The organism is Mycobacterium sp. SMC-11, from assembly GCF_046250095.1.
Taxonomy (GTDB): Bacteria; Actinomycetota; Actinomycetes; order Mycobacteriales; family Mycobacteriaceae; genus Mycobacterium; species Mycobacterium heraklionense_A.
Genome location: NZ_CP176430.1, coordinates 3,090,132 through 3,145,279, shown reverse-complemented (window position 1 = coordinate 3,145,279; position 55,148 = coordinate 3,090,132). Strand labels below are relative to the sequence as shown.

Annotated in this window: 57 protein-coding genes and 2 tRNA genes (2 of these 59 cut by a window edge); 26 read left to right on the top strand and 33 right to left on the bottom strand. The window is 66.4% G+C overall.

Annotated features, from left to right (window positions below; translation table 11 throughout):
• On the top strand, window positions 1-1,293 hold the 3' portion of the coding sequence (ligA, locus tag ACKY0X_RS14900; RefSeq protein WP_409426662.1) for an NAD-dependent DNA ligase LigA. 816 nt of this gene lie to the left of the window's left edge; 1,293 of the gene's 2,109 nt are visible here — the last part of the coding sequence; its start codon lies off the left edge, out of view; it ends in the stop codon at window positions 1,291-1,293.
• A gap of 5 nt (window positions 1,294-1,298) precedes the next feature.
• On the opposite strand, the gene ACKY0X_RS14895 is transcribed toward ligA, so the two are convergent.
• Window positions 1,299-1,964, bottom strand: coding sequence for an amino acid-binding protein (locus ACKY0X_RS14895; protein ID WP_409426661.1), 666 nt, complete (start codon window positions 1,962-1,964; stop codon window positions 1,299-1,301).
• A gap of 113 nt (window positions 1,965-2,077) precedes the next feature.
• Between ACKY0X_RS14895 and gatC the strand changes: the two genes are divergently transcribed.
• The 4 genes from gatC (at window position 2,078) to ACKY0X_RS14875 (ending at window position 5,409) form a co-directional block, all read left to right on the top strand.
• Window positions 2,078-2,377, top strand: coding sequence for an Asp-tRNA(Asn)/Glu-tRNA(Gln) amidotransferase subunit GatC (gene gatC / locus ACKY0X_RS14890; RefSeq protein ID WP_409426660.1), 300 nt, complete (start codon window positions 2,078-2,080; stop codon window positions 2,375-2,377).
• Window positions 2,374-3,855: an Asp-tRNA(Asn)/Glu-tRNA(Gln) amidotransferase subunit GatA gene (gatA, locus tag ACKY0X_RS14885; protein ID WP_409426659.1), complete on the top strand. Its 1,482-nt coding sequence runs from the start codon at window positions 2,374-2,376 to the stop codon at window positions 3,853-3,855. The genes gatC and gatA overlap by 4 nt, the downstream gene beginning before the upstream one ends.
• 100 nt (window positions 3,856-3,955) lie before the next feature.
• Window positions 3,956-4,987 carry an ATP-dependent 6-phosphofructokinase gene (locus ACKY0X_RS14880; protein ID WP_409426658.1) on the top strand — a complete coding sequence of 344 codons (1,032 nt, stop codon included), beginning with the start codon at window positions 3,956-3,958 and terminating at the stop codon, window positions 4,985-4,987.
• A gap of 77 nt (window positions 4,988-5,064) precedes the next feature.
• The gene (locus tag ACKY0X_RS14875) at window positions 5,065-5,409 is read left to right on the top strand and encodes a hypothetical protein (RefSeq protein WP_409426657.1); all 345 of its coding nucleotides are present in this window, start codon (window positions 5,065-5,067) and stop codon (window positions 5,407-5,409) included.
• Between the two features lie 23 nt (window positions 5,410-5,432).
• On the opposite strand, the gene ACKY0X_RS14870 is transcribed toward ACKY0X_RS14875, so the two are convergent.
• Window positions 5,433-5,819, bottom strand: a complete 387-nt coding sequence (locus ACKY0X_RS14870) for a DUF2237 family protein (RefSeq protein ID WP_064889119.1) — start codon at window positions 5,817-5,819, stop codon at window positions 5,433-5,435.
• Window positions 5,820-5,856: 37 nt separating this feature from the next.
• On the opposite strand from ACKY0X_RS14870, the gene tenA reads away from it, so the two are divergent.
• Together tenA and gatB are read left to right on the top strand one after the other, a co-directional pair.
• Window positions 5,857-6,525 carry a thiaminase II gene (gene tenA, locus ACKY0X_RS14865; protein WP_409426656.1) on the top strand — a complete coding sequence of 223 codons (669 nt, stop codon included), beginning with the start codon at window positions 5,857-5,859 and terminating at the stop codon, window positions 6,523-6,525.
• A gap of 37 nt (window positions 6,526-6,562) precedes the next feature.
• Window positions 6,563-8,068, top strand: a complete 1,506-nt coding sequence (gene gatB, locus ACKY0X_RS14860) for an Asp-tRNA(Asn)/Glu-tRNA(Gln) amidotransferase subunit GatB (RefSeq protein WP_409426655.1) — start codon at window positions 6,563-6,565, stop codon at window positions 8,066-8,068.
• 349 nt (window positions 8,069-8,417) lie between these two features.
• Here the strand turns inward: gatB and gjpA (ACKY0X_RS14855) are convergent, their stop codons facing one another.
• Entirely contained in the window at window positions 8,418-9,503 is a 1,086-nt protein-coding gene (gene gjpA / locus ACKY0X_RS14855; RefSeq protein ID WP_409426654.1) for an outer membrane porin GjpA, read from the bottom strand.
• A gap of 574 nt (window positions 9,504-10,077) precedes the next feature.
• Here gjpA (ACKY0X_RS14855) and ACKY0X_RS14850 point away from each other — a divergent pair.
• Window positions 10,078-11,742, top strand: a complete 1,665-nt coding sequence (locus ACKY0X_RS14850) for a TIGR03767 family metallophosphoesterase (RefSeq protein ID WP_409426653.1) — start codon at window positions 10,078-10,080, stop codon at window positions 11,740-11,742.
• A gap of 60 nt (window positions 11,743-11,802) precedes the next feature.
• Here the strand turns inward: ACKY0X_RS14850 and gjpA (ACKY0X_RS14845) are convergent, their stop codons facing one another.
• Both gjpA (ACKY0X_RS14845) and ACKY0X_RS14840 read right to left on the bottom strand, forming a co-directional pair.
• The gene (gjpA, locus tag ACKY0X_RS14845; protein WP_409426652.1) at window positions 11,803-12,837 is read right to left on the bottom strand and encodes an outer membrane porin GjpA; all 1,035 of its coding nucleotides are present in this window, start codon (window positions 12,835-12,837) and stop codon (window positions 11,803-11,805) included.
• A gap of 334 nt (window positions 12,838-13,171) precedes the next feature.
• Window positions 13,172-14,293 (bottom strand): PQQ-dependent sugar dehydrogenase, encoded by a 1,122-nt coding sequence (locus ACKY0X_RS14840; RefSeq protein ID WP_024443383.1) that lies wholly within the window; start codon window positions 14,291-14,293, stop codon window positions 13,172-13,174.
• A gap of 133 nt (window positions 14,294-14,426) precedes the next feature.
• Between ACKY0X_RS14840 and ACKY0X_RS14835 the strand changes: the two genes are divergently transcribed.
• On the top strand, window positions 14,427-15,242 hold the full coding sequence (locus ACKY0X_RS14835) for a DoxX family membrane protein (RefSeq protein ID WP_409426651.1): 816 nt from the start codon (window positions 14,427-14,429) through the stop codon (window positions 15,240-15,242).
• Between the two features lie 37 nt (window positions 15,243-15,279).
• Here ACKY0X_RS14835 and ACKY0X_RS14830 read toward each other — a convergent pair whose 3' ends face one another.
• Window positions 15,280-15,618: a PH domain-containing protein gene (locus ACKY0X_RS14830; protein ID WP_409429645.1), complete on the bottom strand. Its 339-nt coding sequence runs from the start codon at window positions 15,616-15,618 to the stop codon at window positions 15,280-15,282.
• Between the two features lie 91 nt (window positions 15,619-15,709).
• Between ACKY0X_RS14830 and ACKY0X_RS14825 the strand changes: the two genes are divergently transcribed.
• The 5 genes from ACKY0X_RS14825 to ilvC all read left to right on the top strand — a co-directional run bounded on the left by ACKY0X_RS14825 (window position 15,710) and on the right by ilvC (window position 20,938).
• Window positions 15,710-16,426 (top strand): TetR/AcrR family transcriptional regulator, encoded by a 717-nt coding sequence (locus tag ACKY0X_RS14825; RefSeq protein ID WP_409426650.1) that lies wholly within the window; start codon window positions 15,710-15,712, stop codon window positions 16,424-16,426.
• Complete coding sequence (locus tag ACKY0X_RS14820; RefSeq protein ID WP_409426649.1) at window positions 16,423-17,277, top strand: metal-dependent hydrolase; 855 nt, start codon at window positions 16,423-16,425, stop codon at window positions 17,275-17,277. Before ACKY0X_RS14825 ends, ACKY0X_RS14820 begins: the two co-directional genes overlap by 4 nt.
• Before the next feature lie 206 nt (window positions 17,278-17,483).
• Window positions 17,484-19,370, top strand: coding sequence for an acetolactate synthase large subunit (locus ACKY0X_RS14815; RefSeq protein ID WP_409426648.1), 1,887 nt, complete (start codon window positions 17,484-17,486; stop codon window positions 19,368-19,370).
• Window positions 19,370-19,882 carry an acetolactate synthase small subunit gene (gene ilvN, locus ACKY0X_RS14810; protein WP_046284693.1) on the top strand — a complete coding sequence of 171 codons (513 nt, stop codon included), beginning with the start codon at window positions 19,370-19,372 and terminating at the stop codon, window positions 19,880-19,882. Before ACKY0X_RS14815 ends, ilvN begins: the two co-directional genes overlap by 1 nt.
• Before the next feature lie 54 nt (window positions 19,883-19,936).
• A complete protein-coding gene (ilvC, locus tag ACKY0X_RS14805) occupies window positions 19,937-20,938 on the top strand; it encodes a ketol-acid reductoisomerase (protein WP_192830591.1) in 1,002 nt (333 codons plus the stop codon).
• Between the two features lie 118 nt (window positions 20,939-21,056).
• Here ilvC and ACKY0X_RS14800 read toward each other — a convergent pair whose 3' ends face one another.
• The 3 genes from ACKY0X_RS14800 to ACKY0X_RS14790 all read right to left on the bottom strand — a co-directional run bounded on the left by ACKY0X_RS14800 (window position 21,057) and on the right by ACKY0X_RS14790 (window position 23,793).
• Entirely contained in the window at window positions 21,057-21,680 is a 624-nt protein-coding gene (locus tag ACKY0X_RS14800; protein ID WP_409426647.1) for a hypothetical protein, read from the bottom strand.
• A gap of 182 nt (window positions 21,681-21,862) precedes the next feature.
• Window positions 21,863-23,296: a phytoene desaturase family protein gene (locus tag ACKY0X_RS14795; protein ID WP_409426646.1), complete on the bottom strand. Its 1,434-nt coding sequence runs from the start codon at window positions 23,294-23,296 to the stop codon at window positions 21,863-21,865.
• Between the two features lie 26 nt (window positions 23,297-23,322).
• Window positions 23,323-23,793, bottom strand: a complete 471-nt coding sequence (locus tag ACKY0X_RS14790; RefSeq protein ID WP_409426645.1) for a DUF4262 domain-containing protein — start codon at window positions 23,791-23,793, stop codon at window positions 23,323-23,325.
• 276 nt (window positions 23,794-24,069) lie between these two features.
• Between ACKY0X_RS14790 and serA the strand changes: the two genes are divergently transcribed.
• Both serA and ACKY0X_RS14780 read left to right on the top strand, forming a co-directional pair.
• Window positions 24,070-25,656 (top strand): phosphoglycerate dehydrogenase, encoded by a 1,587-nt coding sequence (gene serA, locus ACKY0X_RS14785; protein ID WP_065039037.1) that lies wholly within the window; start codon window positions 24,070-24,072, stop codon window positions 25,654-25,656.
• The gene (locus tag ACKY0X_RS14780; protein ID WP_065039038.1) at window positions 25,653-26,669 is read left to right on the top strand and encodes a 3-isopropylmalate dehydrogenase; all 1,017 of its coding nucleotides are present in this window, start codon (window positions 25,653-25,655) and stop codon (window positions 26,667-26,669) included. Before serA ends, ACKY0X_RS14780 begins: the two co-directional genes overlap by 4 nt.
• Window positions 26,670-26,731: 62 nt before the next feature.
• Here the strand turns inward: ACKY0X_RS14780 and ACKY0X_RS14775 are convergent, their stop codons facing one another.
• Genes ACKY0X_RS14775 through ACKY0X_RS14725 form a run of 11 tightly spaced genes read right to left on the bottom strand, consistent with a single transcriptional unit; the run spans window position 26,732 to window position 35,534 of the window.
• Window positions 26,732-27,406, bottom strand: a complete 675-nt coding sequence (locus tag ACKY0X_RS14775) for a 3-oxoacid CoA-transferase subunit B (protein WP_409426644.1) — start codon at window positions 27,404-27,406, stop codon at window positions 26,732-26,734.
• On the bottom strand, window positions 27,403-28,071 hold the full coding sequence (locus ACKY0X_RS14770; protein WP_409426643.1) for a 3-oxoacid CoA-transferase subunit A: 669 nt from the start codon (window positions 28,069-28,071) through the stop codon (window positions 27,403-27,405). Before ACKY0X_RS14770 ends, ACKY0X_RS14775 begins: the two co-directional genes overlap by 4 nt.
• Window positions 28,068-29,225 carry a 4-carboxymuconolactone decarboxylase gene (pcaC, locus tag ACKY0X_RS14765; RefSeq protein ID WP_409426642.1) on the bottom strand — a complete coding sequence of 386 codons (1,158 nt, stop codon included), beginning with the start codon at window positions 29,223-29,225 and terminating at the stop codon, window positions 28,068-28,070. Before pcaC ends, ACKY0X_RS14770 begins: the two co-directional genes overlap by 4 nt.
• Window positions 29,222-30,421, bottom strand: a complete 1,200-nt coding sequence (gene pcaB / locus ACKY0X_RS14760; RefSeq protein ID WP_409426641.1) for a 3-carboxy-cis,cis-muconate cycloisomerase — start codon at window positions 30,419-30,421, stop codon at window positions 29,222-29,224. Before pcaB ends, pcaC begins: the two co-directional genes overlap by 4 nt.
• Window positions 30,418-30,966 carry a protocatechuate 3,4-dioxygenase subunit alpha gene (pcaG, locus tag ACKY0X_RS14755; RefSeq protein ID WP_409426640.1) on the bottom strand — a complete coding sequence of 183 codons (549 nt, stop codon included), beginning with the start codon at window positions 30,964-30,966 and terminating at the stop codon, window positions 30,418-30,420. The genes pcaB and pcaG overlap by 4 nt, the downstream gene beginning before the upstream one ends.
• Window positions 30,959-31,708, bottom strand: a complete 750-nt coding sequence (gene pcaH, locus ACKY0X_RS14750; protein WP_409426639.1) for a protocatechuate 3,4-dioxygenase subunit beta — start codon at window positions 31,706-31,708, stop codon at window positions 30,959-30,961. The genes pcaG and pcaH overlap by 8 nt, the downstream gene beginning before the upstream one ends.
• Window positions 31,705-32,433 (bottom strand): class II aldolase/adducin family protein, encoded by a 729-nt coding sequence (locus tag ACKY0X_RS14745; RefSeq protein WP_409426638.1) that lies wholly within the window; start codon window positions 32,431-32,433, stop codon window positions 31,705-31,707. The genes pcaH and ACKY0X_RS14745 overlap by 4 nt, the downstream gene beginning before the upstream one ends.
• Complete coding sequence (hcaB, locus tag ACKY0X_RS14740) at window positions 32,430-33,230, bottom strand: 3-(cis-5,6-dihydroxycyclohexa-1,3-dien-1-yl)propanoate dehydrogenase (RefSeq protein ID WP_409426637.1); 801 nt, start codon at window positions 33,228-33,230, stop codon at window positions 32,430-32,432. Before hcaB ends, ACKY0X_RS14745 begins: the two co-directional genes overlap by 4 nt.
• The gene (locus ACKY0X_RS14735; RefSeq protein WP_409426636.1) at window positions 33,227-33,487 is read right to left on the bottom strand and encodes a dihydrodiol dehydrogenase; all 261 of its coding nucleotides are present in this window, start codon (window positions 33,485-33,487) and stop codon (window positions 33,227-33,229) included. Before ACKY0X_RS14735 ends, hcaB begins: the two co-directional genes overlap by 4 nt.
• Window positions 33,484-34,110 (bottom strand): 3-phenylpropionate/cinnamic acid dioxygenase subunit beta, encoded by a 627-nt coding sequence (locus tag ACKY0X_RS14730; RefSeq protein ID WP_409426635.1) that lies wholly within the window; start codon window positions 34,108-34,110, stop codon window positions 33,484-33,486. Before ACKY0X_RS14730 ends, ACKY0X_RS14735 begins: the two co-directional genes overlap by 4 nt.
• Entirely contained in the window at window positions 34,107-35,534 is a 1,428-nt protein-coding gene (locus ACKY0X_RS14725) for a Rieske 2Fe-2S domain-containing protein (protein ID WP_409426634.1), read from the bottom strand. The genes ACKY0X_RS14730 and ACKY0X_RS14725 overlap by 4 nt, the downstream gene beginning before the upstream one ends.
• Before the next feature lie 121 nt (window positions 35,535-35,655).
• On the opposite strand from ACKY0X_RS14725, the gene ACKY0X_RS14720 reads away from it, so the two are divergent.
• Window positions 35,656-36,462 carry an IclR family transcriptional regulator gene (locus ACKY0X_RS14720; protein ID WP_409426633.1) on the top strand — a complete coding sequence of 269 codons (807 nt, stop codon included), beginning with the start codon at window positions 35,656-35,658 and terminating at the stop codon, window positions 36,460-36,462.
• 3 nt (window positions 36,463-36,465) lie between these two features.
• On the opposite strand, the gene ACKY0X_RS14715 is transcribed toward ACKY0X_RS14720, so the two are convergent.
• Genes ACKY0X_RS14715 through ACKY0X_RS14705 form a run of 3 tightly spaced genes read right to left on the bottom strand, consistent with a single transcriptional unit; the run spans window position 36,466 to window position 38,641 of the window.
• Window positions 36,466-37,158 carry a GntR family transcriptional regulator gene (locus ACKY0X_RS14715; protein ID WP_065040062.1) on the bottom strand — a complete coding sequence of 231 codons (693 nt, stop codon included), beginning with the start codon at window positions 37,156-37,158 and terminating at the stop codon, window positions 36,466-36,468.
• Window positions 37,155-37,877, bottom strand: a complete 723-nt coding sequence (locus ACKY0X_RS14710) for a maleate cis-trans isomerase (RefSeq protein WP_409426632.1) — start codon at window positions 37,875-37,877, stop codon at window positions 37,155-37,157. The genes ACKY0X_RS14715 and ACKY0X_RS14710 overlap by 4 nt, the downstream gene beginning before the upstream one ends.
• Window positions 37,874-38,641, bottom strand: coding sequence for an Asp/Glu/hydantoin racemase (locus ACKY0X_RS14705; protein WP_409426631.1), 768 nt, complete (start codon window positions 38,639-38,641; stop codon window positions 37,874-37,876). Before ACKY0X_RS14705 ends, ACKY0X_RS14710 begins: the two co-directional genes overlap by 4 nt.
• Window positions 38,642-38,722: 81 nt before the next feature.
• Between ACKY0X_RS14705 and ACKY0X_RS14700 the strand changes: the two genes are divergently transcribed.
• Together ACKY0X_RS14700 and ACKY0X_RS14695 are read left to right on the top strand one after the other, a co-directional pair.
• On the top strand, window positions 38,723-39,691 hold the full coding sequence (locus ACKY0X_RS14700) for a D-2-hydroxyacid dehydrogenase (protein WP_409426630.1): 969 nt from the start codon (window positions 38,723-38,725) through the stop codon (window positions 39,689-39,691).
• Between the two features lie 10 nt (window positions 39,692-39,701).
• A complete protein-coding gene (locus ACKY0X_RS14695) occupies window positions 39,702-41,072 on the top strand; it encodes an amidase (RefSeq protein ID WP_409426629.1) in 1,371 nt (456 codons plus the stop codon).
• A 29-nt stretch (window positions 41,073-41,101) separates the two neighbouring features.
• Here the strand turns inward: ACKY0X_RS14695 and ACKY0X_RS14690 are convergent, their stop codons facing one another.
• From ACKY0X_RS14690 to ACKY0X_RS14665, 6 genes are all read right to left on the bottom strand, one after another.
• Window positions 41,102-41,593, bottom strand: a complete 492-nt coding sequence (locus tag ACKY0X_RS14690) for a DUF3830 family protein (protein WP_046284674.1) — start codon at window positions 41,591-41,593, stop codon at window positions 41,102-41,104.
• Between the two features lie 27 nt (window positions 41,594-41,620).
• Complete coding sequence (thpD, locus tag ACKY0X_RS14685) at window positions 41,621-42,511, bottom strand: ectoine hydroxylase (protein ID WP_409429644.1); 891 nt, start codon at window positions 42,509-42,511, stop codon at window positions 41,621-41,623.
• Window positions 42,512-42,519: 8 nt separating this feature from the next.
• Window positions 42,520-42,927 carry an ectoine synthase gene (locus ACKY0X_RS14680; protein ID WP_046284673.1) on the bottom strand — a complete coding sequence of 136 codons (408 nt, stop codon included), beginning with the start codon at window positions 42,925-42,927 and terminating at the stop codon, window positions 42,520-42,522.
• Window positions 42,924-44,201 (bottom strand): diaminobutyrate--2-oxoglutarate transaminase, encoded by a 1,278-nt coding sequence (ectB, locus tag ACKY0X_RS14675; protein WP_409426628.1) that lies wholly within the window; start codon window positions 44,199-44,201, stop codon window positions 42,924-42,926. The genes ACKY0X_RS14680 and ectB overlap by 4 nt, the downstream gene beginning before the upstream one ends.
• Before the next feature lie 188 nt (window positions 44,202-44,389).
• The gene (gene ectA / locus ACKY0X_RS14670; RefSeq protein WP_409426627.1) at window positions 44,390-44,899 is read right to left on the bottom strand and encodes a diaminobutyrate acetyltransferase; all 510 of its coding nucleotides are present in this window, start codon (window positions 44,897-44,899) and stop codon (window positions 44,390-44,392) included.
• 26 nt (window positions 44,900-44,925) lie between these two features.
• On the bottom strand, window positions 44,926-46,182 hold the full coding sequence (locus tag ACKY0X_RS14665) for an MFS transporter (RefSeq protein ID WP_409426626.1): 1,257 nt from the start codon (window positions 46,180-46,182) through the stop codon (window positions 44,926-44,928).
• 167 nt (window positions 46,183-46,349) lie between these two features.
• Between ACKY0X_RS14665 and ACKY0X_RS14660 the strand changes: the two genes are divergently transcribed.
• The 4 genes from ACKY0X_RS14660 (at window position 46,350) to ACKY0X_RS14645 (ending at window position 48,936) form a co-directional block, all read left to right on the top strand.
• A complete protein-coding gene (locus ACKY0X_RS14660; protein ID WP_409426625.1) occupies window positions 46,350-47,138 on the top strand; it encodes a fumarylacetoacetate hydrolase family protein in 789 nt (262 codons plus the stop codon).
• Window positions 47,135-48,607, top strand: a complete 1,473-nt coding sequence (gltX, locus tag ACKY0X_RS14655) for a glutamate--tRNA ligase (protein ID WP_409426624.1) — start codon at window positions 47,135-47,137, stop codon at window positions 48,605-48,607. The genes ACKY0X_RS14660 and gltX overlap by 4 nt, the downstream gene beginning before the upstream one ends.
• 111 nt (window positions 48,608-48,718) lie before the next feature.
• Window positions 48,719-48,790: transfer RNA gene (locus ACKY0X_RS14650), tRNA-Gln, on the top strand.
• Between the two features lie 73 nt (window positions 48,791-48,863).
• Window positions 48,864-48,936, top strand: a tRNA-Glu gene (locus tag ACKY0X_RS14645).
• Between the two features lie 64 nt (window positions 48,937-49,000).
• On the opposite strand, the gene ACKY0X_RS14640 is transcribed toward ACKY0X_RS14645, so the two are convergent.
• Together ACKY0X_RS14640 and ACKY0X_RS14635 are read right to left on the bottom strand one after the other, a co-directional pair.
• Window positions 49,001-49,501, bottom strand: coding sequence for a pyridoxamine 5'-phosphate oxidase family protein (locus tag ACKY0X_RS14640; RefSeq protein WP_409426623.1), 501 nt, complete (start codon window positions 49,499-49,501; stop codon window positions 49,001-49,003).
• A gap of 41 nt (window positions 49,502-49,542) precedes the next feature.
• Window positions 49,543-50,244: an IclR family transcriptional regulator gene (locus ACKY0X_RS14635; protein ID WP_409426622.1), complete on the bottom strand. Its 702-nt coding sequence runs from the start codon at window positions 50,242-50,244 to the stop codon at window positions 49,543-49,545.
• A gap of 51 nt (window positions 50,245-50,295) precedes the next feature.
• On the opposite strand from ACKY0X_RS14635, the gene leuC reads away from it, so the two are divergent.
• The 3 genes from leuC (at window position 50,296) to ACKY0X_RS14620 (ending at window position 53,215) form a co-directional block, all read left to right on the top strand.
• Window positions 50,296-51,708 (top strand): 3-isopropylmalate dehydratase large subunit, encoded by a 1,413-nt coding sequence (gene leuC / locus ACKY0X_RS14630; RefSeq protein ID WP_409426621.1) that lies wholly within the window; start codon window positions 50,296-50,298, stop codon window positions 51,706-51,708.
• A 38-nt stretch (window positions 51,709-51,746) separates the two neighbouring features.
• Window positions 51,747-52,343, top strand: coding sequence for a 3-isopropylmalate dehydratase small subunit (leuD, locus tag ACKY0X_RS14625; RefSeq protein WP_409426620.1), 597 nt, complete (start codon window positions 51,747-51,749; stop codon window positions 52,341-52,343).
• A 188-nt stretch (window positions 52,344-52,531) separates the two neighbouring features.
• Window positions 52,532-53,215, top strand: a complete 684-nt coding sequence (locus tag ACKY0X_RS14620) for an HU family DNA-binding protein (RefSeq protein ID WP_409426619.1) — start codon at window positions 52,532-52,534, stop codon at window positions 53,213-53,215.
• Between the two features lie 48 nt (window positions 53,216-53,263).
• Here ACKY0X_RS14620 and ACKY0X_RS14615 read toward each other — a convergent pair whose 3' ends face one another.
• Both ACKY0X_RS14615 and ACKY0X_RS14610 read right to left on the bottom strand, forming a co-directional pair.
• Window positions 53,264-54,196: an NUDIX hydrolase gene (locus tag ACKY0X_RS14615; RefSeq protein WP_409426618.1), complete on the bottom strand. Its 933-nt coding sequence runs from the start codon at window positions 54,194-54,196 to the stop codon at window positions 53,264-53,266.
• 49 nt (window positions 54,197-54,245) lie between these two features.
• Window positions 54,246-55,148, bottom strand: partial view of an RNA degradosome polyphosphate kinase gene (locus ACKY0X_RS14610; RefSeq protein WP_409426617.1) — the 3' end only. Its footprint extends 1,305 nt past the window's final position; 903 of the gene's 2,208 nt are visible here — the last part of the coding sequence; the start codon falls outside the window, past its right edge; its stop codon occupies window positions 54,246-54,248.

Genomic DNA, 55,148 nt, shown 5'->3' with positions numbered 1-55,148 from the left:
GCCGCAGTGGCCGAACGCATCACCTATTGGGGTGAGCACCGGCACGATGTCGAACACGAAATCGACGGCGTGGTAGTCAAAGTCGACGACCGGGCCCTACAGCGCCGGCTCGGCGCCACGTCCCGGGTGCCGCGCTGGGCGGTGGCCTACAAGTACCCGCCCGAGGAGGCGCAGACCACGCTGCTCGACATCCGCGTCAGCGTCGGGCGCACCGGCCGGGTCACCCCGTTCGCCTACATGACCCCGGTCAAGGTCGCCGGCTCCACGGTGAGCCTGGCCACCTTGCACAACGCCTCGGAGGTCAAGCGCAAGGGTGTGCTGATCGGCGACACCGTGGTGATCCGCAAGGCCGGCGACGTGATCCCCGAGGTGCTCGGGCCCGTGGTCGATCTGCGCGACGGCAGTGAGCGGGAGTTCGTCATGCCGACTCACTGCCCGGAATGCGGAACGCTGCTGGCGCCGGCCAAGGAAGCCGACGTCGACATCCGCTGTCCGAATTCGCGGTCCTGCCCGGCGCAGCTGCGCGAGCGGGTGTTCCACGTCGCCGGCCGCGGCGCCTTCGACATCGAGGCCCTGGGCTACGAGGCGGCGACCGCGCTGTTGAGCGCCGGCGTCATCACCGATGAGGGTGACCTGTTCACCCTCACCGAAGAGGACCTGCTGCGCACCGAGCTGTTCACCACAAACAAGGGTGTGTTGTCGAAGAACGGCCGGCAACTGCTGGCCAACCTCGACAAGGCCAAGGCTCAGCCGCTGTGGCGGGTGCTGGTGGCCTTGTCGATTCGGCACGTCGGACCCACCGCGGCCCGCGCGCTGGCCACCGAATTCGGCAGCCTGGACGCGATCACCGGGGCGTCCACCGAGCAGTTGGCCGCCGTCGAGGGCGTCGGCCCCACCATCGCCGCCGCGGTCACCGAATGGTTCGACGTCGACTGGCACCGCGCGATCGTCGACAAGTGGCGGGCCGCCGGGGTGCGGATGGCCGACGAACGCGACGCGAGCATCGAACGCACGCTCGAGGGGCTCAGCATCGTGGTGACGGGCTCGCTGACCGGTTTCTCCCGCGACGAGGCCAAGGAGGCGATCATCGCCCGCGGGGGTCGCGCGGCCGGTTCGGTGTCGAAGAAGACCGCCTACGTGGTGGCCGGCGACGCGCCCGGCTCGAAGTACGACAAGGCCGTCGAACTTGGGGTGCCGGTCCTGGATGAAGACGGCTTCCGGGAACTGCTGCAGAACGGTCCGAGTGACCCGGAAGGCGAGACCCCGGAAGAGGACTCGGCGCAGGCGGATTAGCGCCGTCAGCGCAGCAGCGTGGCCACGATCCCGGCCAGATAGCCCAACCGGACCACCTCGGCGGGCAGGAAGGCCGGGCCTCCGGTGCGGCCCAGCACGACGGCGGTGCGCGGGTTGCCGAGGGGCGCGGCCGCCAGCGCGACATCCATATCCCGCCACACCGCCGGCACCCAGTCGGCGGTGTTGTCCAGGGCGGCGGCCTGCTCGATCGGGAGCCACGGCACCGCACTGACCTGAGTCTCCGGGATGCCGGGACTGCCGGCGAGCCGACGGAACGTCCCGTCGTCCCCGTCGCTGCGCAGTACCGCACACCAGCTGACGCGCAGCACCCGCGGCGCCTCGTTGGCCAGCTTCTGCAACTTGGCGCTCCGGTCGCCGGCCGCGGCGACGTGGTCGATGAGCTCGAGTTCACGGTGCGCATCCAGCAGCCCGGTGTGCGGGCGGACACTGTGCACCCGAACCCCGGGCAGCCGTTCGGCGGCGGTGATCAGCACGTCGGGCATCGATCCCTGCGGCAGATCGACCACCAGGTCGTCGATCGCCGAGCCGCTTCCGCGTTCCACAACGTCCAGCGACAGGATGTCGGCGCCCACCGAGCCCAGACCCACGGCCAGCGACCCCAGGCTGCCGGGGCGGTCGTCGAGTTCGACACGCAGCAGATAGGAAGGCATGGGCAAACCTTCCCACAGCGTGCGTTAGCCCGCCGAGAGTGAGTCTGACTTCACGCTCGCCACCGCACGCTGGCTTTACGTTCGGCGTGAGCGGACGACTAGGCTTTGCACCCGTGTCCCAGATCTCCCGTGACGACGTAGCTCACCTGGCCCGGTTGGCCCGGCTGGCGCTGACCGACGCCGAGTTGGACGGCTTTGCCGGCCAGCTCGATGCGATCCTGACCCATGTCAGCACGATTCAGGCTGTCGACGTCACTGGCGTCGAGGCGACCGATAACCCGCTCAAGGACGTCAACGTCACCCGGCCGGACGAGATTGTCCCCGGGTTGAGCCAGGCCGAGGCGCTGGCCGCCGCGCCGCGCGCCGCCGAGAACCGCTTCGCGGTTCCGCAGATCCTGGGGGAGAGCCAGTGAGTGAGCTGATCCGATCCGACGCGGCCACTTTGGCGGCCAAGATCGCTGCCCGCGAGGTGTCCTCGGTCGAGGTCACCCGCGCCCACCTCGACCAGATCGCGGCCACCGACGACCGGTACGGTGCCTTCCTGCACGTCGGCGCCGACGAAGCCCTGGCCGCCGCGGAGGCCGCCGACAAGGCGATTGCAGCCGGCGAGGCGCCCTCGGCGCTGGCCGGGGTCCCGTTGGCACTCAAGGACGTGTTCACCACCGTCGATGCGCCCACCACCTGCGGATCGAAGATCCTGGAAGGCTGGCGGGCCCCCTACGACGCGACCGTCACGGCGCGCCTGCGCGCGGCGGGCATCCCGATCCTGGGCAAGACCAACATGGACGAGTTCGCCATGGGCTCGTCGACGGAGAACTCCGCCTACGGTCCGACCCGCAATCCGTGGGATGTCGAGCGGGTGCCGGGCGGCTCCGGCGGCGGCAGTGCCGCGGCATTGGCCGCATTTCAGGCGCCACTGGCCATCGGCACCGACACCGGTGGCTCGATTCGCCAGCCGGCCGCGCTGACCGCGACCGTCGGCGTCAAACCCACCTACGGCACCGTGAGTCGCTACGGGTTGGTGGCCTGCGCGTCATCGTTGGACCAGGGCGGGCCGTGCGCACGCACCGTGGCCGACACCGCGCTGCTGCACTCGGTGATCGCCGGGTATGACCCGCGCGACTCCACCTCCCTGGACGTACCGGTGCCCGACGTCGTGGGCGCCGCGCGCGCCGGGGCCACCGGCGATCTGTCGGGGGTGCGGATCGGGGTGGTGCGTCAGCTGCACAGCGGCGAGGGCTACCAGCCAGGTGTGCTGGCGTCGTTCAACGCCGCCGTCGAGCAGTTGAAAGCGCTGGGCGCGCAGATCTCGGAGGTGGACTGTCCGCACTTCGACTACTCGCTGAGCGCCTACTACTTGATCCTGCCCTCGGAGGTGTCGTCCAACCTGGCCCGCTTCGATGCGATGCGCTTCGGGCTGCGGGTCGGCGACGACGGAACCCACAGCGCCGAGGAAGTGATGGCGCTGACCCGCGCCGCCGGCTTCGGCCCAGAAGTCAAGCGCCGCATCATGCTCGGCACCTACGCGCTGTCGGCGGGCTACTACGACGCCTACTACAACCAGGCGCAGAAGGTGCGCACGCTGATCGCGCGCGACCTCGACGAGGCCTACAAGTCGGTGGACGTGCTGATCTCGCCGACGACGCCCACCACGGCGTTCCGGTTGGGGGAGAAGGTCGACGACCCGTTGGCGATGTACCTGTTCGACCTGTGCACGCTGCCGCTGAACCTGGCCGGACACTGTGGCATGTCGGTGCCGTCCGGGCTGTCCGGCGACGACGGGCTCCCGGTGGGTCTGCAGATCATGGCGCCGGCGCTGGCGGATGACCGGCTGTACCGGGTGGGCGCCGCTTACGAGGCCGCCCGCGGGGAGCTGGCCAGCGCGATTTAATCCGTCGAGCAGACACAAAAGCGCCCTGAAACGCGGTGAATTGGGAGCTTTTACGTCTGCTCGCCGGTGAAGACGCAGCTGACCCGGCAAGATGGGCACTATGCGGATCGGAGTGCTCACCGGCGGCGGTGACTGTCCCGGATTGAACGCGGTGATCAGGGCGGTGGTGCGCACCTGCGACTCCCGCTACGGCTCCACGGTGGTCGGATTCCAGGACGGCTGGCGCGGCCTGCTGGAGAACCGGCGCGTCCAGTTGGCCAACGACGACCGCAACGACCGGCTGCTGGCCAAGGGCGGCACCATGCTCGGCACCGCCCGGGTGAACCCGGACAAGCTGCGCGCCGGCCTGGATCAGGTCAAGCAGACCCTCGACGATAACGGCATCGACGTGCTCATCCCTATTGGCGGCGAGGGCACCTTGACCGCGGCGCACTGGCTGTCGCAGGAGAACGTCCCGGTGGTCGGGGTGCCCAAGACCATCGACAACGACATCGATTGCACTGACGTCACTTTCGGCCACGACACCGCCCTGCAGGTGGCCACCGAGGCAATCGACCGGTTGCATTCCACCGCCGAATCCCACCAGCGGGTGATGCTGGTCGAGGTGATGGGCCGCCACGCCGGCTGGATCGCGCTCAACGCCGGGCTGGCCTCCGGTGCGCACATGACGCTGATACCCGAGCAACCCTTCGACGTCGAAGAGGTGTGCCGGCTGGTCAAGCAGCGCTTCCAGCACGGGTCGTCGCACTTCATCTGCGTGGTCGCGGAAGGCGCCAAACCCGCTGCGGGCTCCATGGAGTTACGGGCCGGCGGCGTCGACGAGTTCGGCCACGAGCGGTTCACCGGTGTTGCCGCCCAGCTGGCTGTCGAAATCGAAAGGCGCGTCAAGAAGGAGGTGCGTACCACGGTGCTGGGGCACGTGCAGCGCGGTGGCACTCCGACCGCCTACGATCGCGTGCTCGCGACCCGCTTCGGCGTCAACGCCGCGGACGCCGCCCACGCCGGCGAATACGGAATGATGGTGTCGCTGCGCGGCCAGGAGATCGGCAGGGTGGCGTTGGCCGACGCGGTCCGACAGCTCAAAGTGGTGCCGCAGAGCCGCTACGACGATGCGGCGGCGTTCTTCGGCTGACGCGGGCTCACGCGCGTGTGGCGTGACAACGCCGTGAAATGGCCTCACAATGGTGAGGTTGTGCTTCGTGTTGCCTGATGGATAAAGGCTGGGGGTGGGGTATGGGGAAGATGGCGTTATCAGCCGCGGTGCTGTGCGGTCTGCCGATGGGGTTGGTGCTGTCGATACCGGCCCACGCCAGCGGTGACTTGATCGGCGATTACGTCACCGACCACGGTGGCGATGTCTGCGCATTGATCAACGAGCAGCCGAATCTGGCGGGGGTCAGGCATGCTGTCGATCACATCTTGGCGACCAGTGGTCTGCCGGAGGATCAGACCGGGCGGCTGCTGGCCGGGTCAGTGATTGCCGACTGCCCCGAAGACGGCCTGCTGGTCGAGGAATTCGTCATGTATGTCAAGCGGCGCCAGCAGCAGCAGTAATCAGGGCGATCGGCGATCATCCCTCACAGATCGCTCGGGTCGTCGGGCACGTCGACGGCGTAGTCGGCCAGCACCTCCAGCGCGACCACTTCCAGAGTGCGTTCATGGGTGGCGGCCAGCACTACCGGCGCGGCGCAGCCGTCGCGGTGGGCGCGCAACCAGTTCAGCGCGGTGACGCACCAGCGATCGCCGGGCACCAGCCCTGGGAACCGGTAGGCCGGCATCGGCGTGGACAGGTCGTTGCCGATCGAGCGCTGGTGTTCCAGGAATTCGCCGGTGACGACGGCGCATATCGTGTGCAGTCCGATGTCCTCGGGCCCTGACGAGCAACAGCCGTCCCGGTAGAAGCCGGTGATCGGGTCGCTGCCGCACGGCTCCAGCGGGCCGCCCAGTACGTTGCGGTCGGGCATGGGGCACAGTCTAGGGCGGCGTCCCCTACCGTGAGGTATGACCGAGCGGAACCGTGAGCGGCTGTGGGCGCATATCGACGGCATCTACCGGCAGATCTGCGAGCATCCGTTCGTCACCGGGTTGACCAAGGGAACGTTGGGGCGCAACCAGTTTCGCTACTATCTGGTACAGGATGCGCACTACCTGCGCGGTTATGCGCGGGCACTGGCGATCTGCGCGGCCAAGGCGCCGATCGAGTCGGAGCTGACGATGTTCGCCGAGCATGCCGGCGCGGCGATCACCGCCGAAGCCGAACTGCACGCCGGGCTGCTAGCGGATCTGGGGTTCGACGTCGAAGCTGCCGCCGCACTGCCGATCGCCCCGACGACCCAGGCCTACACCAGCTATCTGCTGGCGGTCACCACATCCGGCTCTTATGCCGAGGCCGTAGCCGCAGTGCTGCCCTGCTACTGGGTCTACGCCCGGGTGGGTGAGCACCTGCAGCGCCACGGCTCACCGGAGCCGCTGTTCCAGCGCTGGATCGATATGTACGCGGGACAGGAGTATCAGGCGGTGGTGGAGGCCGTGCTTGCTGTCGCCGACCGCATCGGTACACATCTGCCGGCAGCGGAGTGGGAGCTGATGCGCCGGCACGTCCACACCGCGGCGCGTTATGAATGGATGTTCTTCGACGCCGCCTACCGGATGGAGGACTGGCCGGTGTGACCAAGTCTGGCTGAGCGGGTCACCTAGACTTTGCGCCATGACCGCTGCTGTCGCTGAACTGCTCGATTACGACGACGTCGTCGCCCGCTTCGACCCGGTGCTGGGCCTGGAAGTGCACGTCGAGCTGTCCACGGCCACCAAGATGTTCTGCGGATGCTCGACAGCATTCGGCGCCGAGCCGAACACTCAGGTCTGTCCGGTGTGCCTGGGCCTGCCCGGTTCGCTGCCGGTGCTCAATGCCACCGCGGTCGAATCGGCGATCCGGATCGGGCTGGCACTCAACTGCGACATCGCCTCCTGGTGCCGATTCGCCCGCAAGAACTACTTCTATCCCGACCAGCCGAAGAACTACCAGATCTCCCAGTACGACGAGCCGATCGCATTCAACGGCTACCTGGACGTGCCGCTGGAAGACGGGTCGGTGTGGCGGGTGGACATCGAGCGCGCCCACATGGAGGAGGACACCGGCAAGCTCACCCACGTGGGCAGCGACACCGGTCGGATCGAGGGCGCCAGCGAATCCCTGGTCGACTACAACCGGGCCGGCGTGCCGCTGATCGAGATCGTCACCAAACCGATCACCGGCGCCGCTGAACGTGCACCGCAGATCGCTCGGGCTTATGTGACGGCGTTGCGGGATCTGCTGCGGGCGTTGGACGTTTCTGACGTGCGGATGGACCAGGGTTCGATGCGCTGTGACGCCAACGTGTCGCTGAAGCCCACCGGGGCAACCGAATTCGGCACCCGCACCGAGACCAAGAACGTCAACTCGCTCAAGAGTGTCGAGGTGGCGGTGAGCTACGAGATGCGACGCCAGGGTGCGGTGTTGACCGGAGGCGGCACCGTTGTTCAGGAGACCCGGCACTTCCACGAAGCCGGTTACACCAGCCCGGGCCGAGCCAAGGAGACCGCGGAGGACTACCGCTACTTCCCGGAACCCGATCTGGAGCCGGTGGCGCCCTCGGCGGAGCGGGTCGCAGAGCTGCGCGAGACGATCCCGGAGCTGCCGTGGCTGGCCCGCAAGAAGATCCAGGAGCAGTGGGGCGTCTCCGACGAGGTGATGCGCGATCTGGTCAACGCGGGCGCGGTTGAGTTGGTGGCCGCCACCGTGTCAGCCGGAGCATCCAGCGAGGCGGCCCGGGCCTGGTGGGGAAACTTCCTGGTGCAGAAGGCCAACGAGGCCGGTGTCGAACTCGACGCCCTGGCCATCACGCCCAAGCAAGTGGCTGCCGTGGTGGCGCTGGTGGAATCGGGTGAGCTGTCCAACAAGCTGGCCCGACAGGTGGTCGAAGGGGTGCTCGCCGGCGAGGGGGAGCCCGCCCAGGTGATGGCCGACCGGGGCCTCGTTGTGGTGCGTGACGACTCGGTGATCCAGGCGGCGATCGACGAAGCCTTGGCCGCCAATCCCGATGTGGCCGAGAAGATTCGGGGTGGCAAGGTGCAGGCCGCCGGGGCCATCGTCGGTGCGGTCATGAAAGCCACCAAGGGTCAGGCCGACGCCGCCCGGGTGCGGGAACTGGTGCTCGCCGCCTGCGCCGGGTAGTCCCCGGCTGCCTCAGCCGGCGGTAGCGCGGCGAGTCAGCGGCAGGTGGCGGGAGCCCTGGTGGTCGCGGTGGTCGAAGATGAACTGCAGCCACCGAAAGTCGATCAACATTGCGTGGTCATCCTTTTCGCTCGTCGGGCGAGTATGCGGCGGCGGTGACGTTCTGCGTAAGTCACTGCTTTCGACCCGTTGAAACCCAAGGTAAGCCCGATATTTAAGGCGTCCGGGCGGAGTCAGTAATACTTCTGTGAGAACCGATCGGGTTGGCGCTGACCCGATGGCGCGACACAAAACCGCACCGTGTGACCCCCGAGGGGGCCACACGGTGCGATTTGAGCGGTTGAGCGATTTAGAACAGGCCGTCCAGGATGTCGCTGCTGCCGTCCCAGCCGAGGGCCATCGCGATGGACTGGGAGAACTCCACCATGGATGCGATCGGGCCGACCGCGACTCCCGACAGGCTGAAGAGGTCCATCGGTTCGCCCAGCGCATCGGTTCCGGCGCCCATACCGATGACATCGAAGATCGAGCCACCCGAGCTGAGCAGTCCGCCCACGTTCAGATTCAGCTCGGTGATGTAGGTGGGCAAATCGAGCAGCGTCAGGGCGGGCGGGGTGATCCCCAGCTGATCCAGGATCGGCATCAGGTCGACCTCGCCGTAACCGTTGAGATAGGCATTGACGATGTTGGCCGGCATGTCGGTCAGATTCTGCAGTGCGGCGTCCCAGTCCGGGTCATCACCCGTCAGCGCCGCGGAGATGTTGGTGAGGTCCTCGTTGACCTGCAGCACCGGGCTGAGCATGGTGCTGATCTGCCCGATCACAACACCGCTCAGCGGGGAACCGGCGAAATTCAGCGCCGCCGCAACCAGCGGCACCGCACTCTCGTCCAGGCCGAGGGATTCGACGATGCCCGGCAGGACGGTCGCATCGGTGAGCATCCCGAACAGGGTGCTGTGATCGATGATGCCGGCGAGCAGCCCGTCGGTGGCCTTGACCACGTCATCCAGCGATTGGTACAGCGTGTCGGTGGCACCGCCCTCGGGAAGGAACGGGCCGAACAGGGCGCCGGGGACGGCTGCGGTGTCATCGGTCGCCGGTGCGCCGAACAGGGCAGTCAAGTGATTTTGAATGTCCGTGCTGACGTCGGCGAAGCTCAGCGAGCCGTCGGCCAGGCCCTGGATATAGCCGATCTGGTTGGCCAGCTGCTGCTGCAGGGCCGCGAACGGCGCCGCGGAGAAGTGGTTCCAGATGTCGGTGGCGTTGGCCTCGGCGGTCTGAAGGACGGTCTCCCAGCTGGCCGTCAGCTGCACCGCATGGGTGTGCAGGGCCGGCTGGGCGGGTAGGGGAGCGACGGCCGTCGTGGCGGCCACTGCACCGGCTCCGATGAGCGCGACGCTTGCGGCGACCCAGGGGGCGGGGGCACGGTGTTGCATTGGTCTCCTAGTTACGTAAGCGTGACGACTGCCACGGCAACGAAAGGTTACTTGAAAGTAGGTTAGGCGCAAACGAACTGTCCGCTAACAAAATCCGAGGTCGCCCCGTGTTTTGCCTGGACAATCCGGGCGTATCGCGACATCCGTCGAATGATTGACAGAGAATCCTTAGAAACTTGGTAGCATGAAATGGAACGACGAACTTCGATAGTGGACCGAAGTATTGCGTCGGGGACCGGTCTCGGGCTCGCTGGTCATCCTCTGATCCACGCCCTGTGTGGGTGGACGGCACGATCGCCGAAGCGGTGACGAAAGCCGCCAGTGTCGGGCCGACGCCGCCTGAATTGCAGGTGGCGGCCTGTGGCCGAGGCGTGCCGGCCGCCGCCTGCAGGACCGGCTGGTTCGCCCATCCTTGCAGGTAGTTAATCACCGGATGGAAACGGGCAGGGGCCGAGCGGGACTCAAACCTGAGACAAAACCATTACTCCCGTGGCTGTGTTCTTGGGGATTTCATAGCGTTTCGCGTCATGCGCTTTATCGTGTCGCGACCGCGGAAGAATCCGGTGCCGGTGTAGTGAGCCTGTCCCGTCGTAGTTTCCTTCAGGCCGGAATGGCCGCGGCCGCCGGCGCTGCCGCAGGTATCGGTTCCCGCGTGGCGCATGCCGAACCGGCGGCGCTGCTGGCGTCGAATCCAACGGGCACCACCTTGGATGTGGTCAGCGCGCCGGGCATGGCCCAAGCCGGTGGCTACCGGCCGCTGGTCGCCGGCAGTGGATGGCCGTTGTACATCCGCCAGGAGCTGGCCACCGCGGGTCCCGCGCGCGAGATGGCCCGCACCGCGTTGACGGCGTTCGTCCAGGTCACCGATCTGCACCTCACCGACGCGCAGAGTCCGGCCCGATTCGAGTTCGTCCATCCGTTCATCTCGTCGGCCTACCGGCCGCACGAGACACTGACCACTCAGGGTGCGGTCTCGCTGGTGAAGCAGCTCAACGCGCTTCCCGGCGGGCCGTTCACCGGCCGGCCATTCGATTGCCTGGTCTCCACCGGGGACAACACCGACAACAAAGAGCTGATCGAACTCGACTGGTTTCTGACGGTGATGTCGGGAGGGTCGATCATCCCCAACACCGGTGCGCCGGATCGCTATGAGGGCGTGCAGGCGCACGGCTCGTCGGATTACTGGCTGGCCGAGTCGCCCTATTGGGACAGCTACAAGGGCAAGGGATTTCAGCAGATTCCGGGTTTCCTGTCCGCCGCGATCTCTGCACATGTCAGCCCGGGCCTGCGCATGCCCTGGTACTCGGTGGTGGGCAACCACGACGAGCAGCTGCTCGGCACCGTTCCCAACGGCCTGCTGGACTGGATGTACACCTCGCCGATCAAGTTCGATCTGCCGCATAGCGATCCCTCGGCGATCGCCATCGCCAAGGCGCTGTGCGCCGATCCCTCGCAGCTCGTCCCGATCCTGCTGCAGCTCAAGTCCGGCGGCCCCTTCCTGCCCGCAACGGTGGATCAGCGACGCATGCCATTCACGTTGAGCCAGTACGTTCGTCGGCACTTCGAGCCCTCCATCACCGGTCCCGGACCGGTCGGGCATGGTTTCACCGACCCCGATGGGCCTACCTGGTACACCTTCCAGGTGGCGCCCGGTGTGCTCGGTGTGGCGATGAACACCACAAACGATCTCGGACTGTCGGCCGGCTCGATCAACGAAAGTCAATTGCGGTTCGTCCTGGAGCAGATCGACGCGCACCGGGATCAGTTGGTGATCCTGTTCAGCCACCACACCTCACGGACCATGAACGTCGGCCTGCCGGATCCGAATCATCCCGGCGAGAAGCTCTATACGGGTGCATCGCTCGTCGCGGCCTTGCTGGAGCGGCCGAACGTGATCGCATGGGTGAACGGGCACACGCACACCAACGAGATGATCCCGCACAAGGGTCTCACGCCGAAGCAGAGCTTCTGGGAGATCAACACGGCCAGCCACATCGACTATCCGCAGCTGGCCAGGATCATCGAAGTCACCGACAATCACGACGGCACGCTAAGTCTGTTCACCCCGCTGGTCGAGGCCCAGGCACCATTCACCGCGGACCCCAGCGATCTGAGTCCCACCGGTCTGGCCAGCCTGTATCGCGAGCTGTCCTACAACGATCTGCACCGCAAGGATGCCCGGCTGGGCGCCGTGGCGGATCGCAACTGCGAGTTGCTGCTTGCCCATCCGCTGCGCTGAGCGGCAACGCAGAAGTGGCCCCCGTCGCGGTGCAGGGGGCCACTTCTGTATTGACGGGATTTATACGCCGATGCCGAAGATGTCGGTCACCAGCGAGGCGACGGTGTCGGCCTCGTCGCCCAAGGGGCTGCCCACGCCGTCCCAGCCGAGGGTCATGGCGATGATCTCCTGCAGGCTTTGCCACGCGCCCAGTAGCCCGACGCCTTGGCCCTCAATCTCGAGCGGGAAGCCCATGAGGCCGGTGGTCAGGCCCAGGCCGTTGATGATCGAGCCGCCGATACCGGGGGAGCTGCCGTCGGAGATCTCCTTGATGAAGCCCTCGACGTCGGTGCCGGTGACGCCAGGCGACAGCAGACCGCCGAAGGTGTAGCTGAGCGCGGTGACGTCCAGGTCCGCGGGCAGCAGGCCGGCCTCGGTCAGGCTGGGCAGCAGCGCATCCAGGTTGAGGGTCGCACCGTTGAGGAGTCCGCCGACCATGTTGGCCGGGATGTCGGCCACGTCCTGCAGCGCCGCGGTCCAGTCCGGTTCGTCGCCGGACAGAGCGGCGCTGATCTCGCTGATGCTGTTGCCGAGTGCCACCAGTGGGCTGATGGACGGGCCGAGCGCGCCGATCAGCACCCCGCTGAGCGGTGACGCCAGGAAGGAGAGAATCGGCGTGAGCTCGTCGGTGGTGAGCGGGAAGTCCTCGGGCATGTACTGCGGCATCACCAGCGTGACCAGTGCCTGCAGTGCGTCGTTGCTCAGCAGCAGCGGTGACATCGTCAGGTCGGTCGCCATGTTGGGCTGCGCGATCGCCTCGAAGACCGCCTGCGGGTCGATCGACGTGCCATTCATGAGGTCGGCGATCAGCTGCTGGGCGGCTACGCCCGGCACCGCGGACATGTGCTCCCACAGCGTGCCGGCGTTGTCCTTGGCGGTGGCGAAGACGTCCTGCCATGCGCCGAACGGGTCGAAGTCGGCGGTCAGTGCCACAGCGGCCGAGTGCGAAGGAGTCAGGCCGGGCAGCGGAACGGTGACCGGGGTGGCGGCGACGGCGCCGGCGCCGACGAGCGCGACGCCTGCTGCGACCCACGGAGCGGGGGCAAAGTGTTGCATTGGTCTCCTAGTTACGTAAGCGTGACGGCTGCCACGGCAACGAAAGGCTACCTGAAAGTAGCTTATGCGCAAATGAACTGACTGCTAACAAAGTCCGAGGTCATCTCGAACACGTCCGGTATGACCTGGGGTTATTCATGTTCGAGAAAAATGATCGACAGAGAATTCTCAGAAACTTAGTTGCGTCAGACGGAAGGGGGGACGCTGCGAGTGGACCAAAGTGGCGACTGGGAGCCTTGCGGCCGCGAATGAACCGACGACTCGGCAGCGTGAAACTGACAGGATCGGGCGGCGCGGATGCAGATGGGTGGCGCGGAGCGCACCCGACACGCGTCTAGTCCTTGTCGTCGTTGGCGCGCGGGAATCCGCCGCCAGACGGGAACAGGGGGAAGACCACGTCGTCGAGTTTCTCGGCATCCCCGGCGGTCTTGTTCACCGTCGCGCCCCAGACGTTGCCGTCCGGCGACATCTTGACCGCCCAGACGTGGCCGTGGGTGTCCTGGCGCATGACCTCGGGTTCGCTGGTGACCGATCCGGTGCCTGCGGCCAGTCGCACGGCCACTGTCTGCTTGGTGTTGACCAGGTTGACCAGCACGATGCCATCCATCGCGGCGCAACCGGCGACGCCGGGCTTGTCCGGCCACGTCCACACGGTGGACACCCGGGAATCCTTGGTGATGCGCTGCAACCGGTCGCCGCTCGGCGTTCGGTCGGTGACGTAGAGCGAGCCGTCGACGTGGTCGATGCACAGCCCGCCGCCGGCGCCCATTCCGCTCAGTGCGGTGGTGGGCGCGGCCTGGCCGATGGTGGTGGGTTGCTCGATGCGCAACACCTTGCCGGCCGTCGAGCCGGGATCGGCGGCTGCGGCGGGATTGCCCGCATCGCCGGTCAACACCACCAGGGTGGTCGGACTGGTGAAGATCAGCGCACCGGTATTGCCCGTCGCGCCCTTGGGGATGCCGGTCAGGATGTCCTTCGGGACGTCACCGTCGGCGATGCGGATCACCCGGTTGTCGGTGGGGGTGCTGATGTAGGCGTACATCAACCGGTCCTGCGTGTAGGTCGGTGACAGCACGATGTCCATCAGGCCGCCGTCACCGGCAGGGTCGACGCCGATGACGGTTTTCACCTTGGGTTCGGCGGACAGTGAGACTTCTTTGACTGCGCCGGTAGTCCGTTCGGCGACCAGGGCCGATTTGCTGTCGCCGTGCATGATCAGGCCGCTGGTGCTCTCGAGGCAGCCCTGCATCACACCCGGCGCCGGGCATTGTTTCGGGAACGGGTTGGCGGGCAGCGGTGGCGGCGGCGGGGGAGTCGTAGGGGGCGCCATCCCGCGCCGCGGCACGGTTGTGAACGGTTGAGACTGAGCGTCATCGAAGTGTGCGCAGCCTGTCAGAACCAGGAGTGCCGCGCACAGTACGACAGGCACCCGGTGAACCACCCCGCGCATCCGCATGCCCGTCAGGTTACGGACACCGGGTCGGGTTTCGCCACGACGCCCGCCGCAGTGCTGCACCGGGCCGGATTCGATTCGCTAACGAAGCCGCTCAAATCCACAATCCCGCCAGGGTTGCACTTACTCTGACAGGGTGACCAGTCATGGCGAGGGCTCACACTGGCGTCGGCCGGGTGAGACTGCCGACGCAGGAAAAGGACGTCCCAAGTCGGCACGTCTGGTAGATCCGGAGGACGACATGCCATCACCGACTTACACCGGTGATTTCGAGACCGCGGCCATTCCGGCTTACGACCCCACCGGTGTTCGCCCGGTAGGCACCGGCTACCACCCGTTGCCCTACGCCGAGCCGCAGGCCAACCCCGGCCGCGTCGGAGTTGCCATCGGCGGCGACACCGACGCCGACGAGCCGTTCCGGGCGATGGACCGGCGCGGCACCCAGGATCTCGGTCTGCTGGTTCTGCGGTTGGGCCTCGGTGTGCTGTTGGTGGCCCACGGGCTGCGTCAGCTGTTCGGGTGGTGGGGTGGTCAGGGGCTGGCCGACTTCAAGAGTTCCATCGCCGCGGCCGGCTACCAACACGCCGACATCCTGACCTACGCGGCAGGGGGCGGGCAGATCGCCGCCGGCCTGCTGCTGGTGCTCGGGCTGTTCACCCCGCTGGCCGCCGCCGGCGCACTGGCGTACTTCATCAACGGCGTGCTCACCGGCGTCGCATCGCACAACCAGGGCCGGTTCGACCTTTTCCTACCCGACGGCCACGAATACCACGTCATTCTGATCGTGGTGGCGGTGGCGATCGTGCTGGTCGGCCCCGGACGGTACGGCCTCGACGGCGACCGCGGCTGGGCCCGGCGGCCCTTCATCGGGTCGATCGTGGCCCTGGTGCTCGGAATCGCCGGCGGTATCGCGATGTGGGTGTTCCTCAACGGAGCCAACCCGCTGGCCTAGCACGGCAGTGGCGCCTCGGCGCCGCCTTGCCACCGATTCAGCGATACGGGTTGGGCACCCGCCCGCCGCTGGCCTCGGTCAGCAGCGGCAGGGTGGCGAAACTTACCGCGGGCAACCGCACAATCTCGCCGTCGCGCAGGTGGGCCCGCGCCCACGATCCCCGGGTGAATCCCAAGCCGTCGATGGCATCCCAACCCATCGAGCGGCTGCCCGTCAGGGTCCGCACGGTGATCTGCTGAGCGTCGGCCACTGTTCGCCACCGAGCGATCAGCACCGACAGCAGGATCGGCAGCACCAACAAGGGTGCGGTGACTGGCCAGGTCAACACCGGGATCAGCAGACCGAGGGCCAGAAAGCCGACCGCGAAGTGGGCCATCGGCGAGATACGGATCACCAGAGGTGCGGGATCGGGGGAAGGAGAGGCCACCCCCGCATGATGTCACCGTCGGCGTTGGGCGACCCGCTGGGTGGCAGGCAGCGCCTTGGTAAAAATAAATATTGACTACTTATTTTATGTGTTGAATGATGGACGCGTGTCGCCGACCAAACCCCGCCGAACCCAGGCGGAGCGCACTGCCGAGACCCGGCATGCGCTGCTCAACGCGACGCTCGACGCGCTGGTAGAGGTTGGTTTCAAGGGAACCACCACGACCGAGGTAGCCCGGCGTGCCGGCGTCTCGGTGGGGGCGCTACAGGGACATTTCCCGACGAAGATCGGCCTGCTGACCGCCGCCATCGAGTTCTCGCTGAACCGCCGCATCGAAGAGTTCGAGGTGCTGATGGCGGGGCTGGACCCGTCCGCCGACAAGCTCGATGAGGCCTTCGACCTGCTGTGGTCGATGTTCTCCGGTCCGACCTTCACCGCAACGCACGAGCTGTGGGTGGCGGCGCGCACCGACCGGGAGCTGGCGCCGGCGGTCATCGAAACCGATCGGCAGTTCGCGGAAGCCTGCGAGCGGGTCTACGACCAACTGCTCGGCCCGGCCGACCCCGCCGATGTCGGCGCCCCACGGTCGCGCATCGGCCTGCAGATGGCTTTTGTGCTGATGAACGGCTTGGCGATGTCGCGGTCGATAGAGGGTCACGAACCGGTAGCCACCAACGACATTCTCGAAACTTTCAAGATGCTGGTTCGGCCACTGGCGACCGGCTTTGCAGACCCCCAACCCGAGAGAGAGTCATGACCGCCAACGAGAACCGCCCGGTGGCGGTACAGCCGCGTCGCATCCGGTTCAACTACCCGGTGGCGGCCCTGGATCGCCACTTCGTTCAGGGTGACCTGGTGATGAGCCACATGATCGCGCACCTGTCGGCGGTGTTCCCGGAGGGAGAGGACTTCTTCATTCGTTCGGTGCGTCGCTACGCCGACCAGATCACCGACCCCGCCCTCAAAGATCAGGTCAAGGGATTCATCGGCCAGGAGGTCACCCACGGGCGCGAGCACCGTGCACTCAATGAGCGCCTGCACGAGATGGGTTACCCGACCCGCAGGATCGACCGGCTGGTGAACCGCCGCCAGAAGGTCATCGAACGACGGTTCTCCCCGCTGACCTGCCTGGCGATCACGGCCGCACTCGAACATTTCACCGCCGTCTTCGCCGAGACCCTGCTCTCGGACGAGCGGGCCCAGGCCCTGCTCGGCACGACCGAAGTGCGGTCCATGTTGCTGTGGCACGCCATCGAGGAATCCGAGCACCGCTCGGTGGCCTTCGACGTCTATCGCGCGGTGGGCGGCGACGAGACCAGGCGCATCCGGACCATGCGGATCATCCGCTTCACCTTCCCCCTCGCCGTCGTGACGAACACCATCATCTCGCTCTTCGCCGACCGCGCCGCCTATCACCCGGTGCGACTCGTCCGCAGCTTTGCGGCCCTGCGGCACTCGCCCTTCTTGACCCGCGCGGTCTTCCGCCGGCTGGGGGAGTACCTGCGGCCGGGCTTCCATCCCGACGACCACGACAACGCCGCGCTGCTCGAGCACTGGGAGGCGGCGCTGTTCGGCGAGCAGGGTTCGCTGGTCGACCACCTGAACTGAGCGCTCGCTCATTTGACGCATGCTCGGTCCAGCGGCTACCGTCGTCTGCTATGGACAACGGCATGCTCGTAGTAGCCCACTGCGCGTTGGTTGTTGCCTGAACTTCCAACACCGACGCGCAACCCTCGTGCAGCAGCTGAGCTGGCGGGGGTTTTTTGTTGCCAGCAGTCTCCAAAGACACAGTCGTCGAAGACAAAGAGGAAACCGTGAGCGCACCCACCACGCGACCGCCGGAGCGGTCGGCACAGTCGCAAGCCCCCAACGGGGCTAAGTCCGTTGACAAGGCCTCGGACGCGGCTTCGGGCAAGGCCCAGTCACCCGCCAAGCGGGTTCCGCCGGAGCAGATGACCGGTGCCCAGTCGGTGATCCGATCGCTGGAAGAGCTCGACGTCGACGTGATCTTCGGCATCCCCGGCGGCGCGGTGCTGCCGGTCTACGACCCGCTGTTCGACTCGAAGAAACTGCGCCACGTGCTGGTCCGCCACGAGCAGGGCGCCGGGCACGCGGCCAGCGGCTACGCGCACGCCACCGGACGGGTCGGGGTGTGTATGGCCACCTCGGGGCCGGGCGCCACCAATCTGGTCACGCCGCTGGCCGACGCCCAGATGGACTCCATCCCGGTGGTCGCGATCACCGGTCAGGTCGGCCGTCAACTGATCGGCACGGACGCCTTCCAGGAGGCCGACATCTCCGGCATCACCATGCCGATCACCAAGCACAACTTTCTGGTTCGCAACGGTGACGACATCCCGCGTGCGCTGGCCGAGGCGTTCCACATCGCGGCGAGCGGACGGCCTGGAGCGGTTCTCGTTGATATCCCCAAGGATGTGCTGCAGGGCCAGTGCACCTTCGCCTGGCCGCCGCGGCTGGACCTGCCCGGCTACAAGCCCACCACCAAGCCGCACAGCCGGCAGGTCCGCGAGGCCGCCAAGCTGATCGCGGCCGCGAGCCGCCCGGTGCTCTATGTGGGTGGCGGCGTGATCCGCGGGGATGCCTGTGAGGAACTGGCCGAGCTGGCCGAGCTGACCGGCATCCCGGTGGTCACCACCTTGATGGCCCGCGGTGCGTTCCCGGACAGCCACCGTCAGCACCTGGGCATGCCCGGTATGCACGGTACGGTCGCGGCGGTGGCCGGGCTGCAGCGCTCGGATCTTCTGATTACCCTGGGCGCCCGATTCGACGACCGGGTCACCGGCCAACTGGATTCGTTCGCCCCGGACGCCAAGGTGATTCACGCCGACATCGACCCGGCCGAGATCGGCAAGAACCGGCACGCCGACGTTCCGATCGTTGGTGACGTCAAGGCCGTCATCACCGAGCTGCTCGAGGTGCTGCGCCAGGAAAAGACGCTGGGCTCCCTCGATCTCGCCGACTGGTGGAGCTACCTCGACGGGGTGCGCTCGACTTACCCGCTGAGCTACGGGCCACAGAGCGACGGCAGTCTTTCGCCGGAGTTCGTCATCGAGACGCTGGGCCGCATCGCCGGACCCGACGCGCTCTATGTTGCCGGCGTCGGCCAGCACCAGATGTGGGCCGCGCAGTTCGTGAAGTACGAGAAGCCGCGCACCTGGCTGAACTCCGGGGGCCTGGGCACCATGGGCTTCTCGATCCCGGCGGCCATGGGCGCCAAGATGGGCCGCCCGGACGCGGAGGTGTGGGCGATCGACGGCGACGGCTGCTTCCAGATGACCAACCAGGAGTTGGCCACCTGCGCGATTGAGGGCATCCCGATCAAGGTTGCGTTGATCAACAACGGCAACCTGGGCATGGTGCGCCAATGGCAGACCCTGTTCTACGGGGAGCGCTACAGCCAGACCGACCTGGCCACCCACTCGCACCGCATCCCCGACTTCGTGATGCTGGCCGAGGCGCTGGGCTGTGTCGGATTGCGTTGCGAGCGTGAAGAAGACGTCGAAGACGTGATCAATCAGGCGCGGGCGGTCACGGACCGGCCGGTGGTGATCGACTTCATCGTCGGCGCGGATGCGCAGGTGTGGCCGATGGTGGCCGCTGGCACCAGCAACGACGAGATCCAGGCTGCGCGCGGCATCCGGCCGCTGTTCGACGACGAGAACAATGAGGGGCACGCGTGATGGCGACAGGCTGGAAGACCCACACCCTGTCGGTGTTGGTCGAAGACAAGCCCGGTGTGCTCGCGCGGGTGGCGGCACTGTTCTCCCGCCGCGGCTTCAACATCGAGTCGCTGGCCGTCGGCGCCACCGAGACCAAGAACATGTCGCGGATGACGATCGTGGTCTCGGTGGAGGACACCCCGCTGGAGCAGATCACCAAGCAGCTCAACAAGCTGATCAACGTCATCAAGATCGTCGAGCAGGAGGAGGACAACTCCGTCTCCCGCGAGATCGCGCTGATCAAAGTCCGTGCCGATGCCAGTACGCGCGGACAGATCGTCGAGGCGGTGAACCTGTTCCGCGCCAGGGTGATCGATGTCTCTCCGGAGTCGTTGATCATCGAGGCCACCGGTACGCCGGCCAAGTTCGATGCGCTACTGCGGGTGCTGGAGCCCTATGGCATCCGCGAAATCGTCCAATCGGGTCTCGTATCGTTGTCTCGCGGTCCGCGCGGCATCGGCACGACCAAGTAGTCCCCCAGAAAAAGCCAGTAAAGATAGTAAGGAAGAAAACCAGTGGCAGTTGAGATGTTCTACGACGACGACGCTGACCTGTCGATCATCCAGGGCCGCAAGGTCGGCGTGATCGGTTACGGCAGCCAGGGACACGCGCACTCGCTGAGCCTGCGGGACTCCGGTGTGCAGGTGAAGGTGGGCCTCAAGGAAGGGTCGAAGTCGCGCGCAAAGGTCGCCGAGCAGGGCCTCGAGGTCGACACCCCCGCCGAGGTCGCCAAGTGGGCGGACGTGATCATGGTGCTGGCCCCCGACACCGCCCAGGCCGAGATCTTCACCAACGACATCGAGCCGAACCTGGTGGCGGGCAACGCGCTGTTCTTCGGCCACGGCCTCAACATCCACTTCGGCCTGATCAAGCCGGCCGCCGACATCACCGTCGGGATGGTCGCGCCCAAGGGGCCGGGCCACCTGGTGCGCCGGCAGTTCGTCGACGGCAAGGGCGTGCCCTCGCTGATCGCGATCGCGCAAGACCCCAATGGTGAGGGTGAGGCGCTGGCCTTGTCGTACGCCAAGGGCATCGGCGGCACCCGGGCCGGCGTCATCAAGACCACCTTCAAGGAAGAGACCGAGACCGACCTGTTCGGCGAGCAGGCCGTGTTGTGCGGTGGCACCGAAGAACTGGTCAAGGCCGGCTTCGAGGTCATGGTCGAGGCGGGCTACGCCCCGGAGATGGCTTACTTCGAGGTGCTGCACGAGCTCAAGCTGATCGTCGACCTGATGTATGAGGGTGGCATCGCGCGGATGAACTACTCGGTGAGCGACACCGCGGAGTTCGGCGGCTACCTGTCCGGCCCGCGCGTGATCGACGCCGACACCAAGCAGCGGATGCGCGACATTCTGTCCGACATCCAGGACGGCACGTTCGTCAAGCGCCTGGTGGCCAACGTCGAGGGCGGCAACAAGGAACTCGAGGGTCTGCGCAAGGAGAACGCCGAGCACCCCATCGAGGTCACCGGCAAGAAGTTGCGCGACCTGATGAGCTGGGTGGACCGGCCCATCACCGAAACCGCCTAAGCCGCGGTGCTGTTTTCTCCTCGATAGCCGTTGGCCCACAAGGGCTATCGAGGACAAGACGATCCCCAAAGACGAGTGGCCCCTTCCTTTGGAAGGGGCCACTCGCCGTTTGTGGTGCTTACAGGCTGCCGAGCAAGCCGTCGAGCCAGCCGGACAGGTCCAGTCCCGAGAACAAGGTGGACAGGTCCAAGTCGTCGAACAGGGCCGACAGGTCCAAGTTATCGAACAGGTTCGACAGGTCGAAGTTGTCGAACAGGCTCGACAGGTCGAAGTTGGTCAGCAGGTCGGTGAGGCCGCTGAAGAGGCTCGACAGGTCGAAGTTGGCGAAGATGTCGCCGAGGCCGCCGAAGATGGCCGACAAGTCGAAGTTGTCGAAGAGGCCGCTGAGGATGCCGGAGAGGTCGAAGTTAGCCAGGAAGTCGGTGAGGCCGCTGAATATCCCCGACAGGTCGAAGTTGGTGAACAGATCGTCGAAGATGCCGGACAGGTCTAGGTTGGCGAACAGGTCGCTGAAGATAGCGGAGAAGTCGATGTTGTTCAGCCAGTCGCCAAGGCCGCTGAGGATACCGGCGAAGTCGATGTTACCGAGGGCGCCATCGAGCACACCGCCGCCGTCAGCAGTGAGTTCGATGGCCGGCGTGTGCAGGTTCGCCGGGGCGACGATCACGGGAGTTGCGGCAATGGCGCTGGCGCCGATGAGCGCGGCGCCCGCCAAGGCAAACGGACGAAGAAGGGTTGGCACGGTTTCTCCTTAAATGTGACTTGTGCCACTCTCCGGCGTCTCTGTAACGCCCGACACAAGTTAGCTGAGGCTACACCAAACCTGGCAGTACGTCTCTAATTAACTGGGAAAAATCTGTGCGGACCGTAGGTTCCCGCAAAGCTGACGCCTTCGCTAGCGCCCGGGCATGGGTGTCCGGCCGGTCAGGGTGCCAGGCTCGGTAGCCGGTCGATCCCGAACTCGCGTCGCAGCACGGTGCGCGCGGCGTAATAGCCGGCCATTCCGTGCACGCCGGCGCCCGGCGGAGTGGCTGCTGAGCACAGATACACCCCCGGAATCGCTGTGGCCCAAGGGTTTACCCGAGGTGTTGGCCCGGCCAGCGCCCGCCACGCGCTGTTGCCGCCGGCAGAGATATCGCCGCCGACGTAGTTGGCGTTGTGGTGTGCCAGCTGGGCTGCGGGCACGGATCGCACCGCGACCACGATGTCGCGGAAGCCGGGGGCGAATCGCTCGATGCCTGCGGTCACGGTCTCGGCCTGATCAACGGTCGAGCCGGCCGGAACGTGGGCGTAAGCCCACATCGGGCGGCGTCCAGCGGCATCGATGCGAGACGGGTCGACCAGATGAGGTAACGCCGCCAAGATCATCGGCTGCGCAGCGTGCCGGCCGGCGGCGATCTCGGCTTCGGCCTGGGCCATCTGTTTGCGGTCACCCCCGAGATGCAGCGTGGGCGCCTGGGCCAGGCGCGGATCGCTCCACGGCACCTCATCGGCGAGCACGAAGTCGACCTTGGCGGCTGCCGAGCCGAAACGGTAACGGCGCAGTGCCTTCGCATACCGGGCCGGTAACGCGTCCCCGTAGATCGACAGCAGCTCGGTCGGGGCGGTGTCGAACAGCACCACGCCGCCGGGCGGCTTTCGCACCGGGTTATCGGTGGCCAGTTGGCCGCCGTGCGCGGTCAGGTCTGCGATGAGTGCATCGGTGATCGCCTGGCTGCCGCCGATCGGGATGGGCCAGCCGACCGTATGGCCAAGCGTTGCCAGCATCATGCCGGCGCCGGCCGAGGTCACCGACGGCAGTCGCGAGATCGTGTGCGCGGCCACCCCGGTGTAGAGGGCGCGGGCATCGTCGCCGGACAGCGTCGCGTTCCAGGCCGGGCCGGCCTGCTCGGCCATCCGCAGCCCCAGTCGAGCGACCGTCGCGATCCCGGACGGGACGGACCGTTTATCGCCCAGCAGGAACTTCACGATGGCTTGGCCGTCGGCGACCAGTGGACCGAGCAGCCGTCGCCAGGAGGAACCGTGCTCCAACTCTGCGCAGGTGCGGTCCAGGTCCCGGTAGGCGATTGCCGCCGGCCGATGATCCAGCGGATTGCCATAGGAGATCTCCGGCGACGTCAGCCGCACACCGCGGGCGGCCAGATCGAACTCGGTGAAGAACGGCGATGCCAACCCGAGCGGGTGCACCGCTGAACAGATGTCATGGGCGACGTCACTGAATTCCGGATCGGCGGCGGTGCGCGCGCCGCCGCCGAACGTGGGCTGGGCTTCCAAAACCTGAACCGACAGGCCAGCGCGGGCACAGATGACGGCGGCAGCCAGGCCGTTGGGTCCACTACCGACGACGGTGACATCCATCCGTCGATAGTAGGGAGCGACCCGCGCTATGCGGCCATATCGGGGCGCACCCCCAGCACCGGCTGCCGGACGCCGCCGTTGTCGAATTCGGGGCACCACGGCCGATGGCCGCGCTCATCTGGCCACACCAGCTGTAATGCCCGCACACTGCGGCCGTAGAACGCGATTGCCACGTTCATGTGCGCATCCGGATGCTCCACCGCGACTACGGCGATCAGCTGACCGTCGGGTCCCTCGATCCATTCGCCGGGCAGCGGTCGTCCACCCCTCAGCAGATAGGCGGCCACGCCGTTGAGCAACCGGGCCGTTTGCTCCGGCGGCAGACCCGTCACCAGCAGCTCGGGCAGGCCGTGTTCATGCAAGCCGACCGTGTAGGCGAACGGCGCGCGGTCGCTCTCCACGTATTGCACCGCCCAACCGTGTTTGTCCACCGTGGCGCGAATGGCATCCAGCCACTGCTCGACGGTGCTGTCCGGGTGATCGCATTTCCAGCACATAGGTGCACCCCTTCCTTCGGGTCGAATTGACCTCAGGGTGCGCCGACGGTCCGACAAGAAATGGGCGTCGCGTCGCGAGATTGAACTCAGGCAGGTGAAATCGGCGCAGCGCCCGCCTCAGGGCAATCTCGGGACGGGCGGCGGCCCGCTGCGCCCGGCTTCGTCGCGCTTGCGACCAGCGCTGTGCTGATGGTGGTCGGCCCGTCCCCCGCAAGCGGGAGGTACCCCCAGCGCCCGACTTCGTCGCGCTTGCGACCGACCACTACGCTGTTCCGGGTGACTCTGCCCGTGGTTTTGATCGCTGACAAACTCGCCCAATCGACCGTCGCCGCCCTCGGCGACCAGGTCGAGGTTCGCTGGGTGGACGGCCCGGACCGGGAGAAGCTGCTGGCCGCGGTACCGGACGCCGACGCGCTTTTGGTGCGCTCGGCCACCACCGTCGACGCCGAGGTCCTCGCGGCCGGCACCAAGCTCAAGATCGTGGCGCGCGCCGGGGTCGGCCTGGACAACGTCGACGTCGAGGCTGCCACCGCCCGAGGTGTGCTGGTGGTCAACGCCCCGACCTCGAACATCCACAGCGCCGCCGAGCACGCGATCGCGCTGATGCTCGCCGCCGCCCGCGAGATCCCCGCCGCCGACGCCTCACTGCACGGCAAGCAGTGGAAGCGATCGTCGTTCTCCGGCACCGAGATCTACGACCACACCGTCGGCGTGGTCGGCCTGGGGCGCATCGGACAGCTGGTCGCCCAGCGGCTGGCCGCGTTCGGCGCCCACATCGTCGCCTACGACCCGTACGTGTCGGCGGCCCGCGCCGCCCAGCTCGGCATCGAGCTGCTCAGCCTCGACGAGCTGCTCGGCCGCGCCGACTTCATCTCGGTGCACCTGCCGAAGACCCCCGAGACCGCGGGTCTGATCGGCAAGGAGAACCTGGCCAAGACCAAGCCCGGGGTGATCATCGTGAACGCTGCCCGCGGCGGGTTGATCGACGAGGCGGCACTGGCCGAGGCGATCACCAGCGGCCACGTGCGGGCCGCCGGTCTGGACGTGTTCGCCACCGAACCGTGCACCGACTCGCCGCTGTTCGACCTGCCGCAGGTGGTGGTGACCCCGCACCTGGGCGCATCGACCGCCGAGGCCCAGGACCGGGCCGGCACCGACGTCGCCAAGAGCGTGAAGCTGGCGCTGGCCGGCGAATTCGTTCCCGACGCGGTCAACGTCGGCGGTGGCGCGGTCAGCGAGGAAGTCGCGCCCTGGCTGGACCTGGTGCGCAAGCTCGGCCTGCTGGCGGGTGCGCTCTCCGACGGGCTGCCGGTGTCGCTGTCGGTACAGGTGCGCGGCGAGCTGGCCTCCGAAGATGTTGGGGTGCTGCGCTTGTCGGCGTTGCGCGGCCTGTTCTCGGCGGTCATCGAAGACCCGGTGACCTTTGTCAACGCGCCCGCCCTGGCCGCCGAACGCGGTGTCGACGCCGAGATCGGCACCGCGACCGAAAGTCCCAACCACCGCAGTGTCGTCGAGCTCAAGGCGGTCACCGCCGACGGCTCCACCGTCACGGTTGCCGGCACTCTGTCCGGCACCCAGCTGGTGGAGAAGATCGTCGAGATCAACGGCCGGCACTTCGACCTGCGGGCCCAGGGCGTCAACCTGATCATCAACTACTCCGACCAGCCCGGTGCGCTCGGCAAGATCGGCACCCTGCTGGGCTCTGCGGGTATCAACATCCACGCCGCGCAGCTGTCCGAGGACGCCGAAGGGCCTGCGGCGACCGTCCTGCTGCGGGTCGACCGCCAGGTGCCCGCCGACGTGCAGTCGGCGATCACTGCTGCGGTCGGTGCCAACAAGATTGAAGAGGTAGACCTGTCATGAGCCTCAAGCTTGCTGTCATTCCCGGCGACGGGATCGGCCCGGAGGTCATCGCCGAGGCCGTCAAGGTGCTCGACGCGGTGCTCCCGGGCACCGAGAAGACCGAATACGACCTGGGGGCCAAGCGCTATCACGCCACCGGCGAGGTCCTGCCGGACTCGGTACTGGAGGAGATCCGCGGCCACGACGTGATCCTGCTCGGTGCGATCGGTGACCCGTCGGTGCCGTCGGGTGTGCTGGAGCGCGGCCTGTTGCTGCATGCCCGCTTCGCCCTCGACCACCACGTCAACCTGCGTCCCAGCCGGCTGTACCCGGGAGTGTCCAGCCCGCTGGCCGATCCGCCGGAGATCGACTTCCTGGTGGTGCGCGAAGGAACCGAGGGCCCTTACACCGGCAATGGCGGGGCGCTGCGGGTCGGCACGCCCCACGAGGTCGCCACCGAGGTCAGCGTCAACACCGCGTTCGGGGTGGCCCGGGTGGTGCGATTCGCCTTCGAGAAGGCCCGCGCCCGGCGTAAGCACCTGACTCTGGTGCACAAGAACAACGTGCTGGCCTACGCGGGATCGCTGTGGACGCGGACGGTGGCCGAAATCGCCAAGGACTACCCGGACGTCGAGACCGCCTACACCCACGTCGACGCCGCCACGATCTACATGGTCACCGACCCCGGCCGGTTCGACGTGATCGTCAGCGACAACCTGTTCGGCGACATCATCACCGACCTCGCGGGTGCTGTCTGCGGCGGGATCGGGCTGGCGGCCAGCGGCAACATCGACGCCACCGGTGTCAACCCGTCGATGTTCGAGCCGGTGCATGGCAGTGCGCCCGACATTGCCGGGCAGGGCATTGCCGACCCGACCGCGGCGGTGACATCGGTGGCCATGCTGCTGGGTCACATCGGCGAGCACGAGGCCGCGGCTCGGGTCGATGCTGCCGTCGAGCAGCACCTGGCTACCCGTGGTGGGCAGAAGTTGTCGACGGTCGCCACCGGTGACCGGATCTTGAGCCTGCTCTGACGCGGCTTTGATGATGCGGCCCAACTGGCTTGGGCCGCATCATCGTGGGATAGCGCGCTGGACTAGCTGAAACGGACGGGCAATCTCGCCGCGAGGCCCGCGACGGAGGTGCCGAAGGTTTCGCGCGCCCGCAGCGTTCCGGTGGCCGTGTCGATGTCGATGATGGCGTGCTCGGTGTAGACCCTGTTGACGCAACGTAGACCGGTCAGCGGGTAGGTGCACGACGGAACCAGTTTGGCGGCACCGTCTTTGGTGAACAGATCCATCATCACGAAGACCTTCTTGGCTCCGATCGCCAAGTCCATTGCTCCTCCGACGGCGGGGATCGCGCCCGGTTCCCCGGTATGCCAGTTGGCCAGGTCCCCGTACTGGCTGACCTGTAAGGCTCCCAGCACGCACACGTCGAGGTGCCCGCCGCGCATCATCGCGAAGGAGTCGGCGTGATGGAAGTAGGAGGCCCCGGGCATCTCGGTCACCGCGATCTTGCCGGCATTGGTGAGATCGGGATCGACGTCGTCGCCCCGTGCTGCCGGCCCCATGCCCAGCATGCCGTTCTCGGTGTGCAGTACCACCGCGTCGTCAGGTGACAGGTGATCGGCGACCAGCGTGGGCTGCCCGATGCCGAGATTGACATAGGAACCCGCCGGGATATCCCGGGCGATCACGGCGGCGAGTTCGTCGCGGGACAGGGGAGCGCGATCAACATGCTCGACGGGAAGAGCAGGGGTCGGCGTCACGAGCTCGTCTCCAGGATCCGGTCTACGTAGATACCCGGGGTGACAATCGCTTCGGGATCGAGTTGGCCGGTGTCGACGACACGGGACACTTCGGCGACCGTCAGCGCGGCGGCGGTAGCCATCACCGGACCGAAGTTGCGGGCGGTCTTGCGGTACACCAGATTTCCCGAGCGATCCCCGACGTAGGCGCGGATCAATGCGACGTCGGCGTGGATGGGGTACTCCAGCGCGTAGTCCCGGCCGTTGATGGTCCGAATCTCCTTGCCCTCGGTGAGCAGCGTGCCAACTCCGGTGGGGCAGTAAAACGCTCCGATACCAGCGCCGGCAGCGCGGATGCGTTCGGCGAGGTTGCCCTGCGGCACGAGTTCCAGCTCGATCTTGCCGGTGCGATACAGGCCGTCGAACACATAGGAATCGGACTGGCGGGGAAACGAACAGATCAGTTTGCGGACCCGCCCGGCGGCCAACAGTGCCGCCAGCCCGGTATCAGCAGTGCCCGCATTGTTGCTGACGATGGTCAGATCGTGAGCGCCCTGGGCGATCAGTGCATCGATCAGCACGGTGGGCAGGCCGGCCAAGCCGAACCCGCCAACCAAAACCGTTGCGCCGTCGGCGACTCCGGATACCGCTTCGGCGGCGGTGTCGCAGACTACGGCACGGCTCACCGTTCGCCCTCTGAGCTGTCGTGGTCGGCCAGCACCTGCGCGGCGATGCGGAACGCGGTATTGGCATCGGGTACACCGCAATAGATAGCGGTCTGCAACAGCACCTCTTTGATCTCGTCGTTGGACAGGCCGTTGCGGCGCGCCGCGCGCAGATGCATGGCCAGCTCCTCATGGTGGCCCCGAGCCACCAGGGCGGTCAGGGTGACGATCGAGCGACTGCGTCGGTCGAGGCCGTCTCGGGTCCAGATGTTCCCCCACGCGTAACGGGTGATCAGGTCTTGAAAGTCGGCGGTGAACTCGGTGGTGTGTGCGATCGTGCGGTCGACGTGTTCGTTGCCCAAGACCTGTCGGCGCACCGACATGCCCGCGGTGTAGACCGGATCGCGCACCATCAGGTGGGCGAGAATAAGGTTGACCGTCGCCTTGGGGGCCTCGACCGGTGCCAGGTGGCCGACGTCGTCGAGCACCACCAGACGGCCGTGTTGGACACCGGAAGCGATGCGCCCCAGCAACTCCGGGGGAGTAGCGCCATCATGGGAACCGGCAATGGCCAACACCGGTGCAGCGATCTGACCGAGTCGCGCGGTGACATCGAAGTCGGCCAGTGCCTCACAGGCCTGGGCATACGATTCGTCGTCGGTGCCGCGCAGCGCATCTACCAGTGCCGCGACCAGCCCCGGCGCTCGATCGATGAAACCGGGTGCGAACCAGCGCTGCAGGGAAGCCTCGACGACCGCGCCGGTGCCCGATGCGCGCACGGTGTCCGCGCGTGTCGCCCAATCCTCGGCTCGGCCGATGGCGGCGCCCGTGCATTGCAGCGTGGCACTCGACACCCGCTCGGGGGCATCGAGCAGCAACTGCAAGCCGACCGCTCCACCGATCGAATTTCCGGCGTAATGGAACGCCGCGCGCGGCGCGATCTCGTCCACCAAGGCCAGTACGCCTGCCGCCAGGTCTGGCATCCGGAATCCAGCCGCCGGACTACGACCGTGGCCGGGAAGGTCCCAGGCGACGACGCGCAGACGCTCGGCGAGTTGTTCAGCGGCCAAGCCCCACAGGGCGGTTGCCGATGTCCCGAGCGATGGACCGAGCAGGAGCAGGTCCGCGTTCGGCGGGCCGCCGAAGTCGGTGCCGACCAGTCGCGGCACGCTCATGTTGCCTCCAAGTGGTGGTGCGCGCGTTGCAGCACGGCATCGATGAGTTGGTTTGCGGCCCCGGTGTAGTCGCTTCGAGTGGTTTTCCCGGTCAGTTCGGTCATCGCTCGCTGCTCGCCGAGCAGATCGCCTGCGGCGGCGAGATTCGTGGCGGCGCGATCGGTGTCGATGACCAGTCCGGTCAGCAGCTCTGTTGTCTGCGTGGCAGCTACGACGGTATAGCGGGACAAGGTCCGCAGGGCCGCCCACTCGGCGTGCCAACCGCCGTCGGAACGCTCATCGATGCTGCCTGCCGACGCGGCGTGCAAGCTGGCGGCCAGCGGCGGTGCCACCACGGCAGTACGGCGGATCAGTACGGATAACACCGGATTGTTCTTGTGCGGCATCGTCGACGAACCGCCGCCGCGGCCCTCGGCCAGTTCACCGATCTCGGGCCTGCCGCTCGTCGCAACGTCATTGGCGATGTGGGACCAGGCGTCGCAACATGTCACCAACGCGTCGCCGGCGCGGGTGATCACTGACCGAGTGGTGTGCCATGGCGGGCCGTCAGCAAGGCCAAGGGCTGCGGCCAATCGTCCGGACAGGCTGATGGCATCGGCAGGAGAACCGGCCAACTCGCTGGCAGCGGCCATAGTTCCCGCGGCGCCGCCGGCCTGCACCGAAAGCTGCGGCAGTGCGGCGACGCAGTCGGCGCCGTCCAAAACTCCGGTCAGCCAGTTGGCAAACTTCGTGCCAACCGTGGTGGGCAACGCGGGTTGCGTCAAGGTGCGGGCAAGCATGGGGCTGTCACGGTAGGTCTCGGCCAGCGCGGCCAGGGTGCGTACCTGGGTGCCGAGCTCGTGGCGAACCCGATCCAATGCGTCTCGCAGGCAGAGCATCAGCGCGGTGTCGACGACGTCCTGGCTGGTCAGGCCGCGGTGCAGCCAGCGTGCCGGTTCGCCACCGGTGCGTTCGCGGAGTAAATCGAGCAGGCCCGGCACCGGGTTGCCGGTCGTCTCGGCAGCCACGGCCACCGCTTCGGCGTCCGCTGCCGAGACCGCCGCGGTCAGGTCGGCCCGTGCCGCCGCCGGCGCGATCTCGGCGTCGACAAGCACATCGAGCCAGGCACTTTCAACCCGCACCATCGCAGCCAGGTACGCCGCGTCGCTGAAGATCGGCCCGGCCCGGTGGTCGCCGGGCCACAACAAGTCGGTCATGGTTGCCCCCGATAGCGCAGGAATACCGTCTCGTCGGCGCCTTGCAGCCTGATGTCGAACCGAAAGCCACCCTCGTCGGGCACTGCGATGAGGGTATGTCGACGCTCAGCCGCCACGGAATTCAGCAAGCGATCCGCATGGAGGTGATCGCCGGGCAGATAGGCGCGGGTGAACAACCGGTTCAGCAGGCCCCGCGCAAACACGGCGACGGTGATGAATGGTGCCGACCGATGGAGCGCACCGGGTTTCACCGTCGTGAAGCTGTAGTGGCCGCCTGCATCTGTCGCGGCGCGTCCCCATCCGCTGAAGGTGTCGCCGTCGCGGCGAAGCGAACTGGCCCGCGGCACGGTACCGCTCGCATCGGCCTGCCAGATCTCCAACAGCGCGTCGGGAACGGGCGCCCCAGCGCCGTCGGTGACGGTGCCGTGCAGCCCGATGGCATCGGCCGAGTCAGGGGATACGAGCTCGTTGCCGCGTTCGAATGGCAACGCATAGCCGAAGAACGGGCCGATGGTCTGCCCGGGAGTGGCCGTCAGCTCAGTCATCGTGATCCTCGAACGGCGTTGCGGCTGGTCCGGTGAGCACGATGTTCCACCGGTAGCCGGTGGCCCATTCGTGGCTGGTGATGTCGTGGTCGTAGACCGCCACGAGCCGATCACGAGCCTTCTGGTCGGTGATCGACTGGTAGATCGGATCCAACGGGCACAGCGGGTCGCCCGGAAAATACATCTGAGTGATCATCCGTTGGGTGAAATCAGTTCCGAACACCGAGAAATGGATGTGCGCCGGCCGCCAGGCGTTGTGGTGGTTACGCCACGGGTACGGGCCGGGCTTGATCGTCGTGAACCGGTAGAACCCGTCGTCGTCGGTGAGGCAACGCCCCGCGCCGGTGAAATTGGGGTCCAACGGTGCGGGATGCTGATCGCCCTGATGGAGGTAGCGCCCGCTGGCGTTGGCCTGCCAGATCTCGACGAGTTGACGGCGCACCGGCCTGCCGTTGCCGTCGACGATCCGCCCGGTCACCACGGTGCGCTCACCGATCGGTGTGCCCGCGTGCTGGATCGTCAGATCGGACTCGAGCGGTGCGACGTCGTCCTGGCCGAAACAGGGCGCCTGCAGTTCGGCGGCCTCCGGGTCTGCCAGGAGTAGGGCGTTTTTGGGATGCCGAAGCACGCTGCTGCGGTACGGCGGGTAGTCGAGTCTGGGTTGGCTTTCCTCGAGGCCCGCACGCTGGTAATCGGCCTGGATCGCCCCGATTTCGGCGCTGATCTCCGCCTGACCAGTCATCGCTGCTCCAGCCGGGCCAGCTCGTAGCGCCAGGCGGCATCCGCGGTGAACGCGGGACCGAGGTCGGGCAGATCTGCCCAATCTGCCTCGTCGATGGGCTTGCAGGTGCCGCCTGCGCTGCGGATCCGCAGCGACATCGAAGCCAATTGGTCCAGGCTGATCGCCTGCAGGACAGCCTGGGCAGCTGTGGCAGCGGCACTGGTGATTCCATGGCCGCGACAGATCACCACCGGCTTACCCGCCATGGCGGCAACCATTTCTTTGCCGAGTTCCGTGGTGCGGATCAGCACGGCCCGCGGGTACACCGGGACGCCTCGGCGCGCCAGCCATGCGCCGGGGATGTCGAAGGCCCCGTAGATGGGTGCGATCGTGATGCCCGCCAGATCGGCGGCCACGACGGCCGGGGGATGCAGGTGGGCCACTGCCCGGTGTTCGGGATGGGCCAGCAGGGTTTCGACGTGGATCGGCAGCTCGTTGGGCACCCGATATCCGTCCAGTTCCCCTGGCATTCCCGGTGTTCCGTCCAAGCGGATGAGCCGAATGTCGTCGGGACGAGTGAACGCCACGCCGTCGTCGGTGTCGCTGCGGCACCGCACGAGTAGGTGGTGTTCGTCGACGCGGGCACTGATGTGTCCGAGAATGCCGTCCACCAGGCCCCGGGCGGCGGCGACGCGGCAGGCCTGCGCAACCTCGAGTCGCAGCGGCGCCAGATCGTCGGCGGTCACGCGGTGCCCCCGGTGGTCATTCCGAATCCGCCGTCGGGATGTGTGGTCCCGGCCGTGATTCCGCGGGACCGGTCTGATGCCAGGAATACGTAGCTCCAGGCGTGGTCCTGCGGGGTGAGCGCCACGTTGAGCGGGGTGCGTGCCGCGAGATCGCGGGCCCGGTCGGGGGTGTCGTCCAGCCGGATATGGTCGAGTGACAGGTTCTGCAATCCGCGCAGGTCGGTGTTCAATGTTCCGCCCGGCGCAACGCCGTTGACGCGGATGTGCGGGGCGAGTTCGTAGGCGAGAGTGCTGACCAGGCCGCGCACGGCGAACTTCGATGCGACGTAAAGTACGCCGCCGCGTCCCGGGTAGAACGATGACGCGGACTCGGTGAGGACGATCGACGACCTCTCCTGGGCTTGAAGCGCGGGAAGGGCGGCTTTCACCGACTGCAGCTGACTCAGCACGTTCGTCTTGAACATCTCGTCGAACGCCGGCTCGAGCTCTGCGGTCGAGATATCGGTGATTCCCTTGTAGAAGTCGAAGATTCCAACGCAGTTGACCAGCGTGTCGAGGCCACCGAAAGCCGCAACGGCAGCGGCGACGGCACGCTCGTTTGCCTCGGAAGTCGTTGCGTCGCCGTGTGTCACCCGAACTCCCGGCAACTCAGCTGCCAGCGCATCGCATTTCGACCGATCGCGTTCCAATACCGCGACCTGGGCTCCCTCGTCGAGATAGGCGTCGACGACTGCTCGGCCGATGCCCGAGCCGGCGCCGACGACGAGCGCCCGCTTACCGTCCAGCCATTGCGTCACGGCAGGTCACTGTCGTCCGAGAGGAGCGGTTGATGCATGTTGCCGACCATCGCCGCCAGAGTGTAGGCGTTCTGCCAGGTCAATGCTTCAAGTTCCAGGGCGTCGAGACTGATCCATTGCCCCGACTTCGGTGAGCTGATCAACAGGCGCGACCCGTTGCGGGTGTCGACCCGCTGCAGCGTCACTTCGGTGAATTCGTTGGCGACGGTTATGGCGTCACCGACCGCGTTGGCCATGAGGTCGTCGAGTGCGCTCATAGGAAGACCGCCAGGTTCTGCATGCGCAGGACCGACTCGTCGACATAGATGGTGCGCCGCGCCAACTTCCACTGGTCATCTGTGCGCCGCAGTAGGTCTTCACGGCCGCAGGAGACGAACGCCGCCTCGTTCACGTCGCCACGGCTGCGGAAGAGCAGCTCGGCTGACTCGACGATCAGGTGCTGGTCATCATCGCAGGCAAAGGTGCGGACGTTGGTGATGTGATGGCGCAGCCGTGACGGAGGATCTTCGGTCCAGGCGTGCTCGGTCGCGAAGCGCGCGACGCGCCGGTTCAACGAGTATTTGTTCTCGTCGAAGTGGGCCATGCCGGGCGACGTGTCGAATCCAGCGCCCGAGGCGGTGGTCACTCGGACGGGCATGAAGTAATGGATGTCGTCGGTGAGGGTGTCGAGCCAGTCGGTGTACTGCTGTGCGTCGAGCAGATACGCCTCGTCGACCAAGAACTGATGTGCCTGCAGGTGTCGGGTGTCGTTGAACGGCAAGGGCTTACCGGTACGGACCTTCTTGGGTGCATGATCACCCAGAACTGCCAGCTCCCACGGGCCGTCGGCGTCTTTCGGCCGGGCGAACCCGGGCCGCTGACTTTTCTCGGCGGATGTCATACCCGGGCCTCCTCGCATGCCGACGAGCCGTTGGTCTGCACCAGGGGGGTGATTCCGTCGCGCTGCGTGCCCATCGCTGCGGTGTCCGTCGCTACCGGAGACATCTGGAGGTGATCGGCCCACATCCGAAGGATCGCCCGCTGATTGTTCTCGTTGTAGCCGACTTGAGCGGTGCCTGGGCCATGGAACAGTTCTGGCGGTAACGCGTTGACCACCGGGGTGTCGTCGGCGAGCAGGCCCATCCGTCCGTTGAGCAACAGTTGCCGGGCCATGGAGCCGGCAGCGGTGTTGGTCAGCGACACCCAGTTCTCCACGTCATCCTGTTCGAACATGCCGGTGGAGCCAAAGCACATCAGGTAGGCCTTGTAGGAGTCCTTCTTGAACTGCTCGGGGGCGGCCGCGTCGACCGCGAACCACGAGTACACCTCGGTTTCGTTCTCACTGATCGGCTGCCAGGTACGAATCGATATGAACGGCAACACATCTTCGCTGTCTTGAATCTTCGGCCAGTTGTGCACCAGGCTCATGTTGGGAAAGCACGATGCCGCCGAGATCATGAAGCCGTCGTCGGCGACCAGGCGCTGGTGATCGGCGGACCACACGTCCTTGATTCGCCCCACCATCTCGTCGGGGTAGCCGACGTAGCGCATCCGTTCCTCAAAGTTGCCCGGCGGCAGCTTGTAGGTGGTACCGCCGCCGCAGGTCGCCCAGTACGTCGCACCGTCTTTGCGCTTCTGCGCCTTCGGTTCCCGAAACAGCCCGATGTCGACGACTGAGGCGTGGGTATGCGGGGTGTGATACATGTCCCCGGCGAAGTTCTCGACGCCGATCTTCCAGTTCGCTTTGATGCGCCACCGTTGCGGGCCGCGCACCTCAAGACCGCTGCGACTCTGCTTGGTGTAGAAGTCCAGATAGAACTTGAAGTCGCCGAGAAACTCTTCGAGTGGAGGAGCTTGCGGGTCAAGGCTGATGAAGATCAGACCGTTGTAACTGGCCAGGCTCGGTGCCGGCAACAGAGTCTGGCCGCGCTTGGAGAAGCCGGCCTCGCCGCCATAGGCCTCTTGGTGGAAGGGCAGGCCGGTGATGCGCCCATCGTTGCGATACGACCAGCCGTGGTACGGGCATCGGAAATTGGAGGCATTGCCCATCTCGGCGCGGCAGATCTGCATCCCGCGATGCAGGCACATGTTGAACATGGCCCGCACGTCGCCCTTGGAGTCGCGCGCGATGATGAACGAGTCGTCGAGCAGGCGTCGCACGACGTAGTCGCCGTCTTGCGGGATCTCCGACTCATGCGCGACGAACATCCAGGCGCGACGGAAGAGCCGCTGCTTCTCGAGTTCGAAGATCTCGGCGTCGTTGTAGATGTGCGCTGGGATCATTCCCCGCCTGACCTCATCGAGGACATGCCGGTGATCACTCATCGATGCGTCTCCAGTCTTGAAGGCCCGCGATGTCTGGTATGCAGAGAAAATTTCTGGGGCGGGAGAAAACTTTGCCAGGATCAGGGCTTGCAGGTCAACAACGCTGAGTACTGTCTCTGCTATGCAGAATGACGAGCCTGTTTGGCCGCCCGGCGACGCGGCCCTGGATCGGGGAGTGCCGCAGTATCCGATCGGATCGGTGGATAGGGCGTTGAAGCTTCTGCTGTTGCTGGGGGAGCGGCCGCTGATCCGTTTGACCGACGCGGCCAATCACCTGGGCGTCGCATCCTCTACCGCTCACCGCCTGTTGGCGATGCTGCAGTATCGCGGCTTCGTACGCCAGGATCCGGCGTCCAAGGCGTATCACCCCGGGCCGGCGCTGATGAGCGTGGCGTTTTCGGTGTTCAACCGCATCGATATCGAGGGTGCGGCAAAGCCGGTACTGCTGCGCCTGAGCGAACGCCTCAACGAGTCGGTGCATCTGGGCGTACTTGAGGGCGCCAACGTTCGCTTCATCGCCGCCGCCGAGGGGCAGACCGCGGTGCGGGTCGCCTCACGGTTGGGACGCACCATGCCTGCGCACTGCACCTCGACCGGCAAGGCGCTACTGGCGCGCCTGTCTGATGCCGACATCGTCCGCCTGTATCCCGACGAAGAGCTGCAGCGTGTGACGAACCATTCGGTGAGCACCAGGACGGAGCTGCAACGCGAGCTCGGTCGGATACGGCAACAGGGCTACGCGGTGAACCGGGAGGGCAGTGAGGACGGCGTCGCCTCGGTCGCGGTGCCGATTCCCACGCGTGCACCAGGTGTGCTGCTGGCGCTCAATGCCGCAGCGCCCGTTCACCGGCTGAGCAGTTCGCAGTACCGAGGGGTGGCAGCCGTGCTGGTCGAGGCGGCCAACGAGATAGGCGCGCAGATCGGCTAGGTGCTATGACGGGGCCACGAGCAGCTGCGCCCGCCGCGCCAACAGGCGCCGTACCGCATCGTCCATGTGCTCGTCGATCAGTCGGATCGCCAGATCTTCGTCTCCGGCACCGATCGCCTTGCGCAGTACGACATGTTCGGTGACTTGCTCGCGCAGGTCGGGGTAGGCCTCTTCGAGTTCGCCGAGCAGGATGCGCGTTTCCGAAAGCAGGGTCCGCATCGCGCGATGCAGTCGTGGACTGCCGGCGCACTCGACCAGCACCTCGTGGAACGCCTGGTCGGCGTCGGCCGCCGCGGTGCCGTCGCCTTGGGCGGCGGCCTCCCGCAGGGCCTCTACCGGGCCGCGCAATCGCGCTGCCGCGCCGCGCGGGTCACCGCGGAGCACTTCGATCACCGCGGCGCGTTCGATGGCCTTGCGTGCCTGATATACGTCGCGGACGTCGTCATCGGTGAGTTCGACGACGAAGATGCCCCGGTTTCGTTCGCTGCGCAGCAACCCTTCGGCCACCAACCGCTGCATCGCCTCACGTACCGGCCCACGCGACACCGCAAACTGCGCGGCCAGACTCGCCTCGCCGAGCTGCTGACCCGGCGACAGCCGGCCGCGGGTGATCGCCTCTCGCAGTCGTTCGGCGATCAGTTCGGCCGTCGAGGCCCGGCTCAGTGGCTCAAACCCGGCATCGTGTGAGATTGTCATCGCCCATCCTCGAACAATGCGCCCAGCCCGTTAGTCCGCCGGGTTATCCCGGCGATGCGCAAACCTTCCCACACCGTCACCGCATTGGCTGTCAGTACCGGCTTGCCGAGCAGTTGCTCGAGTTCGTCGACGAGATCGACGGTGTGCATGGCGGTGTCGGGAATCAACAGTGCGTCCGCCCGGGGAGAATCATTGCGCAGCGCCAACTCCCGGACCTGACTCGGCGTCATCCGGCCCACCTGTGCAGCGGTGGGGATGCCGGCATCGCCCATGGCGTCGACGGTGATGCCATGGGCAGCAACGAAGCTCACGAACAGCTCAGCGATATCGCGCGGATAGCTGGCCGCTACCGCAACGCGGCGGCAGGCGAGCGCGGCCAACGCATGCACGAACGCGAACGAGGTGCTCGAGGCGGGGACGCCCGCTTCCGCTGCCAGCCGCTCGACCTGCTCGGCCGCGCCCGTGGGCCCGAACACGAAGCTGCCCGATGTGCACGCCCAGACCACCGCGGCGGGCCGCCGCGGCGCCAGCAACGCTGCCCCCCGGGCGAGTTTGTCTGGGCTGCCGAGGTCCATCAGCTCTGGTACGGCATGCAGGTCGGTGCCGTAGATGTGCACCACGGGCAGGTGCAGGTCCAGCAGACGGGCGGCGCGCGGGTAGTCGGACTCGGCGGCATGGTCGGGATAGATGAACCCGACGGTGGGTTGCGCGGCCGTCATCGCGGGGCTCCGGTGAAGACGTCGCGGAGCCACCGGCCGGGGCCCATCATCGGCAGCTCCATCCGGCCCAGGCACGCCCACATCGTGAGTTGGTTGGCCGTGAGGATCGGTTTGCCCAGCATCTGCTCCAGCGGCGCGACGATGTCGTAGGTACGCAGGTTGGTGCAGCTGACGAAGATGGCCTGCGACTCTGGACGATCCGCCGCCAGGATTCGTTCGGCCACGGTGCGGTAGTTGACTTTCCAGATTCCCCCGCCCAGGCCGAGGTGATCCGAGTGCAGCACGGACACCCCGAGCTGATTCAAGAACACGCGCAGCAGGTCGGTCAGCTCCTCGTCGTAGGGAGTCAGCACGCTGATCCGCGAGATATCCAGCGCGATAATCGCTTCGGCCAGTGCCCCCGACGTGGTGACCGCCGTCTTGGCGCCGGCGGCTTCGATTGCCGCGACCAACGTCTTCTCATATTCGACGCCGTGGATGAAGCTGCCCGACGAACAGAGATAGGCGACCACCTCCGGTTCCACGTGCAGCACGTCTCGGGTCGCCGCCTGGAGGTGGTTGGTGTCAGAGACCAGCTCGGCCATGGCCCGGCTGACCGGAACCGGTTCGTAGTGGGTACGGGCCAGGTGCAGCGTCACCTCGGCAGGGATCCAGCGCCACAGTTCGCGTTCGATAGCCAGATCGAACGGCGCGATGATGCCCACACCGCGCTGATCGACCGGCCCGTCGAAGTCCGGCAATTCCGGAAACTGGGACAGATCCATGGGTTTCCCCATACCGACGTTCCACCCCCAGGCCAGCCCTGGATTGTTGACAATCATACGATCTGTTTTTACGGTGTCAATGTGGACGCGCGGCCGGTGGTGACCGTCCAGCACGGTGAGTCGGTTCCCGCCCAACTCGATTCGATCAGCGCAGACGCGGAGCTGCGCATGGTTCCGTCGTCGCGGCTGGCCGACGGGATTGTCGGCGCCGACGTGCTGTTTTTGTATGACTTCTCTTCTCCTGCACTGGAATCGGTGTGGTCCTCCGCCGAGGCGTTGCGCTGGGTCCAAGTCGCCGCGATCGGCGTTGACGCCGTGCTGTTCGACGGGCTGATCGACAGTGATGTCGTGGTCACCAATTCGCGCGGCATCTTCGAGGAACCCATTGCCGAATATGTGCTCGGGCAGATCCTGGCCTTCGCCAAGGACTTCCGGCGCTCCGGAGACGCTCAGCGTGCCCACCGGTGGGAGCACTTCGACAGCGAGCCGATTGCCGGCGCCACGGTCACGATCGTCGGGCCGGGGCCCGTCGGGCGGGCTATCGCCCGGTTGCTGCGGGCCGTCGGCATGTCGGTCCGCGGCGTCGGCCGCTGCGCCCGCGAGGACCCCGACTTCGGCTCGATCACCACCGGCGTGCTCGCCGCAGTCGCCGACGCCGACTATGTGGTGCTGGCCGCGCCATTGACACCGCAGACCCGGGGCATGCTCGATGCCGGCGTTCTTGACGCGATGCGTCCGACGGCGCGACTGATCAACGTGGGGCGCGGGGAGCTGGTGGACACCGGCGCTCTGGTGGCGGCGCTGCAGGCCGGTGTCATTGCCGGCGCGGCCCTCGATGTCGTCGACCCAGAGCCGCTCCCGGCCGATCACCCGCTGTGGAGTGCGCCCAACGTCAGCCTGACGCCGCATAACAGCGGTGACATCCGGGGTTGGCGGAATCTGTTGCAGCAGCAGTTCATCGCCAACTTCCGGCGATATGTCGCTGGGCAGCCACTGCACAACGTCGTCGACAAGCAGATGACCCGGTACGCATCCAGTGGAACCGGCTGAGGGGGCGCAGATGACCGAGCCGACCGAACTGACCGCCCTGCAACTGGTCGCCGCCTATACCTCCGGCGAGCTCTCCCCGGTGGAAGCGACCGCGGCTGTGATCGCCGCGATCAATGAACGCGACGGCGAGATCAACGCCTTCTGCCTGGTCGACGAAGAGACTGCGCTGTCGGAGGCCCGCAAGTCCGAGGTCCGCTGGGGCGGCAACTACACCAAGGGCCTGCTCGACGGGGTGCCGATCGCGATCAAAGACGTCTTTCACACGGCCGGCTGGCCGACTCTGCGGGGATCGCTGCTGGCCGACGCGGCGGGGCCATGGCCCGATGACAGCCCGGCGGTGGACAAGATCCGCAACGACGGCATGGTGCTGCTCGGTAAGACGACCACCCCGGAACTGGCGTGGAAAGGGGTCACCGACAGCCCGCGCACCGGCATCACCCGCAACCCCGCCGACACCAGTCGCACCGCGGGTGGCTCCTCGGGCGGCAGTGCCGCCGCGGTCGCCGCCGGAATGGCGCCGTTGGCCATCGGCACCGACGGTGGCGGAAGTATCCGGATTCCGGCGAGCTTCTGCGGTGTGGTCGGCTTCAAACCCACTCATGGACGAGTGCCGATGTATCCGATCAGCCCGTTCGGGCCGCTGGCCCATGCCGGCCCGATAACCCGGACCGTCGAAGACGCCGCGGTGCTGATGGACATCATCGCGCTGCCGGACTTTCGCGACCCCACATCGTTGCCGGCGACTTTGACGACCTACCGCGGCGAAGTCCGGCGCGACGTGGTCGGCCTCGACGTCGCCTATTCGCCGACTCTGGGATACGTCGACGTCGACCCGCAGATCGAGTCCGCGGTGGCAGAGGCGGTTCAGACGCTGGCCGACGCGGGATTGAACGTCTTGGCGGCCGATCCCGGCTTCGCCGATCCGATCGACGCGTTCGAGGTGTTGTGGGCAACCGGGGCGGCGGGCAGCCTGCGCGGCCGGGAACGCGACCGCGGGCTCGTCGACCCCGGGCTGGCTGACATGTGGGATCGAGGGGCGGCGGTGTCCGGCGTCGACTATCTGGCCGCCCGCCAGGTCAGTGTGGATCTGGGAATGGCCATGGGGCGCTTCCACGAACGGCACAACCTGCTGATCACGCCGACCCTTCCGATTGCGGCGTTCACCGCCGGCTACGACGTACCGGTCGACTCCGATATGCGGTGGTGGGCGCAGTGGACGCCTTTCACCTACCCGTTCAACATGACTCAACAGCCGGCGCTGAGCATCCCGATCGGGACCACATCGGAGGGCCTGCCGATCGGCATGCAGATCATCGGGCCCCGGCACAGCGACGATCTGGTGTTGGCGGCCGGTCTGTTCGCCGAGCGGGTCTTGGCCTGACCGGTCGGTCACGCCATTGCTAGCCGTTGCTAGGCCCTGGTGAAGGCCAATTGTTCGCCGACCGCCCCGGCCATCCACAAGTCGTTGCATGCGGCGGCCATCTCGGTCAGGCCGTCCTCGATCGTGGCGAAGACATTGCCGGGCACCCACCCGACATCGCCGTTGATCAGCAGGTTGTTGCGGCCATAGAAGATCGCCAAATCGGTGGCGCCCAGCGGTGAATTCGCTTGGCCATCCTTGTCATAACCGTAGGCGGGGTTGCCGATGTCACCGGCATCGAAGTCGAAGAAGCAGACGTCGCCGGGGATCGGCGTGACCGTGGTGTTCTCCCGGCCCGGTGTGCCCAACGGCGGCAACAGCGTGTAGACCTCGTTGCGGGCGTACTTGCCGTGAAAGGCCTGGCCGGCAACGGGTAACGCTTCCCAGACCACGGCGCAGGTCAGGGGCGCCTGCTCGTCGAGCAGGCGCGCCCGGCAAGACACCCCCCGCCCGGTCAGCGTGATGGACAGGAAACGTGCCACAGCAGTCCCTTTCCTCCCCGGCCGGGGCTAAACCGGGTCGAAGACGCGGCTGGCGATGAATGTCGGTCGCGGAACGGCAGCGCCGAACGGCTCCACCAGGGCGTTGTCCACGCTGTTGTAGACAATGAAAACGTTCGAGCGCGCATACGGCGTGATGTTGCTGCTCGAGCCGTGCATGCAGTTGCTGTCGAAGAACACCGCGGACCCGGCCGGGCCGGTGATCTGACGAATCCCATGCTGATCGGCCAACCAGGTCAGGCTCGCATCGTCGGGGGTGCCGATCTCCTGCTGCTTGAGCGACGAGCGGTAGTGGTCCGGCGGGGTCTCGCCCGGGCACGACACGAACCAGCGGTGCGAGCCGGGCATGATCATCAGCGATCCGTTGCTGTCCAGGTTCTCGGTGAGGGCCACCGAGACGCTGACCGCGCGTGGGGTTGGCATGCCGTCTTCGGCGTGCCAGGTCTCAAAATCGGAGTGCCAGTAGAACTCTCGGCCATTGAATCCCGGCTTGAAGTTGACCCGGCTCTGGTGCACATAGACATCGGATCCGAGCAGTTGACGGGCCGGCCCCACCAGACGCGGGTCGGCGACCAGCGCGGCGAACGCCGGGCTGATCCGGTGCACCTCGAAGATGGACCGGATCTGGCCGCTGTCGCGCTCGCAGATCGAACGCTCGTCGGCGGCCAGCGCGGCGTCGGCCCGCAGGCGGTCCAGTTCGTTACGCAGGTCCGCCACCACGTCGGTGTCCACCAGGGTGTCGACGGCCAGAAATCCGTCGGCGTCGAACTGCGCGACACGGTCCGGGCTCAACGGGCCGCCGTTGACTTCGGCAGTCCAGACCACCGGGTCGTGCCGGGGTTCGATACCGATCGTGACGTTGTTACGCGTGGGGTAGCGGTCGGTGAGGGTTTCGGCCAGAGGAGGAGTCACGATGCCGTCTCCTGTGGTTGTTCAGTGAGCAGGGGGTACGCGCCGGTGTCGTCGTGCACCTCCTGCCCGGTGACCGGCGGGTCGAATACACACACCATGCGCAGGTCGGTGTGGGCGATGACCCGGTGGTGCTCGTGGCCGTCGAGCAGGTACAGCGTGCCGTCGTGCAGCGGGTGCACCTCGCCGGTCTCGTCGTTGATCAGCTCGCCTTCGCCGCCGACGCAGTACACCGCCTCAACGTGGTTGGCGTACCACATCGATGTTTCAGTTCCGGCGTACAAGCATGTCTCGTGCATCGAGAACCGCTGTCCGTCGCGGGCCAGCAGCAGCCGCTGGCTGTTCCACGTCTTGGACTGGACGTCGCGGTCGGTGCCCTTGATCTCGGCGAGGGTACGGACGATCATCGGCTGGCTCCTGAGGTGGTTGCGGTGAGTTCGCGGGCGGCGACGGCTTCGATCGACTTGGCGGCGATCATTAGACCTTCGGCCAGGTCATCATCGTCAATGACCAACGGCGGCATGAGTTTCACGACTTCGCTTTCAGGACCAGAGGTCTCCAGCAGCAGGCCGCGATCGAACGCCTCGCGGCATACCGCCCCTGCCAGCTCGGGGCGTTCGAAGGCCACGCCGCGGATCAGGCCGCGGCCCCGGGTGGTGACGCCGGGGATCGGGTCCACCACCTCGGTCAGCGCCTGTTCGATCAGTTCGCCCTTGCGAAGGACGGATTTCTCCAGGCGGTTGTCGGTCCAGAAGTTCAGCGCGGCCGCTGCGGTCACGAACGACGGGTTCTGGCCGCGGAAGGTGCCGTTGTGCTCGCCCGGCTCCCACACGTCCAGTTCCGGCTTGAGCAGCGTCAATGCCATTGGGAGCCCGTACCCGCTGATCGACTTGGACAAGCAGACGATGTCGGGAACGATGCCGGCCGCCTCGAAGCTGAAGAAGGGCCCGGTACGGCCGCAGCCCATCTGGACGTCATCGACGATCAGCAGCAGGTTGTGGCGCTTGCAGAGGTCGGACAGGCCGCGCAGCCATTCCAGGCGGGCCACATTGATTCCGCCTTCGCCCTGAACGGTCTCGACGATCACCCCGGCCGGCTCGTTCAGGCCGCTGCCACTGTCATCGAGCAGACGCTCGAACCAGATGAAGTCGGGCACCACGCCATCGAGGTAGTTGTCATAGGGCATCGGCGTGGCATGCACCAGCGGGATGCCGGCACCGCCGCGCTTCATCGAGTTGCCGGTGACACTCAGCGAACCCAGCGTCATGCCGTGAAAAGCGTTGGTAAAGCTGATGATGCTCTCGCGGCCGGTGACCTTGCGCACCAGTTTCAGCGCCGATTCCACCGCGTTGGTCCCGGTGGGACCGGGAAACTGCACCTTGTAGTCGAGCTCGCGAGGCTTGAGGATCACGTCGTTGAAGCGCTCCAGGAACTCGGCCTTCGCGACGGTGTTCATGTCGAGGCTGTGCACCACGCGATCCGAGCTCAGGTATTCCAGCAGCGGTGCCCTCAGGTCGGGGTGGTTGTGGCCGTAGTTGAGCGCTCCGGCGCCGGCAAAGAAGTCCAGATATTCCTTGCCGTTGACATCCCACATCCGGGAGCCGCTGGCCCGGTCGAACGTCACCGGCCACGACCGGCAATAACTTCGTACTTCGGATTCCAGGGTTTCGAAAATCGTCATAGTTCCTCCGTCCGTCGGTCACATACAACGGAACGGAACGACAGGTCGACATCAAACTCGTGCCGCGGGTGATCTCGGCTCGACCCACCACCCCGCTCGTATGCCCCCGGCCTAGGTCTGTCGGGGCTCACGTTTGCGCGTTCGTGACCTTACCGAGACCATTTTGTGATCTCAACCTTGCCACGCCCTCACTGGCGACGTGGGTGTACCCGAAGCGGTCCGATGCGAAACAGTTCTTCTGCCAGATGAGATTCGGCGAACAAATCCGCTCCGAACAGCACGGAACACTCCATTGCTGCGTCCCATCGGCGGGCGAAGGCGCTGAACAGCCGTCGGCTGGCGGCGTTGTCCGGTGTGATCGAGGTCTCAAGATGGGTAACGCCTTGGGTGACCTGCGTGGTCGCCAGGTGATCGAGCATCCGGCCGGCCAGGCCGGCTCCCCGGTGAGCGGCGTTGACTGCCACCTGCCAGACCATCAGGGTCTGCGGCTGCTCGGGACGCCGATAGCCGGTGACATAGCCGGCCGGCGCCCCGTCGACCTCGGCAACTACCGAGGTAGAGGCGAAATCGCGGCACCAAAGCAGGTAGGCGTAAGGGGAATTGACGTCGAGGGTGGCGCTATCGACCGCCATCTGCCATAGGGCCTGGCCGTCCGCGACAGTTGGTGTCCGAAGCCGGACATGATCCGTATCCGTCATCGTTTCGACGGTACTTGCCCGCGGGCTCAGGGTTGTACTGGTGTGTCGGGCGGCGGCCCGGGCGGCACTCGGAGGGTACGCAGCGCTTCGAGCACCGAGCGGCCTTCTGGCTCGGCTCTCACCGGTACCAAACGCACGGCGGCCAGGGGAAACAGTCCGCACAGCGCGAAGGCCACGGGGTAGCCGGCGGCGCCGATCAACGCACCGAAGAGCGGGGGAGCGATGCCGGCGGTCAGCCGCTGGGTGGTGTTCTGGATGCCCAGCGCGCGACCGCTCCAGTACGGACCGGCGATCTCGGCGACTGCTGTCGAGGCCAATCCGTTGTCCAGCACGGTGATAACCGCCGCGATGACCATCGCCGTTTCGGCGAGACGGGAGTGCAGATGGTCGGCGGTGCCCAGCGCCAGCATCGCCAGCGCCCCGGCCACGGCGAGGCTGCGGATCGGCCGCAGCCGCGAGCGCACGCGGTCGGACCACCGACCCGCCGCCACTCGTCCGGCGGCGCCGAGCAACTGCGACACCGTCACCAGACCGCCTGCGGCGGCGATCGACCAGTCGGTGTCCACGATCAGCCACACCAGCATGAATGTGGCGAGCACGCACTGCGGAACCATCAACAGTGCTGAAGACAAGTGGATGCGCCACAGCACCTTTGAATCGCTGTAGGGGCTGGCGAGTTCGGTGCCGGAGGCCGCCGACCGTGGCCGGCGCGGTGGATCGACGACACCGATCGCACACGCCACCGCCGCAACGGCGCACAGCGTTGCCGGGAACATCAGCGCCCGCGCCAGCCCGTGCTCAGCCAGCTCGGGAATCACCTCGGCCCCCAACGCGATGCCCAACGGTTGGGCGGTCTGGCGGATACCCATCACCAGTCCGCGCTGGTGAGGCGGGAACCAGCCGGTCACCAACCGCCCGCTGGCGCTGTTGGCACTGGCGGCGGCCATACCTCCGAGAAACAGGAATGCGCCGACCCCGACCAGCGACTGCATCGATGCCGCCGCGAATGTGGCCAGCGCGGTCAACGCAGAACCCACGCTCAACACGATCCGTTCGCCGATGCGGTCCAACAGCGCTCCCCAGGCGAACAGGGTCAGCACCATTCCGAAGCTGGGCATGGAGGCCAGCAGGCCGGCCATTGCCAGGTTGGTTTCCCGCTTGGTCTCCAGCATGGGGATGACGAAGGCGATCCCGTTGATGAAGACGAATGAACACAGCGTGGCCATCAGGGCGACGACCACGACCGACCAGCGAGCGGCTTTCCCGATCGGCTCGGTGGACATCCGACCATGCTTCCACAGGCTCACCTACCAGGTACGCGACCTGAGCCGATTGATGGCGACCCATTGCGCCCGGCTCCGCCGCGCGCTTGTGATCGGCGTGAGCTGGTTGATGGCGACCCACTGCGCCCGGCTCCGCCGCGCTTGTGATCGCCATTAGGCTTGTGCAAATGCGACTAGGCCGAATTGCCAGCCCGGACGGGGTCGCCTTCGTCAGTATTGAAGGAGACCCGGACCGGCCACACGAGATGACCGCTCGCGAGATCGCCGAGCACCCCTTCGGCACACCGGAGTTCACCGGCCGGTCCTGGCCGCTTGCCGACGTGCGCCTGCTGGCACCGATCCTGGCCAGCAAGGTGGTCTGTATCGGCAAGAACTACGCGGCCCATATCGCCGAAATGGGCGGCGCCCCACCGGCCAACCCGACAATGTTCCTCAAGCCCAACACCGCCATCATCGGGCCCAATGTGCCGATTCAGCTGCCCGCCAATGCTTCCCCGGTGCACTTCGAAGGCGAGCTGGCTGTGGTCATCTCGCGTCCGTGCAAGGACGTTCCGGCCGCGCGGGCCAAGGACAATATCCTCGGCTACAGCATCGGCAACGACGTGTCGGCCCGTGATCAGCAACAGTCCGACGGTCAGTGGACCCGGGCTAAAGGCCATGACACCTTCTGCCCGATCGGGCCGTGGATCGTCACCGACGTCGACCCCGCTGACCTAGCGATTCGCACTGAGGTCAACGGGGTGGTGAAGCAGGACAGCAGGACTTCGCTGATGATGCACGACGTCGGCGCCATCGTGGAATGGATCTCCGCGGTGATGACGCTGCTGCCCGGCGACATCCTCTTGACCGGCACCCCCGAGGGTGTCGGCCCCATCGAGCACGGTGACACCGTGTCCGTTTCCATCGAAGGCATTGGCACCCTGTCCAATCCGGTTATCCGCAAAGGAAACTCGTGACCACATCTGGTGTTCGTGTCCGGTTCTGCCCGTCCCCGACCGGCACGCCGCACGTCGGGCTGATCCGCACCGCCCTGTTCAACTGGGCTTACGCCCGTCACACCGGCGGAACCATGGTCTTCCGGGTGGAGGACACCGATGCCGAACGCGACAGCGAGGAAAGCTACTTGGCGCTGCTGGACGCGCTGCGCTGGCTGCATCTGGACTGGGATGAGGGCCCCGAGGTGGGCGGCCCCTACGGCCCGTACCGGCAGTCGCAGCGCGCCGACATCCACCGTGATGTGGTGGCGCAGCTGCTCGCGGCCGGAGAGGCTTACGAAGCGTTCTCCACCCCGGAGGAGGTCGAGGCTCGTCATCTTGCCGCCGGCCGCAACCCGAAGCTGGGTTACGACAACTTCGACCGCGAGCTGACCGCGCAGCAACGGGCCGATTTTCTGGCCGAGGGCCGCAAGCCCGTCGTGCGGCTGCGGATGCCCGATACCGAACTCGGTTGGGCGGACCTGGTGCGCGGGCAGACATCCTTTCCGGCGGGCACCGTTCCCGATTTCGCGCTGACACGTGCCAACGGGGACCCGCTGTATACGTTGGTCAACCCGGTCGACGATGCCATGATGAAGATCACCCACGTGCTGCGCGGCGAGGACCTGTTGCCGTCCACACCGCGCCAGATCGCGCTGTATCAGGCGCTGATTCGCATAGGCGTGGCTGATCGCATTCCGGAGTTCGGCCACCTGCCAACCGTTTTGGGTGAGGGCACCAAGAAGCTGTCCAAACGTGACCCGCAGTCGAACCTTTTCGCGCATCGCGACCGGGGTTTCATCCCCGAGGGGCTGTTGAATTATCTGGCACTGCTGGGCTGGTCTATCGCCGACGACCGCGACGTGTTCAGTCTCGACGAGATGGTCGCCGCGTTCGATGTGGTCAACGTCAACTCCAACCCGGCCCGGTTCGACCAGAAGAAGGCCGATGCGCTCAACGCCGAGCACATCCGGCTGCTCGAGTTGGACGACTTCACCGCACGGTTGCGCAGTTTCCTCGACACCCACGGTCACGACACCGGCCTGGACGACGCCGGCTTCGCGGCGGCTGCAGCGCTGGTGCAGACCCGCATCGTGGTACTCGGCGACGCATGGCCGCTGCTGAAGTTCTTCAACGACGCGCACTATGAGCTGGACCCGCGGGCCGCCGCCAAGGAGCTGGGTCCCGACGCGGCTCCGGTGTTGGATGCGGCCATCGCGGCGCTGGAGGGCGTGGGGGAGTGGACCACCGCCAACATCGAGGCTGCGCTCAAGGCCGCGCTGCTGGACGATCTGGGCCTCAAACCGCGCAAGGCGTTCGGCCCGATCCGGGTCGGGGTCTCCGGCGGGTTGGTCAGCCCGCCGCTGTTCGAGTCGCTGGAATTGTTGGGCTCAAGCCGCAGCTTGAGCCGGTTGCGGAGCGTCCGAGACGGCGTTGGGGAAGCGCGATGACAACTTCGCGCTAGAAGTTTGGTAGTCTGCTCGTCGGCCCAAGAACGGCTGGCCAGTAGTGCCCCACCGGCACTCTGACCAGCGGTAATGGCCGGGGACGTTGTTGGTCCTTGGGGTATGGTGTAATTGGCAACACAGCTGATTCTGGTTCAGCCATTCTAGGTTCGAGTCCTGGTACCCCAGCAAAAGCGGTCCGCTGCAAGCGATTAGGCGGGCCGTACGGGTTGAGCTATGCTGGCAACCCGGAAATGTTCTAGCCCCCGTCGTCTAGCGGCCTAGGACGCCGCCCTCTCACGGCGGTAGCGTGGGTTCGAATCCCATCGGGGGTACATCGCAAAAGGCCCGCACCGTCAAGGTGCGGGCCTTTTCGTATCGACCGAGGTCTAAGCGGGCTCAGTCGTCCTTCGGAGCGGTGGAGCCAGCCAGCGGCATGGCCGGCAACCCGAGCTTGCGGTGGTCCCAGGAGCGGGTGCGCCGTGTGACGATGCGCACAGCCACCCGGTTGTTCATCATCGCGTCGACGCCGGGCTTCATCTCGTCGGTGTAGGGACCGGTGTAGCGTTCCCAGACGCTGACGCCCACCCGGAAGATGGTCTCGGGGTCGTCGACGATCTCGGCGACGCCCTCGAACGCGGCTCCGCGCAGCGTGTCGTACGTCTGGCCGGCTTCCAGAAGGAAGGTGACCCGCGGATCGCGGCGCAGGTTGACCGCCTTCTGGGACTTGGCCTTGGTCTCGAGCCAGATCTCGCCGTCGAGCACCGCGTACCACATTGCGGTCAGGTGGGGCTGGCCGTCGGGCCCGATGGTGGCCAGTGTTCCGGTGCGGTGAGTGTTGACGAAGTCAGCGACCTCGGCATCGGTCATGACGATCTGTGCGCGCTGTTTGGTTCCCATCTCTGCAGTCTGACAGGCGGACCAGGGCCCCCGCGCCCGGGCTACAGCCGGGCCGTGAGGTCGCCGGCCGCCGCGAGCAGGTCGGCGGCCCAGCGCGCCCCCGGGCGACGCCCCATCCGGTCGATCGGACCCGATACCGAGATCGCTGCCACCACCGTGCCGCGGTGATCGCGCACCGGCGCTGACACGCTGGCGACCCCGGGCTCGCGCTCGGCGACGCTTTGCGCCCAGCCCCGGCGGCGCAGCTCCGAAAGGGTGCGGCTGGTGAACTTGGCCTCCGCCAGCACTTCCTCTTGCACGCCTGCATCGGCGTAGGCCAGCAAGACCTTGGCGCCCGACCCGGCGGTCATCGGCAGCCGGGCGCCGACCGGAACCGTGTCTCGCAGCCCCGCAGGCGGTTCCAGCGCCGCAACGCAGACTCTTTCGATGCCTTCGCGGCGATACAGCTGCACGCTCTCTCCGGTGATCTCTCGCAGCCGTGGCAGCACCGTCGCGCCGGCCGCCCGAAGCGGATCGTCGGCGCGGGCAGCCAGTTCGCTGACTGCGGGTCCGATCTGCCAGCGGCCCTCGTCGTCGCGCCCGAGCAGACGGTGGGTCTCCAGGCCTGCGGCCAGCCGGTGCGCGGTGGCGCGGGGCAGGCCGGTGCGGTCGCACAGTTCAGCCAGCCCGCACGGCGATTCGGCGATTGCGTGGAGCACCGTCAGCGCTTTGTCCAAAACGCCGATGCCGCTATGCTGTCCCATATACAGATACTAGCGTCTCAAAATATGAGACCGTGCAGATTTGGGGATGGCATGACCGAGCAGCCTCGCACCCTGGCCGAGAAGGTCTGGGCAGACCACGTCGTGGTATCCGGCGGCGGGACCGAACCCGACCTCATCTACATCGACCTGCACCTGGTTCATGAAGTCACCAGCCCGCAGGCCTTCGAGGGGCTGCGGCTGGCAGGTCGTCCGGTGCGCCGCCCGGATCTGACCATCGCCACCGAGGACCACAACGTGCCGACGGTCGACATCGACAAACCGATCGCCGACCCGGTGTCGCGTACTCAGGTTGAGACGCTGCGGCACAACTGCGCCGAGTTCGGTATCCGGTTGCACCCGATGGGCGACATCGATCAGGGGATCGTGCACATCATCGGGCCGCAGCTGGGGCTCACCCAGCCCGGCACGACGGTGGTCTGCGGCGACAGTCACACCTCCACCCACGGCGCGTTCGGCGCGCTGGCGATGGGTATCGGCACCTCCGAGGTCGAACACGTGCTGGCCACCCAGACGCTTCCGCTGAAGCCGTTCAAGACAATGGCGGTCAATGTCGACGGGAGACTCGCCGACGGCGTTACGGCCAAGGACATCATCTTGGCGGTGATCGCTCAGATCGGCACCGGCGGCGGCCAGGGCTACGTCATCGAATACCGGGGCAGTGCCATTGAGGCGCTGTCGATGGAGGCGCGGATGACGATCTGCAACATGAGCATTGAGGCCGGCGCCCGGGCCGGCATGGTTGCCCCCGACGAGACCACCTACGAATACCTGCGGGGCCGGCCGCACGCGCCGAGCGGCGCGGACTGGGATGCCGCCGTGGCCTATTGGAGCAGCCTGCGAACCGACCCCGGTGCGGTGTTCGACGCCGAGGTCCATTTGGACGCGGATGCACTGACCCCGTTCGTGACCTGGGGAACGAACCCCGGCCAAGGCGTTCCGCTGGGCGCCGACGTGCCCGATCCGGAGGCGATCAACGACGAGGCCGAGCGGCGGGCCGCGGAGAAGGCGTTGGCGTACATGGACCTTCAGCCGGGCACGCCGATGCGCGAGATCGCGGTCGACACGGTGTTCGTCGGGTCGTGCACCAACGGCCGCATCGAGGACCTGCGTGCGGTGGCTGATGTGTTGCGCGGGCGTCGGGTCGCCGACGGTGTGCGGATGCTGGTGGTGCCGGGTTCGATGCGGGTTCGCAATCAGGCTGAAGCCGAAGGCCTCGCGGAGGTTTTCACCGCCGCAGGTGCTGAGTGGCGCCAGCCCGGCTGCTCAATGTGCCTGGGGATGAACCCCGATCAGCTGGAGCCTGGGCAGCGGTCCGCGTCGACGTCCAACCGCAATTTCGAGGGCCGGCAGGGCAAGGGCGGACGCACTCACCTGGTCTCTCCGGTCGTCGCCGCCGCCACCGCCGTTCGTGGGACGCTGTCGGCCCCCCAGGACTTGAACTGACTTGAACTGACCGCCACGGTATTAAAAGGAGCCTAGTCATGGAAGCTTTCCACACTCATACCGGAATCGGAGTGCCGCTGCGGCGGTCCAATGTCGACACCGACCAAATCATTCCCGCGGTCTATTTGAAGCGCATCACCCGGACGGGATTCGAGGACGGCCTGTTCGCCACGTGGCGCACCGATCCGTCCTTCGTGCTGAATCTCAGCCCTTTCGACCAAGGTTCGGTCCTGGTGGCCGGTCCGGACTTCGGGACCGGATCGTCGCGGGAACATGCGGTGTGGGCGCTGCTCGACTACGGGTTCCGGGTGGTGATCTCCTCCAGGTTCGCCGACATCTTCCGCGGGAATGCCGGCAAGGCCGGCCTGCTGGCGGCCCAGGTGGCTCAAGATGATGTGGAACTGCTGTGGAAAGTCATCGAGCAGAGCCCGGGGCTGGAAATCACTGTCAATCTTCAAGATCGGAATATCACCGCCGGAACGGTGGTGGTGGCGTTCACGATTGACGACTACACCGCCTGGCGGTTGTCGGAAGGCCTCGACGATATAGGCCTTACGCTGCGGAAACTCGAAGAGATCGACTCATTCGAGGCCACTCGCCCGAGCTGGAAACCGCGCACTCTGCCGGCTTCTTGAGGGTCCGCGCCGGAGCTTAATTCCGGTGATTCGACGCTCTCGTCAGCGTCCAAGGGCGGTAACCGGATTGCCGAAATTCGCCCATAATCTCGTCTGAAATTGCGCGTGGCTCTTGGATATCAGTGGTATCAGGGTTTACCGTGTGCTCTAGTCGGCTCAAGTAGGGCCACTGGTTTCGGAGGGATTGGATGAACAAAGCAGAGCTCATCGAGGTGCTCACAAAGGAATTGGACACCGACCGTCGGTCGGCGACCGAGGCCGTCGAGCATTTCGTCAATGCCATTGTGCGCGCCGTCCACAAGGGTGAGAGCGTCACCATCACCGGGTTCGGCGTTTTCGAGCGTCGTCGTCGCGCCGCGCGCGTTGCCCGCAATCCCCGCACCGGTGAAACGGTCAAGGTGAAGCCGACGTCCGTCCCCGCATTCCGCCCCGGTGCGCAGTTCAAGGCGATTGTTTCTGGCGCGCAGAAGGTCCCGTCCGAGGGTCTCGCCGTCAAGCGCGGCGCTGGCGCCACTGCCGCGCCGGCCAAGAAGGCTCCGGCCAAGAAGGCCACCAAGGCCGCCGCCAAGAAGACTGCGGCCAAGGCTCCGGCCAAGAAGGTTGCCGCGAAGAAGGCAGCGACTAAGGCTCCGGCCAAGAAGGCCGTGACCAAGGCTCCGGCTAAGAAGGTTGTTGCGAAGAAGGCAGCGACTAAGGCTCCGGCCAAGAAGGCCGTGACCAAGGCTCCGGCTAAGAAGGTTGTTGCGAAGAAGGCAGCGACTAAGGCTCCGGCCAAGAAGGTTGTCGCCAAGAAGGCAGCCACCAAGGCCGTGGCGAAGAAGGCTCCGGCCAAGAAAGCCACGAAGGCTCCGGCCCGCAAGGGTCGCAAGTAGCAACGAATAGCCGAGCGCCGCGGGGTTATCCCCGCGGCGCTCGGTCGTTCATACCAGTGCTTGGGTAGCCAGCGGGCTACCGATGTGGTCGGCGGCGATCAGCCGGCCACCCGACAGTGACAGCACCCAGGTGCTGCCCTTGCGATTGCGGGACTTGTCCGGGCTGACGCCGTCGCGGTCGCACCACCAGGCGATCAGGTCTGGAATCACCTTGCCTTGGGTACAGATAACCGGTGTCCCGCCCAATTTCGCGATCTCCACCACCCGGTGACGGGCCTGCTTCGGGTTGTCGGCGTAGGACTCCTCGGTCAGCGTCGCCTCGTTGTGGACGGCCACCCCGAGTTCAGCGGCCAATGGCTCCACCGTCTGCTGGCAGCGCACCCGGTCGGCCGCGTAGACCGAGCTCGCGCCGAAGGCCAGCAGCTGATCGGTGAGCGCCTCGGCCTGTGCGCGGCCCTTCTTGTCTAGCGGCCGCCGGCGGTCATCACCGGAGAACCGCGACCGGCGCCCAGCCGTACCGTGCCGCACGATCAACACCGTTTGAGTGTCCGCGGGCTGCTTGGCGAACCGCCGCAGCATCTTCCGGTCATAGGCGTACTGCAGTTCCTTCATCGCGGCATCGACCGGTAGCCAGACCAGATCGTCGACCTCGTGGTTGGGCACGAAGTCGCCGCCCAACGCCTGTGCAGCCCAGTACCTGACCTTCTTGACGCCCTGGGTGACCGGATAGCGGACCGCCCCGAGCCGGCGGCCCAGCTGTGCGTGCTGGCCGGTCTCCTCCAGGATCTCCCGCACGGCTGTCACCGGTTCGGTCTCGCCGGGATCGACCTTGCCTTTGGGCAATGACCAGTCGTCGTAGCGCGGGCGGTGGATGAGCGCCACCTCAACGGCATTGCGCCGCGTCCGCCACAGCACCGCGCCGGCGGCGTGGACGACCTTGTCTAGCGTCCCGGAGCCATTCGACACTGTCGTTTCGAGCACCTTGCACTCCTGCAGGTCAATTCGGGCTTCTTGGGCGGTGGGCCGGGTCTCAGGGATTGCGGTGTCGGTCCATCAACGACGCCTGGTGGTCGCGCACAGTGGCGCCGGCTTGCGGTTCCGCCTTCCACTGGCCGTCGGGCCCGAGTTCCCAGCAGCGGGTGGCCGGGTCCATTGCGGAGTCGAACACGTCGCCCAGTTGTGCAGTCAGCCGCGGGTTTTTCACCTGAACCATCACTTCGACCCGACGGTCCAGATTGCGGTGCATCATGTCCGCACTGCCGATCCAGAATTCGTCGATGGCGCGGAAATGGATGATGCGCGAGTGCTCCAGGAATCGGCCGAGAATCGATCGGACGAGGATGTTTTCGGAGAAGCCCTCGACCCCGGGCCGCAGTGCGCAGATACCGCGAACGAACAACTCAACTTGCACTCCGGCACGAGAGGCGCGGTAGAGCGCGTCGATCACCTGCTCGTCCACCAGTGAGTTGAGCTTGAGCCGGATCCGCCCGTTACCGGAGCGGCGGTGCGCCAAAACCTCACGTTCGATGCGTTCGATAATCCCAGTCCGGACACCGTGTGGGGCCACCAACAGGTTGCGGTAGGCGACTTTCCGCGAATAACCAGTCAACGAATTGAACAGGTCGGTCAAGTCGGCGCCGATGTCCGGGTCGGCGGTGAGCAGTCCCACATCTTCGTAGAGGCGCGCGGTCTTGGAGTTGTAGTTGCCGGTGCCGATATGGCAGTACCGCCGGATCGTGGAGCCCTCGCGGCGCACGACGAGGCAGACCTTGCAGTGGGTTTTCAGTCCGATCAATCCGTACACCACGTGCACGCCGGCCTGCTCCAGCTTGCGAGCCCACTTGATGTTGGCCTGCTCGTCGAAACGGGCCTTGATCTCGACGAGTGCGACCACCTGCTTGCCGGCCTCGGCGGCGTCGATCAGCGCGGTGAC

Coding starts and splice junctions, on each gene's coding strand:
- ACKY0X_RS14620 (WP_409426619.1), top strand. CDS start 52,532: ATGAACAAAGCAGAGCTCATCGAGGTGCTCACAAAGGAATTGGACACC.
- ACKY0X_RS14840 (WP_024443383.1), bottom strand. CDS start 14,293: ATGCGGATGCGCGGGGTGGTTCACCGGGTGCCTGTCGTACTGTGCGCG.
- ACKY0X_RS14710 (WP_409426632.1), bottom strand. CDS start 37,877: ATGACGGCCGCGCAACCCACCGTCGGGTTCATCTATCCCGACCATGCC.
- ACKY0X_RS14720 (WP_409426633.1), top strand. CDS start 35,656: ATGCAGAATGACGAGCCTGTTTGGCCGCCCGGCGACGCGGCCCTGGAT.
- ACKY0X_RS14880 (WP_409426658.1), top strand. CDS start 3,956: ATGCGGATCGGAGTGCTCACCGGCGGCGGTGACTGTCCCGGATTGAAC.
- ACKY0X_RS14780 (WP_065039038.1), top strand. CDS start 25,653: ATGAGCCTCAAGCTTGCTGTCATTCCCGGCGACGGGATCGGCCCGGAG.
- ACKY0X_RS14870 (WP_064889119.1), bottom strand. CDS start 5,819: ATGCCCGACCGCAACGTACTGGGCGGCCCGCTGGAGCCGTGCGGCAGC.
- pcaH (WP_409426639.1), bottom strand. CDS start 31,708: ATGACTGGTCAGGCGGAGATCAGCGCCGAAATCGGGGCGATCCAGGCC.
- ACKY0X_RS14705 (WP_409426631.1), bottom strand. CDS start 38,641: ATGGATCTGTCCCAGTTTCCGGAATTGCCGGACTTCGACGGGCCGGTC.
- ectA (WP_409426627.1), bottom strand. CDS start 44,899: ATGACGGATACGGATCATGTCCGGCTTCGGACACCAACTGTCGCGGAC.
- leuC (WP_409426621.1), top strand. CDS start 50,296: ATGACCGAGCAGCCTCGCACCCTGGCCGAGAAGGTCTGGGCAGACCAC.
- pcaG (WP_409426640.1), bottom strand. CDS start 30,966: ATGACTGAGCTGACGGCCACTCCCGGGCAGACCATCGGCCCGTTCTTC.
- ACKY0X_RS14695 (WP_409426629.1), top strand. CDS start 39,702: ATGACCGAGCCGACCGAACTGACCGCCCTGCAACTGGTCGCCGCCTAT.
- ACKY0X_RS14665 (WP_409426626.1), bottom strand. CDS start 46,182: ATGTCCACCGAGCCGATCGGGAAAGCCGCTCGCTGGTCGGTCGTGGTC.
- ACKY0X_RS14660 (WP_409426625.1), top strand. CDS start 46,350: ATGCGACTAGGCCGAATTGCCAGCCCGGACGGGGTCGCCTTCGTCAGT.
- ectB (WP_409426628.1), bottom strand. CDS start 44,201: ATGACGATTTTCGAAACCCTGGAATCCGAAGTACGAAGTTATTGCCGG.
- ACKY0X_RS14640 (WP_409426623.1), bottom strand. CDS start 49,501: ATGGGAACCAAACAGCGCGCACAGATCGTCATGACCGATGCCGAGGTC.
- gjpA (WP_409426654.1), bottom strand. CDS start 9,503: ATGCAACACCGTGCCCCCGCCCCCTGGGTCGCCGCAAGCGTCGCGCTC.
- ilvC (WP_192830591.1), top strand. CDS start 19,937: ATGTTCTACGACGACGACGCTGACCTGTCGATCATCCAGGGCCGCAAG.
- gjpA (WP_409426652.1), bottom strand. CDS start 12,837: ATGCAACACTTTGCCCCCGCTCCGTGGGTCGCAGCAGGCGTCGCGCTC.
- ACKY0X_RS14895 (WP_409426661.1), bottom strand. CDS start 1,964: ATGCCTTCCTATCTGCTGCGTGTCGAACTCGACGACCGCCCCGGCAGC.
- ACKY0X_RS14830 (WP_409429645.1), bottom strand. CDS start 15,618: ATGGCCCACTTCGCGGTCGGCTTTCTGGCCCTCGGTCTGCTGATCCCG.
- pcaB (WP_409426641.1), bottom strand. CDS start 30,421: ATGACCGACTTGTTGTGGCCCGGCGACCACCGGGCCGGGCCGATCTTC.
- pcaC (WP_409426642.1), bottom strand. CDS start 29,225: ATGAGCGTGCCGCGACTGGTCGGCACCGACTTCGGCGGCCCGCCGAAC.
- leuD (WP_409426620.1), top strand. CDS start 51,747: ATGGAAGCTTTCCACACTCATACCGGAATCGGAGTGCCGCTGCGGCGG.
- ACKY0X_RS14725 (WP_409426634.1), bottom strand. CDS start 35,534: ATGAGTGATCACCGGCATGTCCTCGATGAGGTCAGGCGGGGAATGATC.
- ACKY0X_RS14875 (WP_409426657.1), top strand. CDS start 5,065: ATGGATAAAGGCTGGGGGTGGGGTATGGGGAAGATGGCGTTATCAGCC.
- ACKY0X_RS14715 (WP_065040062.1), bottom strand. CDS start 37,158: ATGACAATCTCACACGATGCCGGGTTTGAGCCACTGAGCCGGGCCTCG.
- gatB (WP_409426655.1), top strand. CDS start 6,563: ATGACCGCTGCTGTCGCTGAACTGCTCGATTACGACGACGTCGTCGCC.
- ilvN (WP_046284693.1), top strand. CDS start 19,370: ATGGCGACAGGCTGGAAGACCCACACCCTGTCGGTGTTGGTCGAAGAC.
- ACKY0X_RS14730 (WP_409426635.1), bottom strand. CDS start 34,110: ATGACATCCGCCGAGAAAAGTCAGCGGCCCGGGTTCGCCCGGCCGAAA.
- ACKY0X_RS14680 (WP_046284673.1), bottom strand. CDS start 42,927: ATGATCGTCCGTACCCTCGCCGAGATCAAGGGCACCGACCGCGACGTC.
- ACKY0X_RS14820 (WP_409426649.1), top strand. CDS start 16,423: ATGACCGCCAACGAGAACCGCCCGGTGGCGGTACAGCCGCGTCGCATC.
- tenA (WP_409426656.1), top strand. CDS start 5,857: ATGACCGAGCGGAACCGTGAGCGGCTGTGGGCGCATATCGACGGCATC.
- ACKY0X_RS14790 (WP_409426645.1), bottom strand. CDS start 23,793: ATGTGCTGGAAATGCGATCACCCGGACAGCACCGTCGAGCAGTGGCTG.
- ACKY0X_RS14635 (WP_409426622.1), bottom strand. CDS start 50,244: ATGGGACAGCATAGCGGCATCGGCGTTTTGGACAAAGCGCTGACGGTG.
- ACKY0X_RS14735 (WP_409426636.1), bottom strand. CDS start 33,487: ATGAGCGCACTCGACGACCTCATGGCCAACGCGGTCGGTGACGCCATA.
- ACKY0X_RS14795 (WP_409426646.1), bottom strand. CDS start 23,296: ATGGATGTCACCGTCGTCGGTAGTGGACCCAACGGCCTGGCTGCCGCC.